The following is a 55,844-nucleotide window of genomic DNA, read 5'->3' as shown; positions in this document are numbered from 1 at the left end:
CGTGAGCGTCAGGCCTCGCAGCCACGGCAGATCCCATTCGGCGCCCGCATTCGCCATCCAGCGCGGCACGCCAACAGGCCGATTGCCCACCGTAGCGGCGCTGTTGGTTTTGGTGAGCGTCGCGTCGAGCCACGTCACGCCGCCCAGCAATCGCACGCCTTTCACAGGTTCGCCCGCGAACGTGAATTCCAGCCCTTGATTGCGCTGCTCGCTATCGACCGAGTAGATCGTGCCGTAAAGCTGGCCGCTCGGTTTGGTGATGCGGAAGGCGGCGAGGGTGGCCATCATGCTGCGATAGTCGAGTTTCACGCCTACCTCTTCCTGTTTCGCCTTGTATGGCGCGAACACCTGGCCCGCGTTGGACGCGGTGGTTGGCGCAATATCGCCGCGGCTCAGGCCCTCGACGTAATTCGCGTATAGCGAAACATGCTCGATCGGCTTGAACACGACGCCCACGAGCGGCGTGACTGCGCCCTTGTCATAGGACGAGGATTTCACGCCCGTGCTGGTATTGAAATTGTCCGACTGGATCTGTTGCTGGCGCACACCGACCGTGAGTTGCACGCGATCGTTCAGTACGCTCAGTGTGTCGGCGAGCGCTACGCCATAGAGTTGCGACGAAGATACCTTGGCCACGCGCGATGGCGCGGCGATGTATTGCTGTGGGCTGGCCACCGGCGCGTAGATATTCGAGAGTATCGCCGTGCCCGAATTGCTGCCATTGGCGATACGGTCGCCGTAGAAACCGGCCATAAGCGTGAGCGCATGCGAAACCGGGCCGGTGTCGAAGTGCGCACGCGCGCCGGTATCGGCGCTCCAGCGATTCACCTGGAACTTCCAGTTTTGCGGCGTGGAGCGCGTGTCGCCAGCGGCGTTGAGGATGGTCGGTGTCTGATCGGAGAGGCGCGAGACATCGGTTTTCGCCGTGCCGGCATCGGCGAAAACGGTAATGTGCTGGCTCGCATCGTATTCCGAATGCAGCAACACCGCTTGATCAAGGGACTTCCACCAGCCCCATGACTGCGTGACGTTTCGCGCGCCGTCAGGCGCCTGCGGCACGGCGATGCCGGAGGCGAGCAGGAAGGGGCGCGTCGGTGCGTCGATCCATTGGTATTGCTCGATGAAATCGAGCGTCGCGCGCAGCCTTCCGCCCTGATAGTCGAGCGACAAGGCGCCGACATCCGAGCGCGAGCGCTGGTTGTCCAGCGGCGTTTCCCCTTGCCGATGCAGACCGTTAAAGCGGATGCCGAATTGCCGCTCATTGCCGAAGCGGCGGCTCAAATCCACATGACCGCCGATCTGCGCATCGGAGGTGTAATCGACGCCCACACGCGTGAGATCCTGCGCAAGCGGCCGCTTGGGCACGATGTTGACGACGCCGCCCACCCCGCTATTGGGCGACATGCCGTAGAGCAGCGCGGCCGGTCCTTTGATGACTTCGACGCGTTCAACGTACTCGGGAAAGACGTGATAGTTCGGCACGACGCCATACACGCCGTCGAAGGCGAATTCGCTCACATTGCCTTCATTGATGGGGAAGCCGCGGATATAAAACGAGTCGGTCACGCCGCCGGTCTGGCCGGTGAAGCGAATGGAGGGATCTTTGTTCAGCACGTCGGCGAGCGTCGCGGCCTGCTGGTCCTGAATGCGCTTCGACGTATAGCTCGTCACGCTGAAAGGCGTATCCATCACGTTCTGGTTGCCCAGAAGGCCAATCCTGCCGCCTTGCGCGACCTGTCCGCCCGCGTACGGGGCAGGGAGTTCATCCGGTGCGGCCTGCGCCTTGACGACAACGGCGGGTAAGGTCTGCTGCGTTTCTTTGGGCGATGAATCCGCGTCGGCTGTGCCCGATGTCTCGGCGTGCGCCGCGCCGGCCAGTGCGCAATGCAACAGGCCGGCCAGCGCCATGCGGGTTGCCAGCGTACGCCGTCTGGTCGTGAGGCAACGCGAAACCACCTCGCCCAAACGGTGATCGACATGATGGTTCGGACTTCTGATCATTATCTGCATTCCTGTTTCTGATTCTTGTTTTGGCACGAGCCGGCGCGGTGCCAACGTGCGTGTCGGCTTAGGAACTCTTGCGCAGGCGGACGTTTGGAAAGGTCTGGCGAATAGCGGAATCGAGAATTATTATCATTTGTAAGATTGTGTCAAGGAATCTGAGAACGATTCGCAATCAGGTTGACAAAAACATGTAAATGAGAATAGTTTCTATTCTGCTTTGTGGATGCGATATGCATCGACCCTCTCCCTTGCCCGTGCTGCCGGGCGTCGCCGTGCAGCGCGCGTATCGTCTTGAAAGAGTGGCTGAATGACGACTTTCGAACTCACTGATCAGAGTGAGGTGGGTGCGCTTTACGATGCGCACCATCACTGGCTGCAGGCGTGGTTGCGCCGCCGCCTCGGCAATGCCGCAGATGCGGCGGATCTCGCCCATGACGCCTTCCTGCGCCTGATCGTCAGGCCGGTGCCGGCCATGCGCGGCCAGCCCGGCGAGGCGCGTGCGTATCTGCGCACCATGGCGCAGGGCATGTGTGTCGACCTGTGGCGTCGGCGGCAGGTCGAGCAGGCGTGGCTCGATACGCTGGCGGCGCTTCCCGAGCCTTATGAGCCGTCGCCCGAGCATCGCGCCATCGTCATCGAAACGCTGATGGAGATTGGCGCGGCGCTCAGCCGCCTGGCCGACAAGGTGCGCAGCGCGTTCATGCTGGCGCAGATTCACGGTCTATCGACGCGCGAGATTGCGCAGGAGCTGGGCGTCTCGGATCGCATGGTGCAGAAGTACCTTGCGCAGGCCATGCTGCACCTGGCCCTGATCGAAGCGGGCCTCTCGCGCTGATACCTTTGCCCCGATGACGTCCGCGAACACCCCCGACAACGCCGCCAAGGCCGACTTCGAGAGCCTCGAACAGGCCGCTAACTGGTACGCCGCGCTGCACGCCGAAGGCGATAGCGCCGAGCGTCGCGCCGCCTGGCGGGAATGGCTGGCTGCACGCCCGGAGCATCGGCTTGCATGGGCGCATATCGAAGGCATCAGCCAGCGCTTCGCGCCGTTGCGCGCGCGTGAAGACGGCGAGCGCGATGCGGCTGTCGCGGCGCTGCGCGTCTCGGCGAAGCAGGCGGGCAGCCGTCGCCGCGTGCTCGCGGGACTCGCCGCGCTGGGGGCCAGCGGTCTTGCGACATGGTTTGGCTACCGGCTCACGCCGCTCGCGGATCTGGTGGTGGCGTGGCGCGCGGACTATGCCACGGGCGTTGGCGAACAACGCGCCATCGAACTGACGGACGGCACGCAGGTCTGGCTCAACACGGCCAGTGCGTTCGATGTCGAGTACGACGACAAGCGTCGGCTCTTGACCTTGAAACAGGGCGAAATTCTCGTCGACACCGGCAAGGACGCACGCGGCAGGCCGTTCTACGTCGATACGCAGAACGGACGACTGCAGGCGCTCGGCACACGTTTCGCAGTGCGCCAGATGCCGTCGTTCACCGCCTTGTCGGTCTTCGAGGGCGCGGTGCAGATCCGCACTCGCACGGGACTATTGGCGCGCGTGGAGGCGGGGCAGCAGCGCACCTTCAGCGCCGACGCCATATCCGCCGCGGCGATCGCGGATCGCGCGCGCGAAGCCTGGTCGCGTGGGGTCATTCTCGCCGACGACATCACGCTCGCTGAACTGATCGAAGAGTTGGGACGTTATGAGCACGGCCATCTCGGCGTCGATCCGGGCGTGGCTGATTTGCGCGTCGTCGGGCGCTATCCGATCGGCAATCCGGATCAGGTGCTGACGATGCTCGCGCGCGATTTGCCGATTGCTGTCCACAAGCCTTTGCCGTGGTGGACGACCATCGGGCCGCGCTGAAGCTCGACGAAGATCTTTTTAAATTTTTTCCCCAACCGGTTCGCATTTTCGTTCCTCGTTCGATTAACAGGTGAAAGAGGACTCATCGAAGCTGCCAGGGCGCGTCACTGAAATGCGCCAGCGATGAGCCTCGCGAGACCACCGTTATTCCGAGGACCTACGCCGTATGCATCGCCAGCAGCCCCGCCATCGCCGCCCGATGGTCGATTCACGATTCCCCGACGCCCACAACACCTACGCTCGTTCGAGCGTACGCCGACCGCTTCTCAACGCCATGAGCATCGCGCTGATGAGCGCCGCGCTTGCCGGGGCGGGCGCCGTATCGTCGGCCCAGGCGCAAGGCACGGCGCGCACTGCGTCCGATAGCCGTCAATACAACGTGCGCGGCGGGCCGCTTTCCGGCGCGCTCAACGAACTGGCCGATCAGGCCGACGTGCTCATCAGCGTGCCCGCCGAGCTGACGGCGGGAAAAACCGGCAATGGCGTCGTGGGAGCGTATTCCGTCGATGCAGCGTTTCGCAGACTGCTCGCGGGCACAGGACTGGAAGCCGTCAGGCAGCCCGACGGCAGCTTTTCGCTGCGTGCCAGGCCGTCTGCGGATGCCGCCGGCGAAGCGATGCTGCCTGCGGTCAGCGTGGTCGCGGCGCGCGGCAGCGACGCGGTGACCGCGCCGTATGCGGGCGGTCAGGTCGCGCGCGGCGCGAGCGCCGGTCTGCTTGGCGAGCGTGACTACATGGACACGCCGTTCAGCATCGCAAGCTATACCTCGAAGCTGATCCGCGACGAGCAATCGACCAGCATCGCCGAGTTGCTGACGACCACCGATCCCTCGGTGCGCGCCGCGATCGACAGCAGCAACCGCTACGACGCGCTCACGATTCGCGGGCTGCGCGTGGAAAACGATGAAATGTCGCTCAACGGTTTGTATGGGCTGGTGCCGGATTATCGCGTTGGTCCTGATCCCATCGAGCGCGTGGAGATCCTCAAAGGGCCGGGCGCGCTGCTCAACGGCATGCTGCCGCAGGGCAGTATTGGCGGCAGCGTCAACGTCTTGACCAAGCGCGCCGACGATGCGCCGCTCACGCGCCTGACGGGCGAATACATATCGAATTCCGTGTTTGGCGCGCACGCCGATATTGGCCGCCGCTTCGGACCGGACAATGCGTTCGGGATCCGCCTGAACGCGGCGCATCGCGAAGGCGATACGGAAATCGACGAACAGTCGCGACGCGGCAATGCGGTCTCGCTTGGGCTCGACTATCGCGGCACGCGGCTGCGCGCCTCGGGCGATGTGATCTATCAGGACGACTACATGCGTGCGGCCGCGCGCGGCTACACCCCGCTCGCAGGCTTCGCGATGCCGGGCGCGCCCGATCCGACCATTAACCTCGCGCAGACGTTTTCGTATTCGAACTCGCATAGCCTCACGGCCATGGGGCGCGTGGAATACGATCTGACCTCGAACGTGACGCTGTTTGGCGCGATCGGCGCAAACCAGTTTGGCTACGACAAGCTCGAAGACCCGGGCGCGACGATCCTCGATGCGCAAGGCGATGCGCGCTCGACCTCGCGTTATCAGCAGGGCACATCGCATGCGGTTTCTGCCGAAGCCGGCATTCGCGCGCGTCTGCACACCGGCCCGATCGACCATCAACTGGTGCTGAGCGGCAGTTCCTTGCAGCAGACAACGTGGCTCGGCCAGACGACGTATGGCAGCTACCTCACCAACATTTATGCGCCGGTGCGTCTAGCGGGGCTGGGCGAACCGGTTTCCTCGTCGCCGGAGGCCAAGGACAGTTCGCAGACGCTGCGCAGCGTGGCGATTGCGGATACGCTCTCCGCGCTCGACGGTGTCGTGCAGTTGACGCTTGGCGTGCGCCAGCAATGGGTGGACAGCAGCAATTACGCCGCAAGCGGCGCGACCTCGTACCATTACGACCAGACAGCGGCGACGCCGTCTTTCGCGCTGGTCGTGCGGCCGCTGGATCAGCTCTCGTTCTACGCGAACTATATCGAGGCGCTCACACCTGGATCGTCGCCGCCCGCCGATGCATCGAATCCGGATGCGGTATTTGCGCCGTACAAGTCAAAGCAGATCGAAGCGGGAACCAAGCTCGATCTCGGCAACTTCGGCGCGACGCTGAGCGTTTTCCAGATCAAGGTGCCAAGCGGTATCGTCGATCCGGTTACGAAGGTCTACAGCCTCGACGGCGAGCAGCGCAATCGCGGCATCGAGCTTTCGGGTTTCGGCAAGGTGGGGCGCGACGTGCGCGTGGTGGGCGGTATGACGTGGCTCGATGCGAAACTTCAGCATACGCAGGGCGGCGTGTACGACGGCAATCACGCGCTGGGCGCGCCTTCGTTCCAGGCCAATCTTGGCGCGGAATGGGATACGCCGTTCCTGCCGGGTTTTACGCTGACCGGACGCGTGATTTATACGGGTGAGGCCTACGTTAGCCAGGATAATCTTCAGCACGTACCGAGCTGGACGCGCGTCGATCTTGGCGGGCGTTACACCACACATATTGCGAACCACGATGTCACGCTGCGCGCCAACGTGACGAATCTCTTCAACCGTTATTACTGGCAGGCTAATCCCACGGGGTATGTGTTTGCAGGGATGCCGCGTACGTTCTGGCTTTCGGCGTCTGCCGATTTTTAAGGCGAGGGATGTATGAGTATCGCGGTGGCACGCGGAGGGGGCGTGCCGTTGCGATACCGTGAGACCACTTTCTTCAGGCGTCGTGAATAGCCTTTATAAAAGCCCTACGCGCTATTGCGCGGCAATTGCGCGCTGGACGTGCGGATCGAAATGAGTTCGATACCAACTTGCCAGTTCCTGGATTGAAGTTCCACCTGGTGGCTCCTTCCCCGCTCCGATGAGTTCCGCGCACGCGGCAGATACCGCAAGAAGCATTCGTGCAGACTCTGGAACATAGGGATTGTCGGCGCCCATTTTGTGCCGCTCGCGAATTATTGTGTAGCGGGCGTTTTCGGGCAATGTCCAGGCACTCACCAGAAAATCCTGAACGCTTACCTGTCGGCCGTTGACTTCTACGGTCCGCCCCCGGTCTGCCTCAGAATACCCGATACGTTCTAGCCCCTCGCAGCTGTCGATAACTGCGTTTAACACGTCGCGTACCAACTTCCAATCGGTTTCCATATTTTCTCGTTTTAAAGGCGCGATAGATGCTGAAGCTGCCTGTGTATTTTGCGTAGTTCTCTAGAAGATGTCGACGGATAAATTGGCATCGTTGGATAATCAGATATTGCGGGTAGTACGAACCATGCGTGTTGCATCGGGCGCGCACGGCTTCCTGGCATAAGTTGCCGCTCCACAAAGAGCCATGTAGAGCGCATAAGAAAACGTTTGCTTCACTCTATCGGCACGTCTTGCTAGAGGAACTCCGTAAAGAGAACTATGATCGAAAAGCTGTTCCCGGAGTCGATGGCGGTAACTGTGGGAGAGGTGATTAAATTGATCTTTTTCCCGGGTAGTGATGCTCCTAAACGGGTGCGCTTAGCAATCGCGATCTATTGGGTTGCAATTCTGGTTGTCGTCATTCGCGTCGGTTTTCAAATTGGCGTTCCACCTCTCAATACTTTTCCAGAAGTAGAGGCGGCGCTCACGGTGTTTGCGCTACTTGGCGCAGGACTATTCTCCTTCGCATACACCGTCATGCAGCTTTCGGCGCGGAAAGCCTGGGCGAGAAATCTCCTGCTTGTTTCGACAACGTTGCTCGTCGTAACGAACCTCTATCAATTGTTCGAGAACGGCTTATCCGCTGGGCACGGCAGTCTCGCGGGTCTGACAAGCATCGCCGTCGGCACTGTTGCTGGCTTGTTTCTGCTGACGTCCAGGAACTGGTTCAAATCAAAAATGGCCTAACTGACGTACGGCGATTGCCGAGTGAAGCGGGAGGAGACTTGATGCGTTTTTCCCGTTTAAAGGTAACTGTAAAGCATGCTGATTGACCGATTGAGGTGGTACGCCTTCGCAACGTCCCGCATGCTGCGCAGACATTGGCAGGCTCTGGCGTTGTCTATGCTGCTCCTTCTTCCGGCAATGCCGGTATTGGCGCAGACGCGCATGCTGGGCGCGCCGATACTCGAAGTGCTTTCGCGATCTCATGGTGTCGAATGGCGATACGCCTGGGTGCATCTTCTCGAAGCCGTCGGCGTGCTTTGGGTCTGGGCGCAGCGCACCGCGATCACAGGCGGCCCGTTTGCCGCCTTCCTCAAATCCTTGCCTGTCTCCGGGCATCGACATCGCGCGGTTGACGCGATCGTCGTGCTCGTCGCAAGTACGCCGTTGCTGCTGCCGGTGGTCGCAGCGGCTTCCGCGCTAGCCTTTCTCCCGCATAAGGCGGTCAACTACCTCTTCGTGCTCGATCTATGCCTGATTACGCTCGGGTGGCAATTGTCTGTACTGTCGAGCGGCGCGATCAACGCCATTGCGCTGCTCGTCGCCAACGTCTTCCTCGTCGGCGGTCTGGAGGCGGATGGTGTGCCTGGCATCGGGGCTTTAGGGATAGGGCTGGTCCTCGCCGCATTCGCCCTCGTGCATACCGCACCAGTTCCGGCGGCGCGATCCACGCTATCGGGCGAATTCACGCAACGGGGATTGCGGTCGATCCGCGTGTGCCTTCGACGTGCTCTTTCGCCAAGGACCAGATTGCAGGCCGGCATCGTACGCGCACAGATGGCAGCCACAGCAGGGCGATGCCTGATGATGGGTTCGGTCGTGACCGGCACATGGTTTCTGCTGGGGATCTGGGGGTTCGACGCACGCGCCATTCCCTTGACGCTGATTGCGCAGGCTGCCATTGCCTTGATCGCAGCGACGCTTTATCGCGATCTCCATGCGGCTCACTTTCGTGCATCGCACTTCATGCAAACGCTGCCGATTGCGGCAATCGCGAATGCGCGGGCCGACGTCCTGACCGTAGCGGCACTGGCATTGCCGTTCATGTTCATCGTGCCGCTCGTACTGGTGGCTCATCACGCGATGTCGCTGGAATCGGCTGCCGCCCTGGTAGGCTCGTGCGGGCCATTGCTTGCCGTGCTCTATGCGCCGCAACGCTATGCGCCCGGACAATCGCCGTTGCTCGGTACAATAGCGGCGGCGGTCTGGGTCACGGTGGCCTGGCAATGCTTTGTTTAATCGACTGACCCATGCTCCGATTCGAAAACCTCGGCAAACGCTTCGATAACCACGTCGTATTCGAAGGACTTCATTTCGCGTGCGGCGCAGGCTGCGTAGCGCTGTGCGATGAGAACGGCAGTGGTAAATCCACGCTGCTAGGCATTCTCGCGGGCGCGCTCGATGCGAGCAAAGGCGAAGTCTGGCTCGACGGCCATTCGCTGCGCAGCGCGCCGCTCAAGGCAAAGGCCGCGCTGGCGTACGTGCCCGACGATTGCATGGCCTATCCATTCCAGACCGGCAGGGCGCTTCTCGAACTCGTAGCGTCCGCCAAAGGTATGACGGTCGACGCCCGCACGCTCGATATCGCCGAACGGTTTGGACTTGCACCGCATATGGAGAAGCAATTCGAGCAGATGTCGCTCGGTACGCGCAAGAAATTCTTCCTCGCGGCGACCACCATCGGCCAGCCTGCCGTCATCATCGCCGATGAACCGGCCAATGGTCTCGACGCTCCCGCGCGTGCGGTTCTGGTCGATCTGTTCAAGACGCTGGCCGCGAACAGCGCGGTCTTTTTCTCAAGTCACGATCTTGCGCTGGTACGCGCGTGCGAGGCCAGGACCGTCAGTTTTGCCGATCTCGCGTCGAATACTGCGTAAAGGCTTTCCTGACTGGTTGGTGCGTCAGGGCCCCTTACTGGAGGTGCTGTATGGAGAACGTCCTCGCCAGCCGTCTGACGCTCACTGCGCTAGCGCTCCTGCTGAGTGGGTGCGTAGTTGGCGGCGTGCCGCAATACGGTGCGCAAAACGGGGCACATCTGAGTCCAACGGAATGCCGCGATCTGGCGGCGCTCAAAAGCCAGGCGCCGCCGACCATGGCGGAGCATCAGAGCGAGCTTGCCGCGCTCAGGAAAGCGGGCTACAACCCTTCGCCCTGGAACGACGACCCGTACTACCCGGATGACCTGCAAGCCGCGCAGCGCCTGGTCGATTACTGGTTTGCAACGGAGTGCCAGGCATTGCTGAACGGGGGCTAGGCAGTCGCTATGCCATCGCCCCCGGCTCGCGTCCTTACATCGGCGGCGCAACGCCGTCCTTCTCCACCACGATCAGATGCCCGTCGTAAGCGCCATCCCTGGCGGGCGTAGCGACCACGAAGACCTTCTTGCCTGCCGTTAGCTCAGCGCGCGTGGCCGGAATGAGTGTCACGACGGGCGCATTGGGCGGCACGTTGATCGTGTTGCTGCCGCCCTTGTACGAGAGCTTGAGATCGCGGCCGCTGGTGCCTTGCACGACCGTATCGACGTTGGCATTCGTCATCGTGCTGTTCGCACCGAGATCCCACGCGTAATGGCCTTCACCCGTGCCGCGGGCGGCTTCCGGGAAGACCAGGACTTCCTTCGCCTGCAACTTGCCGTCGGGGCCCGGCGCCGCTGCCGCACCAACGTACGAACCGGGTTTGATATCGGCGAGCTGGATGTTTTTGACCGCGTTCACGCCGGCTTTGTCGTCGACGTCGATGGTGACGGTTTCGCCGCTGCGGCGGTGGACTTTCAGGGTGTTGCCGGAGAGCGAGACGATCTCGCCGCGAATCCGCTCGGGTTTGCCCGCGGAAGACTGCGCGAATGCGGCACTGGCGAACGTCAAGGCCGCAGTGAAGGAAAGGGCGGAAACGGCGAGTTTGAGTCGGGTGGACATGAGTGCTCCGTTGGGTGAGTGGCAGTTAAGGATTCGTCGCCAGTGCGATTGCAATTCGCGATCAACAATCAAGGTCTGTGGCTCACGAGCCGCCAAACCAGTTGTATCCCTGGTTCTCCCAATAACCGCCGGGGAACGTGTTGGTTACCGAAATGGCGACGATGTGTTTCGGATTCTTGTATCCGAGCTTGGTGGGAATGCGCAGCTTCATCGGGAAGCCGTATTTCGCGGGCAGGATGCCGCCGTCATAGGTGAGCGTGAGTTGCGTCTGCGGATGGAGCGCGGTGGGCATGTCGATGCTCGTCCAGTAGTTGTCCGCGCAATGCAGGGCCACATACTTTGCCGTGGTATCCGCGCCGGCCAGCGAAAGGAAGTCGGCGAATCGCACGCCGCCCCACTTGCCGATCGCACTCCAGCCTTCGATGCAGATATGCCGTGTGACCTGACTCTCCTGACGCAGCCGATGCAGTTCTTCGAGCGTCCAGATGCGTTTGCCTTTCACCAGGCCGCTGAGTTCGAGCCGGTAGTTCTGCGCGTCGACTTCCGGCACCTGATCGATGTCGTAATACGCGTTGAAGGGGAAGGGCCGCGTGATCATCGAATCCGGATACGTCGGCGCGAGCTTGCGCGGATCGAATAGCAGCGCCTGAGCGTCGTCGTTGAACGACGACATGCGGCGCAGCAGCGTATTGACCGATTTATCGTTCGTGAGGTCGCAACCCGAAAGCAGCATCAGGCCGCCCAGCGTGAGAATGCGCTTGCCGAGCAAACGGCGCTGCGGCGACTGGAGTTCCTTGCGCGCGTCCTTGATGATGGATTGCGCGTCGAGATTCAAGGCTGGATCGGGTTTGCGGTGATGTTTCGGACTATTCATGATTATTGGCCTCGGATCATGGTGAGCAGGGAGCGAGGAACGAGCGCGACCATCACGACGTGCACCGCAAAAAAGCCCACCACCACGCTCATGGCGACGAAGTGAACGACGCGGGCATTGTCGAAACCGCCCATCAGTGCACAGAGCAGGGGGAACTGCACCGGCTTCCAGATCGCCAGACCGGAGAGCACCAGCAGCGCGATATCGGCGATGACGACGAGATACGCAAACTTCTGCACCGCGTTGTAATGGCTGAAGTCGGCGTGAGCGAGCCTGCCGCGCAGCGCCGCAACCAGATCCGTAACGATGGCGCGGACGCTGATGGGAAAGAGCTTCGTGCGCAGCCGCCCCGTCGCGACGCCCAGTGCCAGGTAAGCGAGAAAGTTGGCAACCAGCACCCACATCACCGCGAAGTGCCAGAGCAGTGCACCGCCCAGCCAGCCACCCAGCGTGACGGACGCCGGAATGGTGAGAGACTTGAAGACCGGCGATGCGTCGTACACCTGCCAGCCGCTCAGGCACATGGCAATCACGGCCGCGGCGTTGACCCAGTGAAAAATGCGGACCCAGGCGGGATGTATCGTGGTGCGTTTCAAGGCGGTTTCCTTCGTAGCGGCAGTCATTGCGGCAACGGCTGGCAAGCCGGGCGGCTCGCTGGCCAATGATTCACGCCTGGACTGGATGCTCTGGCCGGCGTTGACGTGGAGAGAAGGATCGCAGTGACGGGGCCGTATCGGTATCGGTCAAATGACCGACCCGGCGAGGCTCGCTGCGCTATAGTCGCGGGCTATGTGACGATCGCGATGTATCGGTGGATCAGTGAACGAAAACGCATCAGGTGAACGCGCGGAGGTTCGCGCATACGACGCCATCCGGGCGCTCGCCTTCGTTGGCGACCTCAGCATGGGGCAGCCAACCGACCATTCGCTGCGCACGGCCTGGCTGGCCGGCCAGCTCGCTCGCGCCACCGGCGAGGGCGATGTGCTCGCCGCAACGTCGGCGCAGGCGGCCTTGTTGAGGTGGTCGGGCTGCACTGCCAACGCGGGGGGATTCGCCGACATGCTCGGCGACGACGTGGCCGGTCGAGAGGCGATGCTGGCGCAGCGTCAGGACTGGGCGAAGACGGTCGATCCGAACGGCGTCAAAGGCGCGATGCGTCCGCTCGCGCAGATCCACTGCGAGGTCTCGGGAGAAGTCGCGCGCATCCTGCAACTGACCGCTGATACCGAAGCGGCCTTGCGCCATATCTTCGAAGCGTGGGACGGCACCGGCATGCCCGACGGCCTCGCCGGTGCGGCGGTGCCGCGTGCGGTGTACGTGGTCACGCTGGCGGGTGACCTGGAGATTTTCAGCCGCGTTTATGGCCTGCCACGTGCGCTTGGCCTGATCGCTGCCCAGGCCGGTACGCGTTATCCGGCGGAACTGGCGACGCTCGTACCCGCCCAGGCGGCGCACTGGCTGGAGGCGCTGGCAACGCGAGAGCCCGCCGCACTCGACGAATCGATCCAGACGCCGCAGATGCAGGAGACCACGTCGACAGAACTGATCGGCGATGTGATCGATCTGAAGCTGCCGTGGATGACCGGCTATTCCCGCGCGGTTGCGCGTGCCGCGGCGGCGTGCGGCGCGCGGCTCGGTGTCGACGAAGCGTGCGAAGCGCGTCTTTATGCGGCAGCGCTGGTTCACGGTATCGGCCGCGCCGCTGTGCCGAACGGTGTCTGGAATTCGCCGGGGCGGCTGTCCGCCGCCGAATGGGAGCAGGTGCGGCTCGTTCCCTACTGGACCGCGCGCGCCGGCAAGCAAACCGGCTCGCTGGCCCAGGCCGCGGAACTGGCCTCTTATGCGTACGAACGCCTTGATGGTTCCGGCTATTTTCGCGGTGTGGGCGGCCCGGCCTTGTCGCTCGAAGCGCGTGTGCTGAGCGCCGCGGTGGCGTTCGTCGCGCTGGGCGAGAAGCGGCCGTGGCGCGATGCGCTGCCAGCCGCCGAAGTCGCCGCACTTTTGCGCACGGAGGTGAGCGAAGGTCGCTTCGACGGCTCGGTCGTGGACGCGTTGATCGACGCGCGCGATACACCTTTACGCGGCGCGCGCATCAAGGCCAGGCAGCAGGCGATCCGGCTTTCCGCGCGCGAAATCGACGTGCTGCGTTCGATCAGCCGGGGCGCGAGCAACAAGGAAGCGGCGCGCGAACTCGAACTGAGCCCGAGCACCGTGCGCACCCATGTGGAAAGCGTATTCCGCAAGCTCGAATGCTCGACGCGCGCGGCCGCGACCTTGAAGGCCTCGGCGTTGGGGCTGCTGTAGGGGCAGCGTCTGGATGCGCGTCTGGACGAGCGTATGGGTTAGCGTTTGCCGCGGCCGCCCGCGGACCTGGCCGCCGGCTTGCGTGAACCTGCGGCAGGCTTGCTGGCGGGTTTGCTGCGGGGCTTCTGCGTGCTGAAAGGGTTGGTGCTGGTCAACTGGATGCCAGACGGATTTACGCTTTTTTCCGGCGCAGCGGTGCGCTGCGGCTGCGCTGCAGGCTTGCGTTTGCTTTCGCCGCCCTGCGGGCGCGGTTTCTGGCCAGACGCCTGTTTCACGGCGGGCCCAGCTTGCGGCACTTTGGGCTTCTTGGGCTTTTTGGGTTTCTTGATCAGTTCGCCCGCCGCGCTGGTTTGCGGCACGCGATGTTCCGCTTCGAAACCCGGCTCTTCTTCGCGGGGCAGCGTTTTCTGGATCAGCGCTTCGATTGCGGCCAGCAGCGGCGCTTCGTCGGCGCATACGAGGGACACGGCGACGCCGCTGGCGCCTGCGCGGCCGGTACGGCCAATCCGGTGCACATAGTCTTGCGCGACGATCGGCAGATCGACATTGATCACCAGCGGCAGGTCGTCGATATCGAGGCCGCGCGCGGCCACGTCGGTGGCGACCAGCATATTCACTTCGCCCGTCTTGAAGCGCTCCAGCGCGCGCAGCCGCGCCGGTTGCGGTTTGTCGCCATGAATGGTGTCGACCGAATAGCCCGCGTCATCCAGCATGGCTGCCAGATAATCCACGCCGGTGCGGGTTTTGACGAACACCAGCGCGTGCTCCCAGTTGTTCTCGGCCACGAGGTGCATGAAGAGATCGGGCTTGTTCTTCTTGTCCACCGTCACCACCCACTGCTTGATCTTGCTGGCCGTGGTGTTGGGCGGGCTGACACTGATATTGACCGGGCTGCGCAGAATGCCCGCTGCCATGGTGCGGATATCGTCAGTGAACGTGGCGGAGAACAGCAGGGTCTGGCGCTGCGTGGGCAAGGCCGCGAAGACGGCGTTGAGTTCGCGCGAGAAGCCTAGGTCCAGCATGCGGTCGGCTTCATCCAGCACCAGCGTTTGTACCTGATCGAATTGCACGGCGTTCTGGCGGTTGAGGTCCAGCAGACGGCCTGGCGTGGCCACGAGCACGTCCACGCCTTTGCGCAGTTTCATCATCTGCGGGTTGATGCTCACACCGCCGTACGCGGCCAGAAACCGCAAATCGAGGCCTTTGCCGTATTCGACGAAGCTTTGCAGAACCTGCTCGGCCAGCTCGCGCGTGGGCACCAGCACCAGCACGCGCGCGCGGTTGCTGGATACAGCCGGGCCGTGTTGCACCAGCCGCTGAAGCAGCGGCAGCGCAAAACCCGCCGTTTTACCGGTGCCGGTCTGCGCCGCAGCCATCACGTCCTTGCTGCTGAGCACAGCCGGGATCGCCTTGGCCTGCACCGGCGTAGGTGTCTGGTAATTGAGATCCTGCAAATTACGCAGCAAGGGTTCGATCAGGCCAAGTGAGGCAAAAGACATGGGGCGGTTTCCGGACTAAAACCACAATTCTAGCGGTTACCGCCTCAGCGAGGGACGATCTACGCGGGGCAGGAAAATGATGCAACGTGGCCGTCTACCTCACTTCGGTTCTGTTGCTGTCATTCGCCGGCGCAACTATCGTCAATCTCTAGTTGGGAAACGGTACGTAGTGAACCTTGCTTTGCCACTTGCCGTTGACGAGTTTTTCGTCGGTGATTTTCATCTTGCCGTTGTCACTATTCAGCGCATCTTCGATATGACGTTCTACAGGAACCGGAACGTCGTGGTCGATCCGATACGCCGTGTTCTCGTGGTAACAGCAGCCGCTTTTTCCCGACGTGCGGATAAGCTGATGACGTGTATCGACGTCGAAAAAGCCGAGCGTTTCGGCAATCAGGCCACTCATGGCATCGTTGTATTCAAAGCGGCCTTCCTCAGGCGAAAACAGAAAAATCGCATAGCTTGGACCGCCGTAGCTGCCTTCATTGCCCGTCTGAATGCCGAAATCTTCGTTGCCGTCGAAATTGAAATCGCCGACGTTGATGACGCCCTGGTAGTCGTACATTCTGGCCGAGTTCACGAGCGGGCCGCGTGCGCCCTTGGGAAGGGTCAGGTATACGTTTGTCAGATTGATGGTCTGTTGCAGCCTGGCATTGCCTTTTCCATAGATGAGCAGTTGGGCAGGGCCTTCACAGGTCGAATCGCTCTCGTCGTCGGGCGCTTCGCATGCTTCCAGAAGTCGAAGCACAAAGTCGTGTTGTTTCGCAATTTTCGTCAGGCGATAGGTGGGTCCCTCGACCGGGGTGCCAGGAGCGGGGAAAGTGGGTATCGCTTTCAATTCGCCAATACGCTCGCGGTAGGCGTTCCTGAGCGCCTCAGTATCGATTTTCCCTTGGTAAGCGCGATATTTCAGCCACTCGCGCTGCGCATTTTTCAGCTGATCGGCATCGTCGCCTTGACGCGTCGATGCAGTGCGATAAGCGTTCGCCAGTTCGCTATCGAGTGCGGAGAGTTGCGGGTCGTCACAGATTGCGTGCTCAATCTTGCTGTGCGCGGCGGCGCAATCGAAGCTTGCCGGGAATGCCAGGGTAGGGACAAACGCGATCAACGACAGCGCCAAAGCGGCGCGCGCCACGCGAGTACGTAATGCAATCACCATTTACCTGTTCCGGTGTCTGAGAAAAGTCGGCAGATTATGCCCGTGTGTCCGCAAACATGGACTCGGATGAACCCGGAATCGGTGTTCGATCTGACCTCGCTAGAGTCAGAAGAGCGCATATGCAAAACAGATGACGGTCGGCTCGACGGCGCGAATCGTTGGCGCACATTCCGCTCGCGGCTATTAACTAAACATCACCTGAACGCCACTTCTAAATAATTAATGCGTCTCGCATAAAACACCCGGATTTTTCCGATTCGCCCATTAAAAGCAGGTCATTTATACGTAATTACGTATTTCCAGAAACTGAAGATTCGGGTTCAGCCTTGCTATTGCGTGCGAGCAATTCTATGTATACTCGACGCCAATCCTAAGAGGAAAGGGACGCACCGGGGAAGCTGTCAAACGCGTCCTGCCCAAAGCCTCGACACACGCAGTTCACATGAGTTGAACGAAAATGACCGGCTACTACGATCCCTCGCTTGTCGTGCTCTCCTGCCTGCTGGCGATATTCGCGTCGTTTACGGCATTGGATATATCCGATCGCCTCGACGTCATTGGCAAGCGTCCCCTTCTGCCGTGGATTGCATTTGGCGGCTGCATCATGGGGCTTGGCATCTGGTCGATGCATTTCATCGCCATGCTCGCATTTCATTTGCCGATCGCAGTCGGCTACAACATTCCCGTGACGCTGCTGTCGTTGCTGATTGCAATCGTTGCGTCCGCTATCGGTTTTCTGCCGTTGTGCCGTTATGAATTGCGCTGGTCACAACTGGCGGGCGCGGCGGTGGCGATGGGGCTGGGCGTGGCCGGCATGCATTATCTCGGCATGTGGGCGATGGATATCTGTCCCGCCATTCACTATCAGACGTGGTTAGTGGTCCTGTCCGTCATCATCGCGATTATCGCTAGTGGCGCGGCCTTGTTGCTGGCGTTCGATCTGCGCCGCCGTAGCGCCATGCGCCGCACGCGCCAGATCAGCTCGGCAGTGGTGATGGGCGTGGCGGTGTGTGGGATGCATTACTGCGGCATGGCGGCCGCGCATTTCGAGGCAGGCAGCTATTCGGTTTCCGATCTGCGCAATATGCCGGTGCCCTGGCTGGCCGGTATCGTGGTGACCTTCAGCCTGCTGATTTTTGGCGCGTCGATCGCGATTGCGATGTTCGACGCGCGCTCAAGCGCAAAAGCGCGTGCGATAGCCGATGCCATTCTCGACGAACATATGAGCCGCCGCGGCGCGACTCGCTGATCTTTCTCTGGAACGTTGATTGCAGGGCGGCGCGAGGCCGCCCTGTTGCGTTTACTGGCGCATCAGCGCCATCATCGCGCCGAAGCCGACAAACACACCGCCGGTCACGCGATTGAACACCTTGGCCACGCGCTGGCTTTTCAGCGTTGCGCCGATGCGCGTACCAAAGCTCGCGTAGACCAGATACCAGCTCACTTCACAGACCGCGAAAGTCGCGACCAGCACGCCGAATTGCGGCAGCGTCGGGCGGCTCGCGTCGATGAACTGCGGCAGCAGCGCGGCGGCGAACAGGATCGCCTTCGGGTTGCTGCTCGCCACCAGGAAACCGTTACGGAACAGCGTGCCGGCTGACCGCGCCGGCCGGGCCGCGAGCGATTCGGCCCCGGCATCGGCGCGTTCGTTCGACTCGACGGGCGCGCTCCACGCCTTGATGCCCAGATACACCAGATAGCCCGCGCCGATAAAGCGCAGCACGTTGAACATGGTCGGCCATGCCTGCAGAAACACGCCGAGACCGGCGGCGGAAACGGCCAGCATCAGCACGAGCGCGGACAGGCAGCCGCCCATGGTCGCGCTGGTGCGGCGCAGGCCATACTGCGCGCCGTGCGACATGATGAGCAGCATATTGGGACCGGGGATGGCACAGACGACGAAGACGGTGGCGAGGAACAGCCACCAGGTATGGAGGTTCATTGCAACGGCCTGGCAGGGATCGAAAAAAGGAACCCGGATTATGCCAGTGCGTGCCCCGGCGGGCAGGCGCGGATTGAGGCGGCGGGCGGCCGAGGCGTAGCGGAAAAGAAAAAAGCCCGCTTGGAGGCGGGCTTGAACCACGTCTAAGGAGACATGGAGGAGACGAGTTCAGTATAGGTAAGTCCTTGATGCATCGCAATAAACATCCGAAGATTGAATCGTTAACCATTGTCATATTTGGCGATTTATGATTGCTCTGCCTGTCGCGCGCGTCGACAATGCATCAACGCCAGCGCCTCGCTTCTGTCAGATAGCGAAGCGGGCGGTGGGAGAAGGGTGCAGCGGCAACGGAATCGATCGAAGGCGGCATCTTGCGGCACCTCGACAGGCAAAAATGCAGGGATGTGCAGGATCGGCAGGGCTTGATGGGTGTGGGCTTCGGGCGCGATGCGCCCGAAGCGTCAACTGGCATGAACCGGAGGGGTCAAATGGGTATTCTGGATAAGGTAGGCGAAATCGCCGGCGCAGTGGCTGCCGTCGAAGCGACGGAGAAGGTTGATCCGGACGCCGGTTTTCTGACCAAGGCCGCCGCAGCGGTGGCCGGTTTCGAGGGCGCCGGGGCGCTCGAAAATATGGTCGAAAAGAAAGAAGACGAGAAGCAGGCAGACGACGGCACGCAGCAAGCCGACGCCGGCGATGCTTCGGCGGATCCGCAAGCCTGAGGGCGGCTCGGAACCAGCAGAAGGAATACGCGTAGAGATACGTAGCATCACGTAGCACAACGCGAAGCAACAAGCACGGGGTTCCCGGGCGCGCCGTTTGAGGGAGCGACGCGAGCCGGATGAGAGTGGCAGGACTTCATGAGCCGCGGTTTTCGAACCGCGGCTTTTTTTCGTCCCTCGAATGCGCGTGATCGCGTGGTCATTGCTTCACGAAAACGAAGTCGCATTGCCGCGTGGTCGTGCGCGAACCGGTGCCCGAGGCCGCGTCGAAATGGGCGCTCACGTTGTATTCGTAAGGCGTGAGCGGATCCATATGACCGACCGTGTAGCCCGGCGCGCTCGTCAGCCCCTGGCCGATCAGCGTGGATCCGCCGTCTGGCTCGATCTTGCCGTCCAGCGTGAACCAGCCGCCGCGGCCTTTGTTGCCGCGCTCGCCGTGCAGCACGCCGTCCACCACCGTCGCCGGGAAGTGGAATGTGTAGCTGTAGGCACCGTCCGGACCTGTCTGGCAGGTGAGCGTCACGCTCCACGTACCGTCGAATTTTCCGGTGGCCCGCGCGTCTTGCATGCCGGGCGCGGTGGCCGCGAAAGCCACCGCGAGCACTGCCGCGCGGGCGCAACGCCGAACGTGGATTGCTGGCATCGTTGGGTCCTTTGCAAGTCGCGTGCAACTCAACTCGAATTCACGCTGGACCCATTCTGGACGCAAGGTCCATACCCGCGTGTACGACGGCCCTCAGTTTGCCCGGTTCGCCTAATCCGCTCAGTTCGCTTGTTTGCCGATGGCGTCGAGCTGCGCGAGCACGTCCTCGCTCAATTCGAGCGTTTCGGCCTGCATGTTTTCGCGCAGATGCGCCAGCGACGACGTGCCCGGAATCAGCAGAATATTGGGCGCGCGATGCAGCAGCCAGGCGAGCGCAACCGTCATCGGCGTGGCGTCCAGCGACTGCGCAATGTCCGAGAGCGCCGACGACTGAATCGGCGTAAAGCCTCCCAACGGGAAGAACGGCACGTAGGCGATGCCTTGCGCGGCGAGGGCGTCGATCAGTGCATCGTCGGCGCGATTCACGAGGTTGTAGTGGTTCTGCACGCAGACGATCGGCGCGAAGCGACCCGCGTCGGCGATCTGCTTTGCCGTCGCGTTCGACATGCCGATATGGCGCACGAGGCCGCGCTGGCGCAGCGTCGCGAGCGCCTCCATCTGGCGCTCGATCGGGCCTTCGGACGGCTGATGGATGTCGCCCATGATGCGCAGGTTCACGATATCGAGCGCATCGAGGCCGAGATTGCGCAGGTTGTCGTGCACGGCGCGCTCGATGTCCGCGGGTTCGAGTGCGGGCAGCCACGCGCCTTTGTCGTCGCGTACCGCGCCCACCTTGGTGACGAGCGTCAGATCGGCGGGATAGGGGTGCAGCGCCTCGCGGATGATCTGGTTGGTCACGTGCGGGCCGTAGAAGTCGCTCGTGTCGATGTGGTTCACGCCCAGCGCCAGCGCTTCGCGCAGCACTGCGACGGCTTGCGCGCGGTCCTTCGGCGGCCCGAACACGCCCGGACCGGCCAGTTGCATGGCGCCGTAGCCCATGCGGTTGACGCTGCGGCCGGCCAGCGTGAAGGTGCGTGCGGGGGATTGCGTCGATTGCGGCATTGCGTTCTCCTCGAAAAGGGATGGCGCCAGTATGGGCGCTCTCGCGTTGTTAGATAATCCCAATCGATCTGCACGGGTTGTGCAAAATTTTGCACAATGGAGGCAGCGCTACTTGCCCATCATCGACTGCCATGAACCCCGAAATTGCTCCGGAAACGCGCGCCCAGCCGAACCTCGCCTTCGAGATGAACGACCTCGCCGCATTTGCCGCCGTCGCGCGTGCGGGGGGCTTTCGCGATGCGGCGCGTGCGGGCGGCGTGTCGGCTTCCAGTCTGAGCACGGCCGTGCGCCGGTTGGAGACCAAACTGGGCCTGCGTCTGCTCAACCGCACCACGCGCAGCGTCGCGCCCACCGAAGCGGGGCAACGGCTGCTCGAAACCATCACGCCGCTATTCGCCGAGATGAAAGCGGCGCTCGACGTGCTCAACGGCTATCGCGATCGTCCCGCCGGGGTGCTGCGCCTGAACGTGCCCGCCAATGTCGCACGCAACGTGTTGCCGCCAATTCTCGCGCCGTTCGCGCAGGCGTACCCGGAAATTCGCGTGGAAGTGATGGTGGAGGATGGTTTCGTCGACGTCCTGCAAGCCGGCTGCGACGCCGGCATCCGCTACGACGAGCGGCTCGATCAGGACATGATCGCGCTGCCGATCGGGCCGCGCACGCAGCGCTTCGCCACGGCGGCGTCGCCTGCCTACCTCGCCGCGCGCGGCGTGCCGGCGCATCCACGCGATCTGCTGGGCCATGCGTGTTTGCGCATTCGCTTTTCAGGCGGTGCAATGGCGATCTGGGAATACCACCGCAACGGCGAAACGCTGCGCGTCGATCCGCCCGGGCAACTGGTGGTGAAGCCCGCGGCGTCGCTCGATCTGGCGATGGAAATGGCCTTGCGTGGCGCGGGTGTCGTCGCGTTGTTCGAGGACATGCTGGCGCCGCATTTCAAAAGCGGCGCGCTCGTGCCACTGCTCACCGAATGGTGGCCCGAGTTTTCCGGGCCGTTTCTCTACTATCCGGGACGGCGGCATGTGCCCGCGCCGCTCAGGGCCTTCATCGATTTTCTGAAATCGAAGGATGGTTCGTCATCCTCTTGATTGGCCAGGCGAGCGGCGCGCGCCAGGTCTGCGCGAGGAGCACGCCCGCGAGCGCTGTGACGCCTCCCAGCAGGTGATAGGCGTGCAGTTGCTCGCCAAACACGCTGACGGCCAGCGTCGCCGTGAAGACGGGCAGCAGGTTCATGAACATGCTGCAGCGGTTCGGCCCGAGGTGTTTGACGCCCTGCATCCAGAAGAACGGCAGCACGACCGAAGCCAGCGACCCCGCATAGGCGATCAGGGGCAGGCTCGCGCGGTTGGGCAGCGCTTCGGCCAGCGGCAAACGCGAGAGCGGCAAGAGCATGAAAAGCAGGGCGGCGATGGCCTGGAAATACGTCGATTGCCACGACGGCAAGCCCACGTGCCAGCGCCGCAGCAGCACGCCATAGAGCGCGTAGGCGAGCGCCGCGACCAGCATCAGCAGATCACCGGTATGGACGCCGCCCGCGAGCAGAGCGGCAGGATGGCCCGCTGTGATGAGCCACGCCAGCCCCGCGAATGAGAGCACGCCGCCGCCGACCATGCCGGCCGTGGGCGGCTCGCCGAGCAGCGCGACGCACAGCAGCATCGTGAGCAGCGGCACGAGCGCGGTCATGATCGACATATTGGTCGCCGTGGTGGTCTTCGCCGCTGCGTACGAGAGGCACTGGAACAGCGCCATGGCGAGCAGGCCGAGGAACGCCAGCTTCGGCAGTTGCGGCAGGATCGCGGCGCGATTGCGCCACGCCGCGGCGGGCACGAACAGGCTCATCAGCGCGACGGCTAGCACGAGACGCCAGAAGGTGATGGCGTACGGATCGATGGTGTGCGCGGAGAGCCGCGACACCATCACGTTGCCGGACCACAACAGGATGGCGACCAGCGGAAAAAGCGCGTGGCGCGGGGAGGGAGCGGCGGACATCGCATCGGTTCTCACGAGAGCTGAAGGAGCCTCGATCATGCAGGCCTGACGTCATGCCAGTCGCACGCTAGAATGGCTAAAGCTATCGCAAAACTGCCACTGCCACTAACACTGCGGCAGCGCAAACAATGATCGCCCTACCTGCCGCCGATATCCACGTTCCCTTCGAAGACACGCCGATGCCGGTCGCGGCGCTGGCTGCCGATTATCCGCACGGCGCGTTTATCGCCACGCATCGGCACCGGCGCGCGCAGTTGCTCTATGCGATCGAAGGCGTGATGCTGATCGAGGCCCAGGCGGGCCGCTGGGTCGTGCCGCCTACGCGGGCGGTGTGGCTCGACGCGGGGCTGGAGCATACGGTGCGGATGAGCGGCAACGTGCGCATGCGGACGGTGTTTATCGAGCCGGGCGCGGCCGAAGGTTTGCCACAGGGCAGTTGCGTGGTGGATGTGCCGCCGCTGTTGCGCGAGCTGATCCTCGCGGCGGTGGACGTGCCGCTGGACTATGCGCCGGGCAGTCGTCATGACTGGCTGATGCGTCTGTTGCTGGCCGAGCTGGCGGTGATTCCGCGCCTGCCGCTCTATCTGCCGTGGCCGGCGGATGCGCGCCTGCGGCGGCTGTGCGATGCGATCGTGGCCGCGCCGGAGGCGGCGCATGAGGTCGCGCACTGGGCAGCAGAGCTAGGCATGGCCGAGCGCACGCTGCACCGCGCGTTCCAGCGCGAAACCGGCATGACGCTCGGGCGCTGGCGGCAGCACGCGCGGCTTTTTCTGGCGCTGGAGCGCCTCGCGCACGGGGAAAAGATCGTGAATGTGGCGCTCGATCACGGCTATGCAAGCCAGAGCGCGTTTGCCGCCATGTTCCGGCGGCATTTTGGCGTCGCGCCCTCGGCGTTTTATCGCTGAAGGCGCGTGAATCAGGAACGACGCCGCAGTCAGGCTGCCTTGGCCTTGTTCCAGCCGAATTCGACGAACACGCGGCACAGTTCGACCATGCCTTTGGCGTCTTCGTCGTCGAAGCGCGCGAGGTGCGGGCTGTCCACATCCCATACGCCGATCAGCGAGCCGTCAGCGGCGACCAGCGGCACGACGATTTCCGATTGCGACGCCGAATCGCAGGCGATATGGCCCGCGAAAGCATGCACGTCGGGCACGACCTGAGTTTCGCGCGTCTTCGCGGCCGTGCCGCACACGCCCTTGCCGAGCGGAATGCGCACGCAGGCCGGCTTGCCCTGGAACGGGCCGACTACGAGTTCGGTGCCGTCGAAGAAGTAGAAGCCGGCCCAGTTGAGTCCTTCCAGCGAGTTGAACACGAGCGACGAGAAGTTGGCCGCGTTCGCGATCGCATCGGTTTCGCCTTCGATCAGCGAGCGCGCCTGGGCGGCGAGCGTCTCGTAGAGGGCGGATTTGTCTGCGGGCAGGGCGTCGGAAAGCGAAAACATGGCGAAATACCTGAAAAAACCGGGTTGAGCGGCGGCGTTCGGGCCGCTGCGAAGTGCAAGGGCGCAAGTTTAGGCCACTTTGCGGGTTTTTGCCGAGGGGCAGGGTTGCCGAGGCCGGATCCGCTTTCGTTAGCGCCCAACCAGCAGGCGGCCGCCGATAGCCATCAAGAGCGCGCCGGCCACGCGGTCGAGCACCGCCTTGCGCCGCACGAGCACGCCGCGCACGACGGGGTGCGACGCAAGCAGGGCCATTGCGCAGTACCACGCGCACGAAATGGCGATTGCGAGCGCAACGACCGTGGCGTCGAACCACATCGGCGCATGCGCGGGCACCATCAGCGCGAAGATGCTGCCGTAGAACGCGATGGCTTTCGGGTTGGTCATGCTGACCACATAACCCTTTTTAGCGGCACGCCAACCGGAGTCCGTTGGGATGGCGGCAACGGGCAGTGCGTTACGCGCGTTAGCCATCATCTTTATGCCGAGCCAGATCAGATAAAGCGCGCCCGCAACGCGCAGGGCGGTAGCGATCCACGCGGCCTGCGCGACTATCAGACTTAGCCCGGCGATGGCGGCCAATGCCCAGGTGCCTGACGCCGCCGCGAGCCCAAGCCCGGTCATTACACCCGCGCGGCGCGACGTTACTGCGGTGGAAGTCACGATCACGAAATTCGGCCCAGGACTCGCGACACTTAAAAACAGCACACCGGATAGCGCTACCAGCATATTCATATCGTTCAAAACAGCCTCCACTTAAACCCGATAACCCGATTATTCACGCATACGTTTGCGTTGCAATTTGCATCACGCGCAGCGGCTATGCGTTTCAAAACGCCATGATACTGCGTTGCCGCAGAGCATTCTCGCACAGTAAATATTGCTGATCACGCCTGCTTTTCAGGGCCCCATTCCACGCTCAGCGAATGGGCGCGCGGCTCTCATCATGCGCGCAGCATTTTGCCGTGAAAAATCATTCTCACGCAGTACCAGGTGAATTGGCGAAATGCACGTAAAAATCACGTCTTATCGACGTAATGAGCGAGCAATATTTGCCTAGAATTTCAAAAAACGCGGCGAAATCAGGGGTGGCATAAAAATTCGTATTTACGCCGCAGGGTAACTGCCTGGTTAAAACGTGCGCCTTTTCCTTCAGGAAAAAATTGCACACGCCGTAAACATGAATAGATGCGTCAGAAATCGTTGTGAATACGAAATGACGCATTGCAAACCGGACGAGATCGGCGGACTCACCGCGACAAGAGACGGGAAGTTTGAATACATGACGCGTCACTAAAAGACGCCGATGCCTGAGAGAGGGCCGATGCAATGAAACTGAAACTCCTGACGAGCGTACTCACGATCGCGCTGATTAGCGGCCCCATCACGGGCGCCGCCGACGCCGCGACCTATTCGAACGGCACCGCCACGGCGACGTTCCTCGTTTCCCTGACCCTGCAGGCGAACTGCACGATTACCGCCAACCCGCTCGCCTTCGGCACCAACGGCGTGCTGACGACGGCGCTGAACCAGCAGACCACGGTGGCTGTCGATTGCACCAACACGACGCCGTACAACGTCGGTCTCGATGGCGGCACGGTGAGCGGATCGACGGTGACCAACCGCCTGATGGCCGGCACGGCCAGCGGCAATACCACGACGACGGTGGCTTTCCAGCTCTACCAGGATTCGGGCCGCACGACGGTCTGGGGCAATACGCAGGGCACCAACACGGTGGGCGGAACGGGCTCGGGCAGTGCGCAATCGATCAACGTCTACGGCCAGATTCCCGTGCAGACAACGCCGCGTCCGGATACCTATCAAACGACCGTCACCGCGACGGTCTACTTCTAGACGAGGGGCACACCATGCGCGTGCTCCATCGCCTACTGAATCTTGCGCTCACCGGCGCAGCCATGGCCGCGTGTCTGGGTGGCGCGCAGGCCGCCACGCTGCAGATTTCGCCCGTCATGGTCGATCTGCCCGCCGACGCCAACGCGACCGGCCTCACGCTGCGCAATTCCGGCAGCAAGCCGATTTACGGCCAGGTGCGTGTCTATCGCTGGAGCCAGTCGGGCGGCGAGGACGCGCTCACGCCCACCCAGGAAATGGTCGCCAGCCCGCCGCTGATCGAGATCGGCGCGGGCGCCGAACAACTCGTGCGCCTCGTGCGCACTGCGCCGGCTGCGAGCAATGTCGAGCAGAGCTATCGCATCCTGATCGACGAATTGCCCGAACCCGACGCCGCGCCCTCCAATGGCGTGGCGATCCGCCTGCGCTATTCGGTGCCGGTGTTCATCGATCCGGGCAGCGGCTCCACGGGGCAGCCCAATCTGGCGTGGCATCTGCGTCACGCCGATGCGGGCTGGACGCTCGAAGTCGCGAATACGGGCGGACGCCGCGCGCAGATCGCGGGTGTCGAGATCGTCGATGGTGCGGGCCACGCGTTCCCCATCAACCGTGGTCTGCTCGGTTACGCGCTGGCCGGTTCGATCCGTCAGTTCCAGCTTGCGCTGCCGCAGTCCGCCGATCTCAACGGCACGCTCAAGATTCGCGCTGCCGTCAATGCGCAGCAGACCGAAGCGGCCGTGCTGAGCCACTAGGCGTTTCCGTTTCGCCCGGTTTCCGCTTGCCTGCCCGCGCTCCGGCGCCGGGCGGGGAGGCGAGGCCGTGTGTGCGCTCGAATGCCTTGCTGCCCGTTCCATCATGTTGTCAGTACCGCATGCTGCACTCGATGCGGTATTCATCGGCCAGACCGGTTCGAAAAGGATTGCGAATCAATTGACGCGGCGCCTCAAGCGAGGGAAAACACATGAACTGAAGGCGATTTCGCTCGCTGCCGCGCTCTTATGCGCCGCGCAAACGTGCGTGCATGCGCAGGAACCCACCGTGCCGGCTGCTGGGTCGGCTGCGGTGTCGCCCGCTGTGTTGCCTGACACCGTGCTCAACCCGCCTGCCGAACCCAATGCTTCGCTGGCCGGTCGTCCTCGTGCGGGCGCGCTGCCGCCGCAAAGTGATCTGTACCTCGAAGTCACGCTCAATGGTGACCGCACGGCGCTGATCGCGCATTTCCGCCAACGTGACGGACGCCTGTATGCCGAGGCCGCCGATCTCGACACCATCGGCTTACGCATACCGGATACGCCAATCGGCACGCAAAAGAAGTCGGCCAACACCGAAATCGCACTCGACAGCCTGCCAGGCCTGCGTTACCACTACGACGAAACGACCCAGTCGATCGCGCTCGAAGCGCCTGACGCGCTGCGCAAAGCCTATGTGTTCGATACGCGCGCGCTCGAAAAAGCCCCACAGGCCAGTGCTTCGCGCGGCTTCGTCTTCAACTACGACGCCTATGTGGAAGACGCGGGCAGCACGCAGTCCGCGCTCTGGTCCGAAGAGCGCTACTTCGATCCGCATGGCGTGTTCAGCAACACGGGCACCGCGTATCTCTATAGCTCGATGCATCGCTATGTGCGTTTCGATACTTCGTGGCAGACCTCGAACGCGACCACGCTCACGACCGCCCAGGTTGGTGACACGATTTCATCGTCGCTCGACTGGAGCCGCTCGCTGCGCATCGGCGGCTTTCAGTGGCGCAGCAATTTTGCGCTGCGCCCCGATCTCGTCACCTTTCCGGTGCCTTCGCTTTCGGGCTCCGCCGTGGTGCCGTCGTCGGTCGATCTCTACGTGAACAACGTGAGGCAGTTTTCCGGCTCGGTGCCAGGCGGCCCGTTCGTCATCAGCAACGTGCCGGGCATCACGGGGGCGGGCGAGGCGACCGTCATCACGCGCGATCCGCTCGGCCGCGCCGTGGCGACCACGGTGCCGCTCTATATCGATACGCGTTTGCTCGCTGCCGGTCTGTCGAGCTATTCCGTCGAGGCGGGTTTTCTGCGTCGCGATTATGGCGTCGAGTCGTTTGACTACGATTCAAAACCGGTTGCGAGCGCATCGATGCGGCACGGCATCAGCGATCGACTGACCGTCGAGGCGCACGCCGAAGTCACCGGCGGCCTGTACGACGCAGGTGCGGGCGCACTGTTGCGCATCGGCCAGCTAGGCGTAATCAATGGCTCGCTCGCGGGTTCGACAGGGCATCTCACCGGCGCGCAGGTGGGGCTGGGCTACCAGCTCATCACGCAGGCGTTTTCCGTCGAATTGAGCACGCTGCGCGCCACGCGCCATTACGGCGATCTGGCCGCACGCGACGGCACGCCCGTGCCGCTCGCTACCGACCGCGCGACGCTCAGCGTGCCTTTGCCAGGAAGCCAGACGATTGCGCTCAGCTACATTGGTTATCGATACCCCGATGTAGTGGCGTCGCATATTGGTTCGGTATCCTATGCGGTAAATCTGCGGAATCTGGTTTCGCTGAGCGTGTCTGCGTTTCGCGATTTCTCGTCGCGCAGTTCGTCGGGCGTATTCCTGAGCGCGAGCATGGGGCTGGGCGACAAGACCTCGATCAATGCCAGCGCCGGACGCCAGAACGGCGAGGGCACCTGGAACGTCAATGCGTCGCGCGCGCCGGACTACGACGGCGGCTGGGGCTGGACCGTGCAGGACGGCGGCAACAACGCGTCGCATTATCAGCAGGGTCAGTTGCAGTATCTCGGCCGCTACGGGCAGGTCACCGCGCTCGGGCAAGCGCTCGATGGGCGCATGGCGGGTTCGCTCGATGTCACGGGCGCGCTGGTTGTGATGGATGGCGCGGCGCTGCCCGCGCGCCGCATCGACGATGGTTTCGCACTGGTGTCCACCGACGGCCTCGCGGGCGTGCCCGTACTGCATGAAAACCGCGTGATCGGCACCACGGATTCGCACGGCCACCTGCTTGTGCCCGACCTCAACGCCTATCAGAACAACCTCATCAGCGTGGACAGTATGGGCCTGCCCGCCGAGGCGCATATGGCCACCACGCGCGCGAACGTCGTGCCGCAGTCGCAGTCGGGCGTGCTGGCGAGCTTCAGGGTCACGCAGTATCGCGCGGCGTCGGTGATCCTGCGCGGCCCGGACGGCGCATATCTGCCCGCCGGCGCGCGCGTGCATCACGAAGAAAGCGGCACGGACACGATCGTCGGCTACGACGGCCTGACCTTTATCGAAAACCTGCAAACCGACAACCATCTGAGCGTGACGGCGAGCGGCAAAAACATCATTCATTGCGCAGCCAGCTTCCGCTACGTGCGCCCGACCGACGGCTCACTGCCGACTTACGGCCCGCTCATCTGCCAGCCCGTTTCCGGAGACACCCCATGACCCGCTCCCGACATCGCCTCGCGATGCTGTTCGCCAGCGTGCTGCTGTGCGCGCTGGCCGCACTTATGCCAGGCCGTGCGCACGCGCAAACCTGTACCGCTATCGTTTCGAACATCAGCTTCGGCACCATCAGCCCGATCAACCGCGCGGCCGTCAACGGCTCGGGCACGATCAACGTGACCTGCAACTGGACAGTGGTGTCGCTTGCGCCAACCGCGCTCGTATGCCTGAATCTCACCGCCGCGCAGCCGCGCGTACTGACGCAATCGGGCGGCACCGCGACGCTGCAATACGACCTCTACAGCGATCAGGCGCATTCGATTTCATGGGGCTCCTCGGCGGCCGCGACCACGCCGATATCGGTCACCCTCCAGCAGCCTTTATTGGGAACGAGCGCAACGGTATCGATACCGTACTACGGGCAGATCGCTGCGAACCAGGCCACCGTGCCGACCGCGAATAACGCCGATACCACCTATTCGCACGCCTTCAGTGGCGGCGAGACATCGCTGATGTACGGTTATTACCTGCTCGGCATTCTGGGGCCGCCGGGCTGTTCGTCGCTCACCGCGAGCGGCGGATCGCTGCCGTTCACCGCGACCGCTAACGTCACCAATAACTGCAACATCAGCGCGAGCAACATCGTGTTTCCTGCTGCAGGCGTGCTGAGCAGCGCGTTGTCGGCCACCGGCACGATCACGGCGCAATGCACGAATGGCGACGCGTTCAAGATCAGCCTGAACGGCGGCGCGAGCAATCAGGTCAACGCGCGCACGATGGTGTTGTCAGGCGGCAACGCCACGGTCGGCTATCAGATTTATTCGGATGCCCAGCACACGACGCTTTGGGGCGATGGCACCAGCGGTACGAGCGCAGTCTTTGGAACCGGTTCCGGCAATACGGCTTCATTCACGATGTATGGTGTGGTGCCCGCGCAGAACACGCCACAGCCGGGCAATTACACGGATAGCGTTACCGCAACCATCAGTTTTTGAATCGCACGCTCGCCACCGCGTCGCTGCCCGTTTTTTCAACGCACCCCATATCTTCCGACTTATTGGGTTATACCCTAATGCTATTTCCCGCCCGTAAGGACTCTGGTATAACTGCGCTCCCAAGCTGAGTACGTTTTAGCACGGTAAAAAATTACGGTCCCCGATACTATTAACCAAACGGTTAATTGAGGGTGTCGCAAGCGGTGATGAGGAGTGCCATGGCGCGCGTGGTAGTGGTGGGCAGCATCAATATGGACATGGTCGTGGCGACCGATACGTTTCCCCGTCTGGGCGAAACGCTGTTCGGCTCGCGGTTTTCGACCTTTCCGGGCGGCAAGGGCGCGAACCAGGCGGTCGCCGCCGCGCGCCTGGGCGCTCAGGTCACGATGATCGGTTGCGTAGGCGCTGATGCATTCGGCGAGCAGATGAAACAGACGCTCGCTCGCGAAGGCATCGATGTGAGCCACATCCGCACGGGCCAGGAATCGACTGGCGTAGCGTCGATCACGCTCTCGGGCGCCGATAACGCCATCATCGTCGTGCCCGGCGCGAACAACGAACTCTCGCCCGCCGATATCGATCGAGCCAGCGCAGCCTTCGCGCAGGCCGATGTGATCCTCGCGCAACTCGAAACGCCGTTGGACACCGTGCTGCACGCAGCCCGCCGCGCACGCGAACACGGCAAGCCTTTCTTCCTCAATCCCGCACCGGCTGTTGCGCTGAGCGACGAACTCGTTTCGCTCACCACGCTTCTGACGCCGAACGAACACGAACTCGCCACCGCGTTGCAGACGCCCGCGGGCTGGTGGGCCGAAGTGCTCTCGCGCATGCCTGGCCGTATCGCCATGACGCATGGCAAAGAAGGCGCGTATTTCACCCACGCCGACGGCACGCTCGTGCACCAACCGGGTTTCGTGGTGGAAGCCGTGGACACCACGGGCGCGGGCGACACCTTCAACGGCGCGATGGCGGCGTTCTGGCATCTGGGCATCGGTGAAGCGGTGCGGCGCGCGAATGCGGCCGGCGCGCTTTCCGTGACGCGTGCGGGTGCACAGGGCGGCATGCCCACGCTCGCCGAACTGGAGCAGTTCCTGAGCCAGCAGTCGTAACCCGTTTCAAGCACAGCAACACCAGGCAATAAGCAGGCAATAAGCGCAATGAAAAAACAAGGACACCTGAATCGCGACATCGCGCGCGTGCTGGCCGGCATGGGCCATACCGACAGCCTCGTAATCGCCGATTGCGGTCTGCCCATTCCGGCCGGCGTCGAATGCATCGACGTTTCGCTCACGCTGGGCGTGCCGGGGTTCTTCGACGTGCTCGACAGCATCCTCGCCGACTTCAAGGCCGAGCGCGCCGTGTTCGCGAGCGAAGCGCAGACGCACAACGAGGCCGTAGTCGCAAAGAGCCGCGAAATGGCCGCCGCTGAAATCGCCATCGAGGAAGTGCCGCACGAAGAATTCAAGCGCCGCTGCCGCGAAGCGAAAGTGGTGATCCGCACCGGCGAATGCAGTCCCTATGCGAATGTGATCCTGCATTCGGGCGTGATCTTCTAAGAGGTCCAAGATGCAAGTGATGATGCAGGGCATCGGCAAGGCGTTCGGGCCGGTGCGTGTGCTCGAAGGCGTCGATTTTCATATCGAAGCGGGCGAGATCCACGCGCTGATGGGCGAGAACGGCGCCGGCAAATCGACGCTGATGAAGATTCTCAGCGGCGTGTATCAGGCCGACGCGGGCCAGATTCTGATCGACGGCCGCGCGACGACGATCCGCAATACCGTCGAAGCCGAGCGCGCGGGCATTGCCATCATCCACCAGGAACTCAACCTCATCCCGCAACTGACGGTGATGGAGAACCTGTTCCTCGGGCGCGAGCCGCATCGCTTCGGCATGGTCGATACCGCGACCATGCGCCGTGAAGCGCGCAAATGGCTCGACAAGGTTGGCGCGCAGCGCATCGATCCGCAAACCGAGGCTGGCCATCTTTCGATCGGCCAGCAGCAACTGGTGGAAATCGCCAAGGCGCTCTCGCTCAACGCACAGGTGCTCGTGATGGACGAGCCGACGGCGGCGCTCACCAATCGCGAGATCGACACGCTGTTCGAGATCATGCAGTCGCTCAAGGCGAGCGGCGTGGCCATTGTCTATGTCTCGCATCGCATGGAAGAAATCTTCCGCATCTGCGACAAGATCAGCGTGCTGCGCGACGGCCACTTCGTGGGCGAGCGCGCGATTCCCGATACGAACTTCGACGAAATCGTCCGGCTGATGGTCGGGCGCGAACTGGGCGAGCGCTTTCCGAAGCGCAGCCATACGCCTGGCGACGTCCGCATGCGCGTGAACGGTCTCGCCGACGACGGTCATGTCGAAGGGATTAGCTTCGATGTGCGCGCGGGCGAGGTGCTGGGCATTGCCGGTCTGATGGGCGCGGGGCGCAGCGAGATCCTGCGCACGCTGTTCGGCGTGAACCGCAAGACGGCAGGCACGGTGACGCTCGACGGCCAGCCGCTTGAGGTGCGCGATGCGTGCAGCGCGATCGAAGCGGGCATCGCGTTCGTCACGGAAGACCGCAAGCGTCAGGGTCTGGTGCTCGGCATGTCGGTGCGCGAAAACGCGACGCTCGTGCATCTGGACAGCTACGCGAAGCTGGGCTTCGTCAACGAGAAAGCCGAACGCAGCGCCGTCGACGGCCTCATCAAGCAGTTGCGCGTGCGTACGCGCGACGCGGAACTCGATGTGAAGTCGCTCTCGGGCGGCAACCAGCAGAAGGTCGTGTTCGCCAAGTGGCTCGCGAAGCCGCCCAAGGTGCTGCTGCTCGACGAACCCACGCGCGGCGTGGACGTGGGCGGCAAGGCCGAGATCTACACGATCATCAACCAGCTCGCGGAGCAGGGCGTGGCTATTGTGATGGTTTCCTCCGAACTGCCCGAAGTGCTGGCGATGAGCGACCGCATTCTGGTGATGCATCAGGGCCGTCAGGCGGGCCTCTTCGAGGCCGCTACGGCCACTCAGGAACAGATCATGACTGCCGCAGCCGGCGGTCACGCAGCGCCAGCGACGGCTGAAACGGCAGCGGCCTGAATTTTCCAGGCCGCGCCACGACACATCACGCCACGCGCTCACACCTCATTCCAGACAACCAGGCGAGACATTCCATGTCGCAACTCACCATGACCCCCAGCAGCCGGGCGACGCTGCAAAAGCTCGGACCTTTCATCGCACTGCTGATCATTGCGGTGGCGCTGTCGATCGTGAGCCCCAACTTCCTCACGCTCGACAACCTGCTCAACGTGATGCGCCAGGCGTCGATCAACGCGCTGATTGCCTTCGGCATGACGCTCGTGATCCTGCTGGGCGGCATCGATCTGTCGGCGGGTTCGGTGCTGGCGCTGTCTTCCGTCATCATCGCGACGCTGCTCAGTTCCGGCACGAACGCGCTGGTCGCAACCGTGGCGGGTCTTGCCGCGGGTGGTCTGATGGGCCTCGCCAACGGCATCGTCATCAGCAAGGGTAAGGTCGCACCGTTTATCGCCACGCTCGGCTCGATGACCGTGCTGCGCGGTCTCGCACTGGTCGTCTCGAACGGCAGCCCGATCAGCAGCTTCAACAGCGACTTTTTCTCGCTGCTTGGCGGCGGCTATGTCGCGCGCCTCGTGCCAATTCCCGTCGTGCTGATGCTGGTGATGTTTGGCGTGTTCTGGGTGCTGCTGCGCAAGACCGTGTTTGGTCGCCATATCTACGCAACCGGCGGCAACGCCGAATCGGCCAAGCTCTCGGGCGTGAAGGTCGATCGCATTCAACTGTGGGTTTATACGATTTCGGGCGTGATGTCGGCGCTCGCGGGCGTGGTGCTGACCTCGCGTCTGAACTCGGCGCAGCCGACTGCGGGCACGGGCTACGAGCTTGACGCGATCGCCGCCGTGGTGCTGGGCGGCACGAGCCTCACGGGCGGCCGTGGCTGGATCTTCGGTACGCTGGTGGGCGCACTGTTGATCGGCGTGCTCAATAACGGCTTGAATCTGCTGGACGTGTCGTCGTTCTATCAGCAGGTCATCAAGGGCGGCGTGATTCTGCTCGCTGTGCTGATCGACCGTGGCAACAAGAAGTCGTCGTAAGCCTTAAAGGTATTTCCCGCATCGCGTGCCGTGTTCGCGCGATGCCTCGATGCAGATCTGGTAGTAATCCTGAGTATTTTCGATTCACACTCCACACACTAAAACGAGGAGGAAGACTATGCACAAGCCGTTCCAGCCGTCGCTTTCGAAGCTTTTCTCGGCGCTCGTCGCCGGTTCGCTCGTTCTGGGCCTTGCGGCCTGTTCGAAGGAAGGTCCGGGCAGCAGTTCGTCGGATGCAGCCAGCGGCGCATCGGCAGCCGCGCCGGCATCGGGCGCACTGACCGTCGGCCTGTCGATCTCGACGCTCAACAACCCGTTCTTCGTCTCGCTCAAGAAGGGCGCGGAAGACGAAGCGCAGAAGGACGGCGTCACGCTCATCACCGTCGATGCGCAGAACGACCCGGCGAAGCAGCAAGCCAGCGTCGAAGACCTGATCGAAAAGAAGGTCAACGTCATCCTGATCAACCCGACCGATTCGTCGGCGGTGGCCAACGTGGTCAAGGAAGCGACCAGCAAGGGCATCAAGGTGATCTCGCTCGACCGCAGCGTGAACGGTGCGGAAGTCAGCTCGCATATCGCGTCCGACAACAAGGCAGGCGGCAAGATGGCAGCCGACTTCCTGGCCGACAAGCTGGGCGGCAAGGGCAATATCGTCGAACTGCAGGGTATTCCGGGTTCTTCGGCGGCTAACGAACGCGGCGCAGGCTTCGACGACGAAATCGCCGCCAAGGGCGGCGTGAAGATCGCCACGAAGCAGCCGGCCGACTTCGACCGCGCCAAGGGTCTTTCGGTGATGGAAAACATCATCCAGAGCAACAAGGACATCCAGGGCGTGTTCGCGCAGAACGACGAAATGGCGCTGGGCGCAGTCAAGGCGCTCCAGGCAGCGGGCCTGAAGAACGTGGCCGTGGTGGGCTTCGACGCCACCGACGACGCGATCGCCGCCGTCAAGGCCGGCCAGATGGCCGCGACCGTGCAGCAGCAGCCGGAGCTGATCGGCCAGTATGGCGTGCAGACTGCGAAGAAGCTTGCCGATGGTCAGACGGTCGACAAGTTCATCCCCGTGCCGTTGAATCTGTTCAAGCAGCAGTAATTCCCGCACGTGTTGCTGCACTGAGTTGCTGCACTGAGTCTCTGCATTAAATTGCATCGATGAATCTGGCACGCTCCGTTTGTTTTACGGAGCGTGCCATTCTGTTGTACGCTTTCACGCAGCTAGCCCCCGTCACGTTGCGCTGGCCGCATTCTCCAGTCTTTCCCAGCAGTCCCCAATTCACTCCCCAGACAGCAGGAAGCCCGCGTGTCCCAGTTCGAGCGTTTGACCATCGACGACATTGCCCGCCTCGCAGAGGTCTCGCGCACCACGGCCAGCATGGTGCTCAACGGCAATGCCGAGCGCTACCGCATTTCGGCGGCGACGGTCGAACGCGTGCTACAGGTGGCGCGGGACAATCACTTCACGCCTTCGCAGTCGGCGCGATCGCTGCGCTCGCGGCGCAGCAACACCATTGGCCTCGTCATCCCTGATCTCACCAACTCGGCGCACGCGGCGCTCGCGCAGGCGATGGAATCGCAATGTCGCGAGCAGTACCGCTACCAGTTGGTGATCGTGACGAGCGACGAAGACCCGGTGCGCGAAACCGAAGGCATCGCGCATCTGGTCTCGCATCAGGTGGACGGTCTGGTGGTGGTGCCGTGCACGGCCGACGCGCCGCGCTACGAAAAATGGGTCAAGCGTCTGCCGCTCGTTTTCGCCGATCGCCGCGTGGAAACGAGCGCGATTCCCTACGTCATTACCGACGCCACCGAAACCGTCGCCACGCTGGTCGGCGAGGCCTTCGCCCAGGGCGCGCGCGAAGTGGTGTACTTCGGCGGCCAGCCCGAGCTTTCCGCAAGCCGCGACCGTCTGGCCGGTTATCGGCAGGCTTTGCAGGCGCACGGTATCGAGGAGCAGGCCGCCTGGGTATTCCAGCGCGACTTCCAGCGCGAATCCGGCTATGCGCTGATGAAGGCCTGGTTCGAGGCGCATGGGCGCTATCCCGAGGCGCTGTTCGCCGGCTCGATTACCTTGCTCGAAGGCGTGCTGGAATACGCCAACGAAGCGAATGCGCTTGCGCAATCGCCCAGCCGTCTGATGACCTTCGACGATCATCAATTGCTCGACTGCCTGCCGCTGCGCATCGACGCCATCGTGCAGGACAGCGCCCAACTCGCCGCACATAGCCTGCGTTGCGTATTCTCGCTGCTCGAAGGCGATGCGCCGCCCGAGTCGCTGCAAGTGCCGGCGCAAATTCACTACCGGCGCAAGCGCTGAGTCTATTGCGCGAAATGTGCTTCGAGCGTGGCCGTCAGATGCTGCGCGAAAGCGCGCACGCGCGTGCTCATATCGCGGCGCGATGGATAGACGATAAAGAGGCCGATTTCTTCGGCATCACTGTTTTCGGCATCGATTTCGATTAATTGGCCTGAGGCTAGCGCGTCGGTGCAAAGATGCGCCGGTAACACCGCTACGCCCGCACCGCGTATTGCCAGCTGTTTGAGCAGCGCGAAGCTGTTTGTTTGCACGTGCGCGGCGCTACCCTTCGCACGAGGCAAATGGGCCGCGAATGCAAGGGTATTCGTGCCGTGATGTGAAGGACTCGCGTAGCGCCCAAACCTGAAACCCGCAATGCGCCGCGCGACCGCTTCGTTGCCGCCTGGTGCACCGCCGCGAATCGCCAGATCGACATTCCCGCTAACAAAATCCACGACGTCATTGCTCATCTGCACGTCGATCCGCACGTGCGGATGCGCTGCAATAAACGTGGCGATCGCTTCGGCCAGCAAGGCCTCCGAAAAGTCGATGGGTGTCGACAGGCGGATCGTGCCGCTCAGTACGCCTGCGCCCGCAATGCCACGTCGTTCGGCTTCGCGCAGCGTGGCGATGGCGCCGCCTACGCTTGCGTACCAGGCTTCGCCATCGTCGGTGAGCGCGATATGGCGTGTCGAGCGCCGCAGCAGACGCACGCCCAAACGCGTTTCTAGCGCGGCCACGCGCGCGCTCACGGTCGAGCGGGGCAGACCTAGTTCGCGCGCCGCGGCGGCGAACGAGCCGCTTTCCACCACGGCAGTGAAGGCCAGACAGCCGTTGATATCCATTGTCCATCTCGTTGGCGAGAGTCGCCATTCTAGCGGGCTTATCGCACGCGTCGCGCACGGGCAGACTGAAGCCTCTCGACACTAACGGGACACTTCATATGCAGACGGGAATCATCGACGCGCAGGACGTGCTGCGCTTCGCGGGAATGGAATCGCGGGTCATTGCGGGGCTCGACGGCGCTGCGCCGTACACGATTATGGATATGTGCATCGCGCCCGGAGGTGGCGCGCCCGCGCATCGCTCGATCGGCGAGGACAAGACTTTCGTGATACTGGAAGGCGCACTTGAGTTCCGCTTCGGGGCGTGCGTACGAACCGTCGTGGCAGGCGACGCGCTGGCAGTCGCACGCGGCGATCTGCACGGCTTCGTTAATCGGCTCGCAACGCCTGCACGCATGCTGCTGGTGGCGTCGCCGGCGCGTCACGATGGTTTCTTCCGCGCGATGGCCGCGCTGCCGGTGCCGCACGATATCGATGCGGTCAGGCGCATCAGCTCCGAATTCGCTCAGCAGATCGAAGGGCTGTGAATGGTTGCGCGCGGATCGCAGTCTAAAGGTTGTCCAGACCGCCGACCTTATCGGCGTTTTCGAGCGCTTTGCGCTCACGGCGTTCTTCGTTGCCGCGCCGCGCGCGTTTGCGCTGGCGCGAGAGCACGCTGATGACTTCGCCGGTGCTGGCGTGGGCAGGAATCTCGTTGCGGATCACGTTGGCCACCATCGGCAGGCCCTGACGCTGTCGCCGCAGCGCACGCGCAATCGCGTTGCGGCAGGCCTGACCGTGGCAATCCCACTCGTCGCGCATTTTTCCGCAGTATTGGCATGTTTCCATCGGTTCAGTTTAACCGCAATCGTATGGCGATTTCGGGGCGCGATCAGGCGGCCATGGCCTTCGCTGTGCGGCATCCGGCGATATGGCCTGGCGCGCGGCCGCTATGATAGGGCGCGCACTTCGGAGGCCCGCACGATGAATCACCGCAGAACCTTCTGCATGGCGATACTGGCGGCAGCGGCATGCCCGGCGTTTGCCCAGACGGCGAACGGCAACGCCAACACCGTTTACGTCAGCGATTTCGAGCTGGACGACGCCAGCGTCACGGCTGATCAAAACCCGGTTGACAATGCGCGACGTCTGGCAGGCGGATTGCTGCCCAGGCCACTGCTGCGCCGCGATAACCCGCAAACACGTGCAAGCGACATCGTCGAGCAGTTAGCGCAAACGCTGGTAAGCGATCTGCACCGCGCGGGTTTCGATGCGCGCCGCTTGCCTGCGGGCGTCACGCCGCCCGCGCAAGGCTGGCTGGTGCGCGGCGTGTTTCTCGATGTCGATGAGGGCAATCGCCTGCGGCGCGCGATGGTGGGCTTCGGCGCGGGAGCGAATGAAGTCGATCTGGCCGTGGCCATCGACGATCTTTCGAAGCAGACGCCCGCGCCGCTGTATCAGGTCATCGAGAGCCATTCGAGCACATCGAAGCCGGGAGCGGGCGCGGCCATCGCGCTCAATCCCTACGTGGCCGCCGCGAAGTTCGTGATGGCGCGCGGCGACCAGCGCAAGACCGTCGAGCACGCGGCCAGTGAAGTGTCCGACGCGGTGGTCGCGCGCGTGAAGGCGGCGCCTTGAGCGCGCGATATCGGCAGCTTAATTGCGCGCCGGAATTTCCAGCCCGCGCTTCACCGCCGGACGCGCGACGAACGCATCCAGTACGCGCTGCACGTTCGGGAAATCCTTGAAGCCAACCAGATCGCCCGCTTCATAGAAGCCGACGAGGTTGCGCACCCACGGGAAGGTCGCGATATCGGCAATGGTGTAATGATCGCCCATCAGCCATGCGCGGCCTTCCAGACGCTTCTCCAGCACGCCCAGCAGACGACGCGATTCGCCAACGTAACGGTCGCGCGGACGCTTGTCCTCGTATTCCTTGCCCGCGAATTTGTGGAAGAAGCCGAGTTGGCCGAACATCGGCCCGATACCGCCCATCTGGAACATCAGCCACTGGATCGTCTCGTAGCGCTCGCGGCCTTCGCGCGCGAGGAACTGGCCGGTCTTGTCGCCGAGCCAGATCAGGATCGCGCCCGATTCGAACAGCGCGAGCGGCTGACCGTCCGGGCCTTGCGGATCGATGATGGCGGGAATCTTGTTGTTGGGGTTCAGCGAAACGAATTCAGGCGAGAGCTGATCGTTGGTGTCGAAGCGCACCAGATGCGGCTCATAGGCGAGGCCCGTTTCTTCGAGCATGATCGACACCTTCACGCCATTGGGCGTGGGCAGCGAATAGAGCTGGATGCGCTCGGGATGCAGCGCTGGCCACTTGGCGGAGATGGGGAAGGCGTTGAGATCGCTCATGGACTGTCCTGTAACGAGGCGGGATGAGGGCGGGCGGCCCGCGTCACGCGGCGATGCGCGCAGCGCGGGAAGCGCTCAGGCGGGACAGTGTAGAGGAAATGGCGCAAGCGCGCAGACCATGCAAAAGGCGCACGTAGCCTTGTTATGCCCCGTGCGCCGCGGTCCCGCCGAGTCTTTACTGCTTGATCAAGCCTTCCGCGACCAGCGCCGCATGCACGGCCGGACGCGCACCCACGCGCTTCTGGTGCGCGAGCACGGCCGGGAATGCCGACAGATCGAAGCCGACGTGCGAAGCCCAGTTGGTCGCCGTGAAGAAATAGGCGTCCGCTGCCGTGAACTGATCGCCGACGAGCCATTCATGTTCGGCCAGACGCTTGTCGAGCAGACCATATTGACGCTGCAGCGCGGCGACGGAATCGGCGCGCACGCTTTCCGGCGAAGCCGGATTGAACAGCGGCGAATAGCGCTTGTGGATTTCCGTGCTGATGAAGCCGAGCATTTCCTGCAGACGATAGCGCGCGAGCGTATCGTAGGCGGGCGCGAGGCCGCTGGCTGGGTTGCGGTCGGCGAGGTATTGCATGATCGCCGGGCCTTCGGTCAGTACGTCGCCATTGTCGAGCTGCAGCGCAGGCACGCAGCCCTTCGGGTTGATCGTGCGGAAGTCCTTGCCGCTAGCCGTTTGCTTGTCGCCGAGGCCGACCTTGTCGAGTTCGAGGTCAAGGCCCGCTTCGCGCGCGACGATATGCGAAGCGAGTGAGCAGGCGCCCGGGGAGAAATAGAGTTTCATCGTGAGTCCTGGTTGAACATACACACGTAACACCGCGTGCGTCGCATGCGACGCGCGGGGGCACTATGTTAGCGCGTGTGTGTGCCGTTATTGCTTCTCGATGAGCGTTTCAACATCAACCGGGGGGCTGGAACGACTGCTGCAGGCTCAGCAGATTGAGCGGCGCGACGCGAATCAGCCCGGCGCGCGGGCTGTCGATATCGGCGATCAAGGTCAGGGAAAGTGACACCGTCACGGGCAGCACGAACATCAGCACGCGTCGGCCGCCCTGGCCGCGTGCGCCATAGCCCTGCATGATGTTGCTGAAGAACGCGATGATGAGCATCAACACCCACGCCGCCACCGGAATGCGATTGAGCCACGCGGCCTGCGTGTAGCCCTGGGTGTTGAGCACATCGTTCATGCCCGCCACCACCAACGCCGTGACGGGATTCGGCTGTGCCGCCGCGGCCTGGCGCACGCTGTCCCAGAGTTGCGCCTGTAAGGCGGCGGTGGTGCGGTTATTGGCGTCGAGCGTCGCATCATCGCGAGTCTGGTAGTACTCGATGCGCGCTTCCAGATAGCGCGCGAGCAGCGCCTTGATTCTGGCGGCGTCCGCGCCCACCAGATCCGCACGCAGATACTCGGTGCCGATTGCGTTGGCTTCCTCTTCCTCATAGTTCTTGCGCTGGTCGTAGCGGCTCACCGACATCGACAGCGTGAAGCCAATCAGCAGCGCCAGCAGCGTAAGCGTCGCGCCCTGCACGACGTTGTAGTTCTCGCGCGCCTCTTCAGAGAGCGGCGCGCGACGGTGCAGCACCACCGCGCCAAGCGCAGCCGCGAGCGGCAGGCAGACGATCAGCGAGAAGAACAGGAAGGCGGGATGCTGGATCAGTTGCGTCACGATGGCTCCGGTGGGCGAAGGCGCATGGATGGCAAAACGGATAGCGGGGAGTGCGAACTATTCAGGTGGGGCGAGGGCGATTCTACGGCAAAGGATTTTCGCGTGATCCGGCCGTGCCAACCATGCTAGACGGCGGCTTCCGGCGCCATCTCGTTCAGATGCACCGCACGCAGATCGTCGATAAACGCGCGCTGGATATCGCCTGCATGCGGCGCGCGGCGCGTGACCATATGGAAGGTGACGTCGTAGCGCAGCGCGGCTGGATTCACGGCGCGCAACAATCCCCCATCGACATACGGTTTGGCGAAATGAACCGGCAGATAGCCCAGGTGATGGCCCGAGAGAATCAGCAGGGCCACGGCTTCCATATTGTCGGCGATGGCGGTGACGTTGCGCTCGTGGGTCGAGTGCTGCGCCTCGGGCAGCGGGTAGCTGCGCCACGCCCATTCGCAGGCGGCGGCTTCGTCCGCGCCGATGGAGTCGGGTTCGGCCGCACGCTCGAACAGCGGATGACGCGCGCCGCAATACGCGTACTGGCGTTCGATAAAGAGCGCGGTGTAATCGAGGCTTGGCACGCGATGCCAGAAATAGCCGATGGCGATATCCACCTTGCCATTGAGCACCTGCTCCTCCAGTTCGCCCGGCGAGCGGATCTGGATATTGAAGCGCACCGCCTGATCGCGCTGGCGAAAGCGGGCAATCGCATCGCTGATACGCGCGTTCTGACTGAACGGGGTATGGCCGATCAGGCCCAGGTTCAGCTCGCCCACAAGCTGGCGGTCCATGTTCGCGGCTTCGGCGCAGAAGCTGTTGGCGGCCACCAGCAGGCGCCGCGCCGACATCGCAAAGCGCTCGCCCTTGGCCGTGAGCCTGAAGCCGCCGCGCCCGCGCTCGCAAAGCCGGAAGCCCAGCCGCGTTTCGAGCGAGGAAAGCTGCGTGCTGATGGTCGATTGCCCCACATTGAGCGCGGCCTGGGCGGCGGTGAGCCCGCGCGCGTCGACCACGGCGAGGAAAACGCGGATCAGCCGCAGGTCGAAATCAGTCAGGTTGGCGAGCACAGGATACCTCTTACATTGATACGAATCGATGTAAACATCATCAGGCCATCATTTTATCCAAAATTATTTCCCCCTAGCATTGCCAGTATTGGGTTTGAAGCCACTGCTCCGATCGATGTTTACAGGGTTTTTACGGATATGAACGACTCCCACAACACCACGCTGAATCAGCCCCTTTCGGGTAACGCCATGCCGCGCTTTGGCGGAATTGCCTCGATGATGCGTCTGCCGATCGCCGAAACCAGCGCGGGGCTGGACGCCTGTTTCGTCGGCGTGCCGTTCGATCTGGGGACGTCGAACCGCAATGGCGCGCGGCTGGGCCCGCGCCAGATCCGTGCCGAATCCGTGTTGCTGCGGCCCTATAACATGGCCACGCGCGCCGCGCCGTTCGACTCGCTGCAGGTGGCCGATATCGGCGATGTGGCGATCAACCCGTTCGACATCCACAAGGCGATCGCCGATATCGAAGCGGCCTACGACGGCATCATCGCCGGCGGCTGCAAGCCGGTCACGCTGGGCGGCGATCACACCATCGCGCTGCCGATCCTGCGCGCGATGCACAAGAAGTACGGCAAGGTGGGCGTGGTCCACGTGGACGCGCACGCCGACGTCAACGACACCATGTACGGCGAGAAAATCGCTCACGGCACGCCGTTCCGCCGCGCGGTGGAAGAGGGCCTGCTCGACTGCGATCGCGTGATCCAGATCGGCCTGCGCGGCACCGGCTATCACGCCGACGATTTCGACTGGTGCCGCGATCAGGGCTTCCGCGTGGTGCAGGCCGAAGCCTGCTGGAACCGCTCGCTTGAAACGCTCATGAAGGAAGTGCGCGAGCAGATGGGCGACGGCCCGGTGTATCTGAGCTTCGATATCGACGGACTGGACCCCGCCTACGCGCCGGGTACGGGCACGCCGGAAATCGGCGGCCTGACCGTGCCGCAAGGGCTGGAAATCATTCGCGGGCTGCGTGGGCTGAATCTGGTTGGCGCGGATCTGGTGGAAGTGTCGCCGCCGTATGACCCGCAAGGCACCACGGCGCTGCTGGCGGCGAATCTCGCCTTCGAGATGCTGTGTGTGCTGCCGGGTGTCGCGTATCGCGAAAACTCGCGCGCGTGAAACGCGCATGAACCCAGGGGCGAATCCTGATGATTCGCCATCCGAACTAAAAAGACATAACCAGACGATATTCCCGGAGAGTGTTCATGAGCGAGACCGAACGCGACACAGAAACCCAGGTGCTGGCCGCCGCCGACGCCCTGATCGACGCCTTCGCGCGTCACGAACGCGACGCCTATTTCGCCGCCTTCGCTCCCGATGCAAGCTTCGTTTTCCACCACGTGAGCGAGCCGCTGCCCACGCGCGCGGCCTACGAGGCGCTGTGGCGCCAATGGGAGCGCGAAGACGGTTTTCGCGTGCTGGGCTGCGAATCGCGTGCGCGCAGCGTGCAATGTATCGGCGATGTGGCGTTGTTCGTGCATAACGTGCGCACCCGCGTATCGACGCATGCGGGCAGCGAAACGCTCGATGAGCGCGAGACGATTGCGTTTGCGAAGCGCGGCGGACAGTGGCTGGCCGTGCACGAGCATTTGTCGCCGCACGCCTGCGTGACGGTGCATGATGCAGTGAACGAAGGCGAGGTGTGCGCATGAAACGCGAAGCGATCTCAGCCGTCACGCTGGCGGACGAGCCGGGCGTGTTGATTGACGGCGAATGGCGGCAAGGCGCGGGCGCAACGCTCGAACTCGTCGATCCGTGCAGCGCGCAGCCCTATGCGCGAGTGTCCGGCGCATCGGCGGACGATGTCGACGAAGCCGTTGCCGCTGCCGCACGCGCCTTGCGCGGCTGGCGCACGACGCCCGTCGCACAACGTGGCGAACGGCTCGAACGCATTGCGCAAGGCATCGAATCGCATACGCGCGAACTGGTGGAACTGCAGATGCGCTGCAACGGCAAGCCGCGTTTCGAAGCCGAACTCGACGTGAGCGACGCTGCCGCCACCTTCCGCTATTACGCACAGTTGTGCCGTGAAGGCGGCGTGGCCGAAAGCACGCCGGTAGCCTTGCCCGACGACGCCTTCGAAGCCGATGTGCGCCACGAAGCCGTGGGCGTCTGCGCGCTGATCGTGCCGTGGAATTTCCCGCTTGTGACGGCATCGTGGAAACTTGCGCCGGCGCTGGCGGCGGGTTGCACGGTGGTCATCAAGCCTTCGGAACTGACGCCGCTGGCCGAACGCGCGCTCGTGGATATCGTCACGGCGGCTCAAGTGCCCGCAGGCGTGGTGAATCTGGTCGCGGGCGGCCGCGAAGTAGGCGCGCAACTGGCCTCGCATCGCGGGGTGGCGAAAGTCTCCTTCACGGGCAGCACGGCGGCAGGCCGGGCGGTGATGCGCGCCGCCGCGGAGCGCATGCAGCGCGTCTCGCTCGAACTGGGCGGCAAATCGGCACTGATCGTTTTCGACGATGCGAATCTCGACGAAGCCGTCGAACTCGCGTTCAATGGCGCGTTTTTCAACGCAGGGCAGATGTGTTCCGCGACTTCGCGCGTGCTGGTGGCGCGTTCGCTGCACGATGCGTTCGTGGAAAAGCTGGTGGCGATGGCGCGCAGCGCCGTGGTGGGCGCACCGCATGAAGCCGATGTGCGCGTTGGGCCGCTCATCAGCGCGGCGCAGCGCGAGCGCGTGCTGGGCATGCTTGCGCGCGGCAAGGAGCAGGGCGCACGCGTGCTGTGTGGCGGCGCAGCCTCCGCGCAACAGGGTGAGGGATTCTTCGTTGCGCCGACGGTGTGCGCGAACGTCGCGCCCGACAACGTGCTCTGGTGCGAGGAAATCTTCGGCCCGGTCGCGCTGGTTCGCGCTTTCGATACGGAATACGAAGCGATTGCGCTGGCAAACGATAGCGATTACGGCCTGGTCGCCACCGTCGTGACCGCCGACGCTGCACGCGCCGCGCGAGTCAGCGACGCCTGCGAAGCGGGCGTGGTCTGGGTGAATGCACCGCAGGTGATCTTCCCGCAGACGGGTTGGGGCGGACGCAAGCTCAGCGGCCTTGGCCGCGAACTCGGTCCCTGGGGCGTGCGCGCCTACCAGGAAATCAAACACGTTGTCCGGGCGCGCGCAGGCGCCGCTCATCCGCCGCAGTCGTCAGCGCCTTGACTCTCGACGCTAACGCACTGAGCCCCACATAGAATCACACAGGAAGAGACAGATGAGCACCGATAACGTCAATGGCTGGGCGCCCCCTGCGGCGAACAGTACGCCAAACAGCGCGGCCGACAGCGCCGATGCAGCCAACGCCCGGCCCGGCAAATGGCGCAAGATCGAGGTGCGCTCGATCGATTATGTGCCCGCGCACGAACGCCACGGCAGCGTGGCGGGCCAGGGACCGTTCTGGTTCCTCGGCAATTTCCAGTTCTTTACGATCGCCATTGGCTTCGTGGGGCCGAGCATGGGGCTCTCGCTGGGCTACACGATTCTTTCGGGGGTGCTCGGCATTCTGTTCGGCACGTTGTTCATGGCCTTCCACGCCTCGCAGGGCGCACATCTGGGCCTGCCGCAGATGATCCAGTCGCGGGCGCAGTTTGGTTATCGCGGCGTCGTGCTGATCCTGATCGCAACGCTCTTCACGTTCATCGGCTTCAATGTGGTCGATACCGTGCTGATGGCGAGCGGCGTAAAGGGCATCTTCGGCTGGTCGCCGACGCTCGTGACGATCGTGACGGCGCTGATCGCACTGGCGCTGGCGATTTACGGGCACGACTGGCTGCATCGCGTGTTCAAGTGGCTGCTGGTGGCAAGCCTGCCGCTCTACGTGCTGTTGACCTTGTGGATCATGTTCGGCGCGGTGGGCGTGAAGGCCGGTGTGGCGCACGCGGGCGGCTTCTCGCTGGTGGCGTTTGCTGCGCAATTCGCCGCGAGCGCGAGCTACAACATTACCTACGCGCCCTACGTGTCGGATTACTCGCGCTATTTGCCGCGTGACACGAAGCCGCGCGCCATTATCGCGGCAGTGTTCGTCGGCGCATCGGCATCGGCGATCTGGCTGATTGCGCTGGGTGCGTGGCTCGCAACGCGTCTGGGCGCCTCGGACGGCCTCGTTGCGCTCTACGATGCGGGCAATGCGATGTTCCGCGGCTTTGGCGTGCTGATTTCGCTGGCCTCGGTGGGCGCGATGGTCGCGACGATGGGCCTGAACGCCTATAGCGCGATGCTCACGGTCGTCACGGCAGTGGATTCGTTCAAGCCCGTGCGGCCGACTTCGGCGGTGCGCGTGGTCACGGTGCTCGTGCTTGGCCTCGTGTGGGTGGTGATTTCGCTGTCGCTTTCGGGCAATGCCATCGACATCCTGTTCGCGGCGCTCACGATCATGCTGTATCTGCTGGTGCCCTGGACCTCGGTGAACCTGGTCGACTTCTTCTTCGTGCGACGCGGCCACTATGCGATCACGCAACTCTTCACGCCCAACGGTCTCTACGGCGCATGGGGTGCGCGCGGGCTGATCGCCTACGCGGTGGGCTTCGCTTCGACGGTGCCGTTCTTCGTGCTGCCGGGCATCTATACGGGGCCGCTGGCCGCGCGCATCGGTGGCGTGGACGTGGCATGGGCGGTGGGCCTGCTGGTGTCGGCGATTGCGTATCTGGTGCTGGCGCGTTCGATCGATGCGGAAGGCGAGCGCAAGGCGGTATTGCAAAGCGAGCGTGAAATCGCACTGCTGGATGGCGCCGCGGGGCGCTCGCACTAAGGCGTTGAACTCGCACACGCTTTGGTGAGCTGCTTTGGTGAGCAGTAACGTTCAAGGCCCGGGTTTTCCCCGGGCCTTGTCGTTTTCAGGCGTCCTGGTACGGTACCGATAAGGGCGGGCAGAACTTTCAAAAATAAATCAGGAGGCCAGAATTTCGAGATGAAAAATCGGCGATAGACTCGCGGGCACTTTGGCAGGACTGCCGTGCCGACTACTCTATTCGTTGATTGATGATGTCTGGATTCTTACGAACCGCCGAACGGCGCTTGCAATGGCGAAAGCAGATTCTCGCGCAATGCGGCTTTGCTGCGCTGGTGCTGTTGCTACGCTTGTTTGCTGTGTTGCCTTATGGCGTTGTGGCGAGAATCGGCAGTGCTGTCGGCGCGTGTTTATATCGATTGCCGGGTTCGCGCAAGCGCATCGTGCATGTCAACCTGCGTCTGTGTTTTCCAGGGCTAAGCGCACAGGAATACGACGATCTTGCGCGCGAGCACTTCAGGCATATTATCCGCAGCTACCTCGAACGCGGCATCCAGTGGTTCGGCAGCGCAGAGGCGATACGCAAGCGGGTGCAACTCGATTGCCGCATTGATCTCGACGATCCGAACGCGCCGCCCACGATATTCCTTGGCTTTCACTTCGTGAGTATCGAGGTGGGTTGCATGCGTTACTCGATCGATCGTCCGTCGGCCTCGCTTTTCACGCGTATGTCCAGCCAACGGATGTGCGATCTGGCCAGGCGTCAACGCAGCCGCTTCGGCGCCCGGATGATCGAGCGCTCGACTAGCGCGAGAAAAATTGTCGGCCTGCTTCGCTCAGGCGTTCCCGTCATGCTCGCCGCCGATATGGATCACGGGGTGCGCGATTCGGTATTTGTGCCGTTCTTTGGCAATCAGGCGTGCACGCTCACGTCGGTTTCGCGGCTCGCGCGACTGGCCGGAGCCAGGGTGGTGCCGTTCGTCACCGAAGTGCTGCCGCACTACCAGGGCTACAAACTTACCGTGTTCGAACCGCTAGCGGATTTTCCCTGCGGCGACGATGCGTTGGACGCGCGGCGTATGAACGAATTTCTGGAAACACAGATACGGCTGCATCCCGAGCAATACTACTGGGTACACCGGCGTTTCAAACATCGCCCGCCGGGCGAGCCGGGTGTGTATTGACGACCAGGCGCAGCGCGCCCGTACAGGTTTATACGGGCGCGCCGTCCTGGCTCGCGGCCAGATTTAGCCTTGTTTCCAGAGCGTGCGGCCCCAGAAGGTCAGCGTGCGGTCCCATGCGAGTTGCGACCATACCGGGTCGAACTGCGTGTGCGCGATACGGCCCGGGCCAACAGCCGTTTCGTTCGCGAACGCGTGGTAAGCGAGGTAGCGATGGAACTCGACATTCACGCCGCCATCCTTGAGCTTCTTTTCGAGTTCGTCGACGGTTTCGCTCTTGAAGAAGCCATCCTGCGTGCCCCAATGGCCGAGCACCGGCACGGTGATCTTGCTTGCGTCGAGGTATTCGAGCGGCGGGAAGCCGTACCAGACGACCGCGCCCGCGAGGCCCGGAATCTGGTTGGCGGCCAGCAGCGTGAGCGCGCCGCCCATGCAGTAGCCCGTCACGCCGATGCGGTCGGTGAGCGTTTTGAGGTGATCGACTGCGCCGCGGATGTCCTGCGAGGCGGCGTCGCCGAAATCGAGGCCCGTCATCAGGTGATGCGCTTCCTCTTCTTCGACGGTGCTCTTGCCGCGATAGAGGTCGGGGACGAGTGCGTAGTAGCCGGCCTGCGCGAGGCGGTCGGCGACGCCGCGAATCTGGTCATTCAAGCCCCACCATTCCTGGATGACGACGATGGCGGGCGCGCCTTCGGTCTTTTCAGGCGTGGCGAGATAGCCCTCGAGCGATTTGCCGTCGGGGCGGTTGAAGCTGATCATGGAGCCGCTGAAGTGTTTCATGATGGATTCGGTCGATCGGTTGAAGGGAAACAGGCAGAACGGGTAAAGCGGAGAAAATCGCCAAAGCGCAAGCATAGCGCCTGTGCGGCGGCTTTGCTCGCAGCGGTGGGGCGACGAGCGGCTTCGTCTACTCGCCGATCAGGTGCAGCACGACTTCGCGGGCGCTCGCATGCCGCCGATGCTCGAACAGATAGACGCCTTGCCAGGTGCCCAGCAGCGGCGCGCCGTGCTCGACGGGAATCGACAACTGGCTCTGCGTAAGCGCGGTACGCAGATGAGCGGGCATATCGTCGGGGCCTTCAGTGTCGTGTTCGTAGCGCTGCGGGTCTTCGGGCGCAAGCTCGTCGAAATAGCGTTCGAGATCGCGGCGCACCGAGGGATCGGCGTTCTCCTGAATCAATAGTGAAGCCGAGGTGTGACGGCAGAACACTGTCAGAAGCCCCATGCCGATACCGCTTTCGCGCACGAATGCGCGCACTTCCTCGGTGAATTCGGTCAGCCCGCGCGAGCGCGCGCGGACGTGCAGATGATGAATGGCCTGGCGCATGGTGGGGTTCTCCGGTGTCGATGTGGCGTGTATTGCGGTCGCGTTGCCGTCAATTTTGCCGACGTATTGCAGTTAGCCGCCCCGCGCGGGAAACGGCCCGTGCTGGTAGGATACCGGCCTTGCTTTGAAACCGCTTACAAGGACTATGTCGTTGAATCTCACGCACTTCGCCAAGGCTCGCCACGCCACCAAGGCTTTCGATTCCGCTCGCAAGATCCCCGCTGCCGTCATCGATGAACTCAAGGAACTGATCCGCTTCAGCCCGTCGTCGGTGAACTCGCAGCCGTGGCATTTCGTCGTTGCCGAAAGCGACGCCGCGCGCGCCCGCGTGGCGAAGTCGATGCAGCCGGGCTATGCCTACAACGAAGCAAAGGTCACGCGCGCCTCGCACGTCATGGTGCTGTGCGTGCGCAAAGACATGGATGAAGCGCATCTGAACGCCGTGCTGTCGCAGGAAGAGGCCGACGGCCGCTTCGCCAACTCCGAAGCAAAAACGGGCCAGCAGAACACGCGCGGCTTTTACGTCAATCTGCATCGCGAGCGCGACGATCTGTCCGCGTGGATGGAGAAGCAGGCCTACCTCGCCTTGGGCACGCTGCTGATCGGCGCATCGACGCTCGAAATCGACGCCTGCCCGATGGAAGGTTTCGACGCGAAGGTGCTGGACGAGGAACTGGGTCTTGCCGAACGTGGCCTGACGGCCATCGTCGTGGTGGGTCTGGGTTATCGCAGCGGCGACGATTTCAACGCGAAGCTGCCGAAGTCGCGTCTGGCCGCGCAAGCGGTCTTCACCGACCTCGCCTGAGCCGTCGTATTCGCCAATAGCCGCAGCCGCGCTTCGGTTATTGGCGCTCGTGTAGTATCGGCGTTGCAGTGACGCGCTACAAACGGATAACGGAGCGTTAAAGCCATGCAAGGCATCAAGCGCCGGATCGTCTATCTCACGCTGTTCGAGGGTTTCGGCATTCTGATCACCGGCACGAGCTTCGCCACGCTCGCCGACAGCGGCGCGGACCGCGCGGGCGCGGCAGCGATCCTTACGTCGCTCGTGGCGGTGGGGTGGAACGCGGTCTACAACTGGCTGTTCGAACGCTGGGAAATGCGCCAGACCAAACGTGGGCGCAGCCCGTTGCGGCGCGTGATGCATGCGGTGGGTTTCGAGGGCGGCCTCGTGATCTTTCTGGTTCCGATGATCGCGCTTACGCTGCGCGTTTCACTGGGCGAGGCCTTCTTGATGGACATCGGCCTCACGGTGTTCTTTCTCGTCTACGCCTACGTCTTCAATCTGATCTTCGATTCAATTTTTGGTCTGCCGGCGTCCGCATTGCCCTTGCCGCATGAGTCGCGCAACTCGCAGGCCGAGCCGTGTAATTAATCGCATGAAGATGCGTTGCGACCGGTCGTGAAATGCTTGCCGCCCGAGTGAACGGGCGGCGTGTTGCCGATCGCGGACTGCGCGCTTCAATGCGCGCTTTACTGCGCAGCTTGAGCCTTGTCAGCCTTGTGCGCGTGCTTCTTCTTCGATTGCGATGCGCCGTGCTTGTGATGGCTCTTTGCCTTTTGCGGCGATGCCTTTGCGACGTCGGAACCTTCATCGAACTGCGCCGTTGCCGGTTGCGCTTGCACGTTGCGCGCGTGTTCCTCGATCTGCGCGGCGCGTGCGGGGTCGTTGCTCATCTGGATGCCGTTGTCTGCATTTTGCGCCGAGGCGATGCTGGCGAATGCGGAAAGGGAAACCAGAATGGCGATGGCTGACTTCTTCATTTTCTTCCTCTTGATCGTGATTGCTTGCCTGGCTGGACGCCGTTTGGGACGTCTGCACGGCTAACGGGCAGTGATTCACCGTCGTTGACGGCGTCTCGCTGAGTTGACTGTTCTTTACAACTTCATGTACCGCACGCGACTTTGCTCAATCGCCATGCGTATTTTGAGCAGGAAGAACGCGGAATTGTCGCACTGGCTTTGCGTAAAAACAGTCAAGAATCGTCAAGGTGAGGGCACGGTTTGATGTCGAGTCCTGATTGCCTCGGGCGAAAAAAAGCCCCTGCGAGAGGGGCTGGATCGGCAAGGCCGCGAGTCGGCCGATGAAGTCTGCCTATTGGGATTGGGCCGGCGTAGCGGCGTTTGCATTTGCGCTGGTGTTCGCGCTGGCGTTGGCACTCGCCGCGGGATCGACGCTCACTCGTTGCGAATGACTGGCGTCGTGGAGCACGCCCGTCCATCCGCCACCCAGATCGCCGATCAGTGCCGCTGCATCCAGCAAGCGCGACTGCTGAACCGTGAGCGCAGTTTGTTGCGTGCTCAACTGAGTCGCCTGCGCAGTGGCCACCGTCGTGTAATCGACCGTGCCCGCCTGGTATTCGTTCTGCGCGATCTGCGCGCCGCGAATCGAGTCGCGTACCGCGGCGTCCAGCGCCTCGCTTTGCTGTGCCAGAATCCGCAGGCCCGAAAGATCGTTCTCCACGCTCTGGAACGCACTCAGCACCGTGCCGCGATAATTCGCCACTGCGGCGTTATAGCTCGCGCGCGCCACGGCGACTTCGCCGCTGCGCTCGCCGCCGTCGAAGATCGTTTCCGTTGCGCTCGCGCCCAGCGACCACACGTAGTTGCCCACGTGCAGCAGGCCCGCGAGCGGTGCTTGCGTGAAGCCGTCAAGCGCCGAAAGCGAAATCGTCGGGTAGTACGCGGCAATGGCGACGCCGATTGCGGCATTGGCCGAAGCCATCTGCCGTTCCGCCGTGGCGACATCCGGACGCCGTTGCAGGATGGTCGACGGCACGCCCGCTGGAATGACCGGCAGCGTGGGCAGTTTTGCGCTATGCGGGATCGTCATGTCTTCGGGATTGCGGCCCACCAGCACAGCAATCGCGTGTTCATACTGCGCGCGCGACACGCCCAAGGCGATCAGGCTGGCCTGCGCGTTTTCCAGTTGCGTCCGTGCGGTGATGAGGTCGGACGGCGCGACGGTGCCTGCCGTGTCCTGGTTGGACACTACGCGCAGCGAATCCTTGTACGCCTCGACGGTTTGCGTCAGCAGGTCGATATCGGCGTCGGTGACGCGCAGGTCGATCACCGCATTGGCAAGCGCAATCTGTTCGGATAGCTGGGCGTTGGCGAGGGTTGCTTCGCTCGCCTGCGCCGTGGCCGACTGTTCCTCGATCTGCCGGCGCACCTGCCCCCAGAAGTCGATTGTCCAGCTCACGTTTGCTTCCAGCGAGCCCGAGTTGACGATGCGCGCGCCACCGCTGCTAAAGCTGCTGGTCGTGCTGGTGGAGGCACGTTCGCGCGTGGCCGATCCGGTCACGCCGATGGTCGGAAAGAGGCTCGCGCGCGCCACGCGCACTTCGGCGAGCGCTTCCTGATAATTCGCGTAGCTCTGCGCCACCGTCTGGTTCGACACCGCCACCAACGGCTCAAGTTCGTCGAGCAAGGGGTCCTGGAAAGCGGTCCACCATTCGCCCTTCGGGCCTTCGGCAGCGGACGGATCGGCCTGGGTCCAGCCGGGCAGTTCTTTCCATTGCGCGGGCACATTGACCTGCGGGCGATGATAGTCGGGGCCGACCATGCAGCCGCTCATCAGCAACGCAAGGCTCAAGGGCAGCGTCAGGGGCAGAAATCGTAATGGGCGCAAGCCGGCGCGGTCTTTCATGGACGAAACGGGATCGGAAATGGAATCAGAAACAGGAACCGGAACAGAAACGGAATCGGTTGGACGGATCTTCATGATGCGCTCTCATCGGCCTGGCGGTTCCAGGGCAGGCGTGCGGTCCAGCGGGCGAGGCGGGCGCGCAGGCGGTCGAGGAACAGATAAATCACGGGCGTGGTGTACAGCGTGAAAACCTGGCTCAGAATCAGGCCGCCCATCACCGTCACGCCAAGCGGCTGGCGCAGCGACGCGCCCTGGCCAATGCCGATCGCCAGCGGCACCGCGCCCAGCACCGCCGCGAAGGTCGTCATCATGATCGGGCGCAGACGCACCACGGCGGCTTCGTGAATCGCGTCGCGCGCGTTGCGGCCTTCCTTGCGCTGCAACTGGATCGCCACGTCCACCATCATGATGCCGTTCTTCTTGACGATACCAATCAGCAGGATGATGCCGATCATCGCGATCACCGAGAACGGCGTCCCAAAAATCAGCATCGCCAGCGTTGCGCCGATGCCCGCCGACGGCAGCGTCGAAAGAATCGTCAGCGGGTGAATCGTGTTCTCGTAGAGTACGCCCAGCACGATATAGACGACAGCCAGCGCCGCAAGAATCAGCAGCGGCACCGTGCCCATCGACTGCGCGTAGGCCTGCGCCGCGCCCGCGAAAGCGCCGTGGATCGAGGCCGGCATGCCTATGTTGCGCTGCGCTTCCTCAATGATCTTGCCGGCTTCCGAAAGCGAGCCGCCCTGCGGCAGGTTGAACGAGATCGTGCCGGCTACTTCGCCGCTCTGGTGATTGACCTGGGTGGCGGTGTGGCCGGTGGTCCAGGTCATCAGTGCATCCACGGGCACCATGGTTTCGGCGGCGGTACTGTCCGCGCTGCCGCTCGAACTGCCCCCCTTGCTATTGGCGATCGAATTGTTCTGCTGATTGGCCACCGCATTGGCGTTGCGCGAGTTGGTGTTGCTCGTGCTGCTGCTGGTGCTGCTTTGCGCGGTATAAGCGGTGACGCCCGAAACCGTGCTGCCCGACATCTGCGTGGAAGCCGAACCGCTCGCATTACCCGCCGCCGTGCTCAGCCAGATGCGGCTGAACGACTGCGGATACTGCCAGTATTCCGGCGCCACTTCCATCACCACGAAATACTGGTTGATGGGGTTGTAGATGGTCGATACCGTGCGCTGGCCGAAGGCGTCGTACAGCACGCTATCCACCTGGTTGGGATCGAAGCCGTAGCGCTTGGCGGTTGCACGGTTCACCGTCACATAGGCTTGCAGGCCGTTCTGCTGGAGGTCGGAATTGACGTCGGTGAGCGTACCGTGATACTTGTTCAGCTCGTCGACAAGCTTAGGTGTCCATTCGAATAGCGCGTCGGCGTCGTCGCTGGTGAGCGTGTATTGATATTCGGCCGCCGACTGCCGCCCGCCGATCTGCAAGTCCTGTTGCGCCTGCAGGAACAGCCGCGCACCCGAAACCGCATTGAGTTTGGGCCGTAACCGGTTGACGATTTCAGTGGCGGAAAGCTTGCGCTGCGCGAGCGGCTTGAGTTCGATAAAGACCGTTGCCGAATTCAGCGCGCGGCCGCCGGTGAAGCCCGCGACCGAGGCCACGGCAGGATCTTTCTGCACGATATCCTGCAATTGCGCGAGCTTCTTTTCCATCGCCGTGAAGGAGATGCTCTGGTCGGCGACAATCTGGCCGATCAGAATGCCGGTGTCCTGCTCCGGAAAGAAGGTGCCCGACAGCAGCCGCGCCAGAAACACATTGCCGATCAGCAGGACGAATAACAGCACGATCACCAGCACCGCATGATCGAGCACGGCGTCCAGCGTGCGCGAATAGAACTGCTTGAAGCGCTCGAACTGCGCGTCGATCCACACCGCGGCGCGCGAAGGTTCGCGTCTTTCGCGTTCGCGCTTGAGGACGTAGGCGCACATCGTGGGCGTGACCGTGAGCGAGACGATCAGCGAAATGATGATCGCGATCGATAGCGTCATCGCGAACTCGTGGAACAGCAGGCCGACGATGCCCGGCATCAGCAGGATCGGCAGGAACACCGCGATCAGGGAAAGACTCATCGACAGCACCGTGAAGCCCACTTCGCCCGCGCCGCGCAGCGCCGCTTCCTTGGGAT

At 62.9% G+C, this 55,844-nt stretch carries 55 protein-coding genes (2 of these 55 only partly in view); 31 read left to right on the top strand and 24 right to left on the bottom strand.

The genetic code is table 11. The annotated features are described in order from the left end of the window. Positions 1 to 2,001 carry the 5' portion of a TonB-dependent siderophore receptor gene (locus tag F3J17_RS16040; protein ID WP_240161001.1) on the bottom strand. The gene continues 243 nt to the left of window position 1, outside the view, so the window shows 2,001 of its 2,244 coding nt (coding positions 1-2,001); it begins with the start codon at positions 1,999 to 2,001; its stop codon lies beyond the left edge, outside the window. Positions 2,002 to 2,311: 310 nt separating this feature from the next. Here F3J17_RS16040 and F3J17_RS16035 point away from each other — a divergent pair, with 310 nt between their 5' ends. The 3 genes from F3J17_RS16035 (at position 2,312) to F3J17_RS16025 (ending at position 6,519) form a co-directional block, all read left to right on the top strand. Beyond that, entirely contained in the window at positions 2,312 to 2,839 is a 528-nt protein-coding gene (locus F3J17_RS16035; protein WP_167060282.1) for a sigma-70 family RNA polymerase sigma factor, read from the top strand. 13 nt (positions 2,840 to 2,852) lie between these two features. Next, entirely contained in the window at positions 2,853 to 3,857 is a 1,005-nt protein-coding gene (locus F3J17_RS16030; RefSeq protein WP_167060279.1) for a FecR domain-containing protein, read from the top strand. A 274-nt stretch (positions 3,858 to 4,131) separates the two neighbouring features. Continuing rightward, on the top strand, positions 4,132 to 6,519 hold the full coding sequence (locus F3J17_RS16025; protein WP_240161000.1) for a TonB-dependent receptor: 2,388 nt from the start codon (positions 4,132 to 4,134) through the stop codon (positions 6,517 to 6,519). Between the two features lie 111 nt (positions 6,520 to 6,630). Here the strand turns inward: F3J17_RS16025 and F3J17_RS16020 are convergent, their stop codons facing one another. Continuing rightward, positions 6,631 to 7,020 carry a hypothetical protein gene (locus F3J17_RS16020; protein ID WP_167060276.1) on the bottom strand — a complete coding sequence of 130 codons (390 nt, stop codon included), beginning with the start codon at positions 7,018 to 7,020 and terminating at the stop codon, positions 6,631 to 6,633. Between the two features lie 258 nt (positions 7,021 to 7,278). On the opposite strand from F3J17_RS16020, the gene F3J17_RS16015 reads away from it, so the two are divergent. From F3J17_RS16015 to F3J17_RS16000, 4 genes are all read left to right on the top strand, one after another. Next, positions 7,279 to 7,746, top strand: a complete 468-nt coding sequence (locus F3J17_RS16015) for a hypothetical protein (RefSeq protein ID WP_167060273.1) — start codon at positions 7,279 to 7,281, stop codon at positions 7,744 to 7,746. 75 nt (positions 7,747 to 7,821) lie between these two features. Beyond that, on the top strand, positions 7,822 to 9,021 hold the full coding sequence (locus F3J17_RS16010; protein ID WP_167060270.1) for a hypothetical protein: 1,200 nt from the start codon (positions 7,822 to 7,824) through the stop codon (positions 9,019 to 9,021). Between the two features lie 11 nt (positions 9,022 to 9,032). Continuing rightward, positions 9,033 to 9,659, top strand: a complete 627-nt coding sequence (locus F3J17_RS16005; protein ID WP_167060267.1) for an ABC transporter ATP-binding protein — start codon at positions 9,033 to 9,035, stop codon at positions 9,657 to 9,659. Positions 9,660 to 9,709: 50 nt separating this feature from the next. After that, positions 9,710 to 10,036 (top strand): DUF4148 domain-containing protein, encoded by a 327-nt coding sequence (locus F3J17_RS16000; RefSeq protein WP_167060265.1) that lies wholly within the window; start codon positions 9,710 to 9,712, stop codon positions 10,034 to 10,036. Between the two features lie 34 nt (positions 10,037 to 10,070). Here the strand turns inward: F3J17_RS16000 and F3J17_RS15995 are convergent, their stop codons facing one another. From F3J17_RS15995 to F3J17_RS15985, 3 genes are all read right to left on the bottom strand, one after another. Then, positions 10,071 to 10,697 carry a hypothetical protein gene (locus F3J17_RS15995; RefSeq protein WP_167060262.1) on the bottom strand — a complete coding sequence of 209 codons (627 nt, stop codon included), beginning with the start codon at positions 10,695 to 10,697 and terminating at the stop codon, positions 10,071 to 10,073. An 82-nt stretch (positions 10,698 to 10,779) separates the two neighbouring features. Continuing rightward, the gene (locus F3J17_RS15990) at positions 10,780 to 11,571 is read right to left on the bottom strand and encodes a molybdopterin-dependent oxidoreductase (RefSeq protein WP_167060259.1); all 792 of its coding nucleotides are present in this window, start codon (positions 11,569 to 11,571) and stop codon (positions 10,780 to 10,782) included. Between the two features lie 2 nt (positions 11,572 to 11,573). After that, on the bottom strand, positions 11,574 to 12,167 hold the full coding sequence (locus F3J17_RS15985; RefSeq protein WP_240161012.1) for a cytochrome b/b6 domain-containing protein: 594 nt from the start codon (positions 12,165 to 12,167) through the stop codon (positions 11,574 to 11,576). Between the two features lie 307 nt (positions 12,168 to 12,474). Between F3J17_RS15985 and F3J17_RS15980 the strand changes: the two genes are divergently transcribed. After that, complete coding sequence (locus F3J17_RS15980) at positions 12,475 to 13,875, top strand: HD domain-containing phosphohydrolase (protein WP_167060256.1); 1,401 nt, start codon at positions 12,475 to 12,477, stop codon at positions 13,873 to 13,875. Between the two features lie 38 nt (positions 13,876 to 13,913). Here the strand turns inward: F3J17_RS15980 and F3J17_RS15975 are convergent, their stop codons facing one another. Together F3J17_RS15975 and F3J17_RS15970 are read right to left on the bottom strand one after the other, a co-directional pair. Beyond that, positions 13,914 to 15,374: a DEAD/DEAH box helicase gene (locus F3J17_RS15975; protein ID WP_167060253.1), complete on the bottom strand. Its 1,461-nt coding sequence runs from the start codon at positions 15,372 to 15,374 to the stop codon at positions 13,914 to 13,916. A 148-nt stretch (positions 15,375 to 15,522) separates the two neighbouring features. Continuing rightward, on the bottom strand, positions 15,523 to 16,533 hold the full coding sequence (locus tag F3J17_RS15970; RefSeq protein ID WP_167060250.1) for a lysozyme inhibitor LprI family protein: 1,011 nt from the start codon (positions 16,531 to 16,533) through the stop codon (positions 15,523 to 15,525). Between the two features lie 457 nt (positions 16,534 to 16,990). On the opposite strand from F3J17_RS15970, the gene F3J17_RS15965 reads away from it, so the two are divergent. Continuing rightward, complete coding sequence (locus F3J17_RS15965) at positions 16,991 to 17,782, top strand: MHYT domain-containing protein (RefSeq protein WP_167060247.1); 792 nt, start codon at positions 16,991 to 16,993, stop codon at positions 17,780 to 17,782. 51 nt (positions 17,783 to 17,833) lie between these two features. On the opposite strand, the gene F3J17_RS15960 is transcribed toward F3J17_RS15965, so the two are convergent. Next, the gene (locus tag F3J17_RS15960) at positions 17,834 to 18,475 is read right to left on the bottom strand and encodes a LysE family translocator (protein ID WP_167060244.1); all 642 of its coding nucleotides are present in this window, start codon (positions 18,473 to 18,475) and stop codon (positions 17,834 to 17,836) included. 488 nt (positions 18,476 to 18,963) lie between these two features. Here F3J17_RS15960 and F3J17_RS15955 point away from each other — a divergent pair, with 488 nt between their 5' ends. Then, positions 18,964 to 19,197, top strand: a complete 234-nt coding sequence (locus tag F3J17_RS15955) for a hypothetical protein (protein ID WP_167060509.1) — start codon at positions 18,964 to 18,966, stop codon at positions 19,195 to 19,197. A gap of 199 nt (positions 19,198 to 19,396) precedes the next feature. Here the strand turns inward: F3J17_RS15955 and F3J17_RS15950 are convergent, their stop codons facing one another. Next, positions 19,397 to 19,840 (bottom strand): hypothetical protein, encoded by a 444-nt coding sequence (locus F3J17_RS15950; protein WP_167060242.1) that lies wholly within the window; start codon positions 19,838 to 19,840, stop codon positions 19,397 to 19,399. Between the two features lie 120 nt (positions 19,841 to 19,960). Further along, complete coding sequence (locus F3J17_RS15945; protein WP_167060239.1) at positions 19,961 to 20,842, bottom strand: aldo/keto reductase family oxidoreductase; 882 nt, start codon at positions 20,840 to 20,842, stop codon at positions 19,961 to 19,963. A gap of 131 nt (positions 20,843 to 20,973) precedes the next feature. Here F3J17_RS15945 and F3J17_RS15940 point away from each other — a divergent pair, with 131 nt between their 5' ends. After that, on the top strand, positions 20,974 to 21,930 hold the full coding sequence (locus F3J17_RS15940; RefSeq protein ID WP_167060236.1) for a LysR family transcriptional regulator: 957 nt from the start codon (positions 20,974 to 20,976) through the stop codon (positions 21,928 to 21,930). Here F3J17_RS15940 and F3J17_RS15935 read toward each other — a convergent pair. After that, positions 21,887 to 22,831 carry a DMT family transporter gene (locus F3J17_RS15935; protein WP_167060233.1) on the bottom strand — a complete coding sequence of 315 codons (945 nt, stop codon included), beginning with the start codon at positions 22,829 to 22,831 and terminating at the stop codon, positions 21,887 to 21,889. The genes F3J17_RS15940 and F3J17_RS15935 overlap by 44 nt on opposite strands. Before the next feature lie 128 nt (positions 22,832 to 22,959). Between F3J17_RS15935 and F3J17_RS15930 the strand changes: the two genes are divergently transcribed. After that, a complete protein-coding gene (locus F3J17_RS15930; protein WP_240160999.1) occupies positions 22,960 to 23,736 on the top strand; it encodes a helix-turn-helix transcriptional regulator in 777 nt (258 codons plus the stop codon). A gap of 29 nt (positions 23,737 to 23,765) precedes the next feature. Here F3J17_RS15930 and F3J17_RS15925 read toward each other — a convergent pair whose 3' ends face one another. Both F3J17_RS15925 and F3J17_RS15920 read right to left on the bottom strand, forming a co-directional pair. Next, positions 23,766 to 24,272, bottom strand: a complete 507-nt coding sequence (locus F3J17_RS15925; protein WP_167060230.1) for a GAF domain-containing protein — start codon at positions 24,270 to 24,272, stop codon at positions 23,766 to 23,768. A 129-nt stretch (positions 24,273 to 24,401) separates the two neighbouring features. Further along, on the bottom strand, positions 24,402 to 25,004 hold the full coding sequence (locus tag F3J17_RS15920) for a LysE family transporter (protein ID WP_167060503.1): 603 nt from the start codon (positions 25,002 to 25,004) through the stop codon (positions 24,402 to 24,404). Between the two features lie 594 nt (positions 25,005 to 25,598). On the opposite strand from F3J17_RS15920, the gene F3J17_RS15915 reads away from it, so the two are divergent. From F3J17_RS15915 to F3J17_RS15870, 10 genes are all read left to right on the top strand, one after another. After that, complete coding sequence (locus F3J17_RS15915) at positions 25,599 to 26,123, top strand: spore coat U domain-containing protein (RefSeq protein WP_167060227.1); 525 nt, start codon at positions 25,599 to 25,601, stop codon at positions 26,121 to 26,123. Between the two features lie 14 nt (positions 26,124 to 26,137). Beyond that, complete coding sequence (locus tag F3J17_RS15910; RefSeq protein WP_240160998.1) at positions 26,138 to 26,872, top strand: molecular chaperone; 735 nt, start codon at positions 26,138 to 26,140, stop codon at positions 26,870 to 26,872. Between the two features lie 286 nt (positions 26,873 to 27,158). Next, positions 27,159 to 29,525, top strand: a complete 2,367-nt coding sequence (locus tag F3J17_RS15905) for a fimbria/pilus outer membrane usher protein (protein WP_345891207.1) — start codon at positions 27,159 to 27,161, stop codon at positions 29,523 to 29,525. Further along, positions 29,522 to 30,520, top strand: a complete 999-nt coding sequence (locus tag F3J17_RS15900; RefSeq protein ID WP_240160997.1) for a spore coat U domain-containing protein — start codon at positions 29,522 to 29,524, stop codon at positions 30,518 to 30,520. Before F3J17_RS15905 ends, F3J17_RS15900 begins: the two co-directional genes overlap by 4 nt. Positions 30,521 to 30,738: 218 nt before the next feature. After that, positions 30,739 to 31,629: a ribokinase gene (gene rbsK, locus F3J17_RS15895; protein ID WP_167060221.1), complete on the top strand. Its 891-nt coding sequence runs from the start codon at positions 30,739 to 30,741 to the stop codon at positions 31,627 to 31,629. Positions 31,630 to 31,677: 48 nt separating this feature from the next. Next, entirely contained in the window at positions 31,678 to 32,076 is a 399-nt protein-coding gene (gene rbsD, locus F3J17_RS15890; protein WP_167060218.1) for a D-ribose pyranase, read from the top strand. 10 nt (positions 32,077 to 32,086) lie between these two features. Beyond that, positions 32,087 to 33,601: a sugar ABC transporter ATP-binding protein gene (locus tag F3J17_RS15885; RefSeq protein WP_167060215.1), complete on the top strand. Its 1,515-nt coding sequence runs from the start codon at positions 32,087 to 32,089 to the stop codon at positions 33,599 to 33,601. A 74-nt stretch (positions 33,602 to 33,675) separates the two neighbouring features. After that, entirely contained in the window at positions 33,676 to 34,635 is a 960-nt protein-coding gene (rbsC, locus tag F3J17_RS15880; RefSeq protein ID WP_167060211.1) for a ribose ABC transporter permease, read from the top strand. A 118-nt stretch (positions 34,636 to 34,753) separates the two neighbouring features. After that, positions 34,754 to 35,728: a ribose ABC transporter substrate-binding protein RbsB gene (gene rbsB / locus F3J17_RS15875; protein WP_167060208.1), complete on the top strand. Its 975-nt coding sequence runs from the start codon at positions 34,754 to 34,756 to the stop codon at positions 35,726 to 35,728. Positions 35,729 to 35,935: 207 nt separating this feature from the next. Further along, entirely contained in the window at positions 35,936 to 36,949 is a 1,014-nt protein-coding gene (locus tag F3J17_RS15870) for a substrate-binding domain-containing protein (RefSeq protein ID WP_167060205.1), read from the top strand. Between the two features lie 2 nt (positions 36,950 to 36,951). Here F3J17_RS15870 and F3J17_RS15865 read toward each other — a convergent pair whose 3' ends face one another. Beyond that, the gene (locus F3J17_RS15865) at positions 36,952 to 37,773 is read right to left on the bottom strand and encodes a LysR family transcriptional regulator (protein WP_167060202.1); all 822 of its coding nucleotides are present in this window, start codon (positions 37,771 to 37,773) and stop codon (positions 36,952 to 36,954) included. A 98-nt stretch (positions 37,774 to 37,871) separates the two neighbouring features. On the opposite strand from F3J17_RS15865, the gene F3J17_RS15860 reads away from it, so the two are divergent. Beyond that, positions 37,872 to 38,300, top strand: a complete 429-nt coding sequence (locus tag F3J17_RS15860; protein WP_167060199.1) for a cupin domain-containing protein — start codon at positions 37,872 to 37,874, stop codon at positions 38,298 to 38,300. Between the two features lie 22 nt (positions 38,301 to 38,322). Here F3J17_RS15860 and F3J17_RS15855 read toward each other — a convergent pair whose 3' ends face one another. After that, on the bottom strand, positions 38,323 to 38,601 hold the full coding sequence (locus tag F3J17_RS15855; protein WP_167060196.1) for a hypothetical protein: 279 nt from the start codon (positions 38,599 to 38,601) through the stop codon (positions 38,323 to 38,325). A 135-nt stretch (positions 38,602 to 38,736) separates the two neighbouring features. Here F3J17_RS15855 and F3J17_RS15850 point away from each other — a divergent pair, with 135 nt between their 5' ends. Beyond that, positions 38,737 to 39,390, top strand: a complete 654-nt coding sequence (locus tag F3J17_RS15850; protein ID WP_167060193.1) for a DUF4410 domain-containing protein — start codon at positions 38,737 to 38,739, stop codon at positions 39,388 to 39,390. Positions 39,391 to 39,408: 18 nt separating this feature from the next. On the opposite strand, the gene F3J17_RS15845 is transcribed toward F3J17_RS15850, so the two are convergent. From F3J17_RS15845 to F3J17_RS15830, 4 genes are all read right to left on the bottom strand, one after another. Beyond that, complete coding sequence (locus F3J17_RS15845) at positions 39,409 to 40,113, bottom strand: glutathione binding-like protein (RefSeq protein WP_167060190.1); 705 nt, start codon at positions 40,111 to 40,113, stop codon at positions 39,409 to 39,411. A gap of 175 nt (positions 40,114 to 40,288) precedes the next feature. Beyond that, positions 40,289 to 40,900, bottom strand: a complete 612-nt coding sequence (gstA, locus tag F3J17_RS15840; protein ID WP_167060187.1) for a glutathione transferase GstA — start codon at positions 40,898 to 40,900, stop codon at positions 40,289 to 40,291. A 115-nt stretch (positions 40,901 to 41,015) separates the two neighbouring features. Continuing rightward, positions 41,016 to 41,783, bottom strand: a complete 768-nt coding sequence (locus tag F3J17_RS15835) for a hypothetical protein (RefSeq protein WP_167060184.1) — start codon at positions 41,781 to 41,783, stop codon at positions 41,016 to 41,018. 125 nt (positions 41,784 to 41,908) lie between these two features. Beyond that, positions 41,909 to 42,841, bottom strand: coding sequence for a LysR family transcriptional regulator (locus F3J17_RS15830; RefSeq protein ID WP_167060182.1), 933 nt, complete (start codon positions 42,839 to 42,841; stop codon positions 41,909 to 41,911). Positions 42,842 to 42,979: 138 nt separating this feature from the next. Here F3J17_RS15830 and speB point away from each other — a divergent pair, with 138 nt between their 5' ends. The 5 genes from speB (at position 42,980) to F3J17_RS15805 (ending at position 48,740) form a co-directional block, all read left to right on the top strand. Then, positions 42,980 to 43,957, top strand: coding sequence for an agmatinase (speB, locus tag F3J17_RS15825; protein WP_167060179.1), 978 nt, complete (start codon positions 42,980 to 42,982; stop codon positions 43,955 to 43,957). Between the two features lie 86 nt (positions 43,958 to 44,043). Beyond that, positions 44,044 to 44,490 carry a nuclear transport factor 2 family protein gene (locus F3J17_RS15820; RefSeq protein ID WP_167060176.1) on the top strand — a complete coding sequence of 149 codons (447 nt, stop codon included), beginning with the start codon at positions 44,044 to 44,046 and terminating at the stop codon, positions 44,488 to 44,490. Continuing rightward, positions 44,487 to 45,992, top strand: a complete 1,506-nt coding sequence (locus F3J17_RS15815) for an aldehyde dehydrogenase family protein (protein ID WP_167060173.1) — start codon at positions 44,487 to 44,489, stop codon at positions 45,990 to 45,992. Before F3J17_RS15820 ends, F3J17_RS15815 begins: the two co-directional genes overlap by 4 nt. A 52-nt stretch (positions 45,993 to 46,044) precedes the next feature. Beyond that, positions 46,045 to 47,577, top strand: coding sequence for a cytosine permease (locus F3J17_RS15810; RefSeq protein ID WP_167060170.1), 1,533 nt, complete (start codon positions 46,045 to 46,047; stop codon positions 47,575 to 47,577). 266 nt (positions 47,578 to 47,843) lie between these two features. After that, positions 47,844 to 48,740 carry a lipid A biosynthesis lauroyl acyltransferase gene (locus F3J17_RS15805; RefSeq protein ID WP_240160996.1) on the top strand — a complete coding sequence of 299 codons (897 nt, stop codon included), beginning with the start codon at positions 47,844 to 47,846 and terminating at the stop codon, positions 48,738 to 48,740. A 63-nt stretch (positions 48,741 to 48,803) separates the two neighbouring features. On the opposite strand, the gene F3J17_RS15800 is transcribed toward F3J17_RS15805, so the two are convergent. After that, the gene (locus F3J17_RS15800; RefSeq protein ID WP_167060164.1) at positions 48,804 to 49,517 is read right to left on the bottom strand and encodes a dienelactone hydrolase family protein; all 714 of its coding nucleotides are present in this window, start codon (positions 49,515 to 49,517) and stop codon (positions 48,804 to 48,806) included. 127 nt (positions 49,518 to 49,644) lie between these two features. Then, entirely contained in the window at positions 49,645 to 50,064 is a 420-nt protein-coding gene (locus F3J17_RS15795; RefSeq protein ID WP_167060161.1) for a secondary thiamine-phosphate synthase enzyme YjbQ, read from the bottom strand. Positions 50,065 to 50,215: 151 nt separating this feature from the next. Between F3J17_RS15795 and nfsB the strand changes: the two genes are divergently transcribed. Then, positions 50,216 to 50,869, top strand: coding sequence for an oxygen-insensitive NAD(P)H nitroreductase (gene nfsB / locus F3J17_RS15790; protein ID WP_167060158.1), 654 nt, complete (start codon positions 50,216 to 50,218; stop codon positions 50,867 to 50,869). 105 nt (positions 50,870 to 50,974) lie between these two features. Then, positions 50,975 to 51,439 (top strand): PACE efflux transporter, encoded by a 465-nt coding sequence (locus tag F3J17_RS15785; protein ID WP_167060154.1) that lies wholly within the window; start codon positions 50,975 to 50,977, stop codon positions 51,437 to 51,439. Between the two features lie 98 nt (positions 51,440 to 51,537). On the opposite strand, the gene F3J17_RS15780 is transcribed toward F3J17_RS15785, so the two are convergent. The 3 genes from F3J17_RS15780 to F3J17_RS15770 all read right to left on the bottom strand — a co-directional run. Beyond that, on the bottom strand, positions 51,538 to 51,828 hold the full coding sequence (locus tag F3J17_RS15780; RefSeq protein WP_167060151.1) for a hypothetical protein: 291 nt from the start codon (positions 51,826 to 51,828) through the stop codon (positions 51,538 to 51,540). Positions 51,829 to 52,159: 331 nt separating this feature from the next. Then, the gene (locus tag F3J17_RS15775; protein WP_167060148.1) at positions 52,160 to 53,713 is read right to left on the bottom strand and encodes an efflux transporter outer membrane subunit; all 1,554 of its coding nucleotides are present in this window, start codon (positions 53,711 to 53,713) and stop codon (positions 52,160 to 52,162) included. 71 nt (positions 53,714 to 53,784) lie between these two features. Next, a protein-coding gene (locus F3J17_RS15770; protein WP_167060145.1) for an efflux RND transporter permease subunit crosses the window boundary here: on the bottom strand, positions 53,785 to 55,844 show its 3' portion. It continues 1,255 nt past the right edge of the window; 2,060 of the gene's 3,315 nt are visible here — the last part of the coding sequence; its start codon lies beyond the right edge, outside the window — the gene reads right to left on this strand; it ends in the stop codon at positions 53,785 to 53,787.

The organism is Burkholderia sp. Ax-1719 (genome assembly GCF_011753055.1).
Lineage (GTDB): Bacteria > Pseudomonadota > Gammaproteobacteria > Burkholderiales > Burkholderiaceae > Paraburkholderia.
This window is presented reverse-complemented; position numbering and strand designations above follow the sequence as displayed.

What these genes read in the sequence shown, in the direction of transcription:
- F3J17_RS16035 (WP_167060282.1), top strand. Translation starts at nt 2,312, where the DNA reads ATGACGACTTTCGAACTCACTGATCAGAGTGAGGTGGGTGCGCTTTAC.
- F3J17_RS16030 (WP_167060279.1), top strand. Translation starts at nt 2,853, where the DNA reads ATGACGTCCGCGAACACCCCCGACAACGCCGCCAAGGCCGACTTCGAG.
- F3J17_RS16025 (WP_240161000.1), top strand. Translation starts at nt 4,132, where the DNA reads ATGAGCATCGCGCTGATGAGCGCCGCGCTTGCCGGGGCGGGCGCCGTA.
- F3J17_RS16020 (WP_167060276.1), bottom strand. Translation starts at nt 7,020, where the DNA reads ATGGAAACCGATTGGAAGTTGGTACGCGACGTGTTAAACGCAGTTATC.
- F3J17_RS16015 (WP_167060273.1), top strand. Translation starts at nt 7,279, where the DNA reads ATGATCGAAAAGCTGTTCCCGGAGTCGATGGCGGTAACTGTGGGAGAG.
- F3J17_RS16010 (WP_167060270.1), top strand. Translation starts at nt 7,822, where the DNA reads ATGCTGATTGACCGATTGAGGTGGTACGCCTTCGCAACGTCCCGCATG.
- F3J17_RS16005 (WP_167060267.1), top strand. Translation starts at nt 9,033, where the DNA reads ATGCTCCGATTCGAAAACCTCGGCAAACGCTTCGATAACCACGTCGTA.
- F3J17_RS16000 (WP_167060265.1), top strand. Translation starts at nt 9,710, where the DNA reads ATGGAGAACGTCCTCGCCAGCCGTCTGACGCTCACTGCGCTAGCGCTC.
- F3J17_RS15995 (WP_167060262.1), bottom strand. Translation starts at nt 10,697, where the DNA reads ATGTCCACCCGACTCAAACTCGCCGTTTCCGCCCTTTCCTTCACTGCG.
- F3J17_RS15990 (WP_167060259.1), bottom strand. Translation starts at nt 11,571, where the DNA reads ATGAATAGTCCGAAACATCACCGCAAACCCGATCCAGCCTTGAATCTC.
- F3J17_RS15980 (WP_167060256.1), top strand. Translation starts at nt 12,475, where the DNA reads ATGGGGCAGCCAACCGACCATTCGCTGCGCACGGCCTGGCTGGCCGGC.
- F3J17_RS15975 (WP_167060253.1), bottom strand. Translation starts at nt 15,374, where the DNA reads ATGTCTTTTGCCTCACTTGGCCTGATCGAACCCTTGCTGCGTAATTTG.
- F3J17_RS15970 (WP_167060250.1), bottom strand. Translation starts at nt 16,533, where the DNA reads ATGGTGATTGCATTACGTACTCGCGTGGCGCGCGCCGCTTTGGCGCTG.
- F3J17_RS15965 (WP_167060247.1), top strand. Translation starts at nt 16,991, where the DNA reads ATGACCGGCTACTACGATCCCTCGCTTGTCGTGCTCTCCTGCCTGCTG.
- F3J17_RS15960 (WP_167060244.1), bottom strand. Translation starts at nt 18,475, where the DNA reads ATGAACCTCCATACCTGGTGGCTGTTCCTCGCCACCGTCTTCGTCGTC.
- F3J17_RS15955 (WP_167060509.1), top strand. Translation starts at nt 18,964, where the DNA reads ATGGGTATTCTGGATAAGGTAGGCGAAATCGCCGGCGCAGTGGCTGCC.
- F3J17_RS15950 (WP_167060242.1), bottom strand. Translation starts at nt 19,840, where the DNA reads ATGCCAGCAATCCACGTTCGGCGTTGCGCCCGCGCGGCAGTGCTCGCG.
- F3J17_RS15945 (WP_167060239.1), bottom strand. Translation starts at nt 20,842, where the DNA reads ATGCCGCAATCGACGCAATCCCCCGCACGCACCTTCACGCTGGCCGGC.
- F3J17_RS15940 (WP_167060236.1), top strand. Translation starts at nt 20,974, where the DNA reads ATGAACCCCGAAATTGCTCCGGAAACGCGCGCCCAGCCGAACCTCGCC.
- F3J17_RS15935 (WP_167060233.1), bottom strand. Translation starts at nt 22,831, where the DNA reads ATGTCCGCCGCTCCCTCCCCGCGCCACGCGCTTTTTCCGCTGGTCGCC.
- F3J17_RS15930 (WP_240160999.1), top strand. Translation starts at nt 22,960, where the DNA reads ATGATCGCCCTACCTGCCGCCGATATCCACGTTCCCTTCGAAGACACG.
- F3J17_RS15925 (WP_167060230.1), bottom strand. Translation starts at nt 24,272, where the DNA reads ATGTTTTCGCTTTCCGACGCCCTGCCCGCAGACAAATCCGCCCTCTAC.
- F3J17_RS15920 (WP_167060503.1), bottom strand. Translation starts at nt 25,004, where the DNA reads ATGAATATGCTGGTAGCGCTATCCGGTGTGCTGTTTTTAAGTGTCGCG.
- F3J17_RS15915 (WP_167060227.1), top strand. Translation starts at nt 25,599, where the DNA reads ATGAAACTGAAACTCCTGACGAGCGTACTCACGATCGCGCTGATTAGC.
- F3J17_RS15910 (WP_240160998.1), top strand. Translation starts at nt 26,138, where the DNA reads ATGCGCGTGCTCCATCGCCTACTGAATCTTGCGCTCACCGGCGCAGCC.
- F3J17_RS15900 (WP_240160997.1), top strand. Translation starts at nt 29,522, where the DNA reads ATGACCCGCTCCCGACATCGCCTCGCGATGCTGTTCGCCAGCGTGCTG.
- rbsK (WP_167060221.1), top strand. Translation starts at nt 30,739, where the DNA reads ATGGCGCGCGTGGTAGTGGTGGGCAGCATCAATATGGACATGGTCGTG.
- rbsD (WP_167060218.1), top strand. Translation starts at nt 31,678, where the DNA reads ATGAAAAAACAAGGACACCTGAATCGCGACATCGCGCGCGTGCTGGCC.
- F3J17_RS15885 (WP_167060215.1), top strand. Translation starts at nt 32,087, where the DNA reads ATGCAAGTGATGATGCAGGGCATCGGCAAGGCGTTCGGGCCGGTGCGT.
- rbsC (WP_167060211.1), top strand. Translation starts at nt 33,676, where the DNA reads ATGTCGCAACTCACCATGACCCCCAGCAGCCGGGCGACGCTGCAAAAG.
- rbsB (WP_167060208.1), top strand. Translation starts at nt 34,754, where the DNA reads ATGCACAAGCCGTTCCAGCCGTCGCTTTCGAAGCTTTTCTCGGCGCTC.
- F3J17_RS15865 (WP_167060202.1), bottom strand. Translation starts at nt 37,773, where the DNA reads ATGGATATCAACGGCTGTCTGGCCTTCACTGCCGTGGTGGAAAGCGGC.
- F3J17_RS15860 (WP_167060199.1), top strand. Translation starts at nt 37,872, where the DNA reads ATGCAGACGGGAATCATCGACGCGCAGGACGTGCTGCGCTTCGCGGGA.
- F3J17_RS15855 (WP_167060196.1), bottom strand. Translation starts at nt 38,601, where the DNA reads ATGGAAACATGCCAATACTGCGGAAAAATGCGCGACGAGTGGGATTGC.
- F3J17_RS15850 (WP_167060193.1), top strand. Translation starts at nt 38,737, where the DNA reads ATGAATCACCGCAGAACCTTCTGCATGGCGATACTGGCGGCAGCGGCA.
- F3J17_RS15845 (WP_167060190.1), bottom strand. Translation starts at nt 40,113, where the DNA reads ATGAGCGATCTCAACGCCTTCCCCATCTCCGCCAAGTGGCCAGCGCTG.
- gstA (WP_167060187.1), bottom strand. Translation starts at nt 40,900, where the DNA reads ATGAAACTCTATTTCTCCCCGGGCGCCTGCTCACTCGCTTCGCATATC.
- speB (WP_167060179.1), top strand. Translation starts at nt 42,980, where the DNA reads ATGAACGACTCCCACAACACCACGCTGAATCAGCCCCTTTCGGGTAAC.
- F3J17_RS15820 (WP_167060176.1), top strand. Translation starts at nt 44,044, where the DNA reads ATGAGCGAGACCGAACGCGACACAGAAACCCAGGTGCTGGCCGCCGCC.
- F3J17_RS15815 (WP_167060173.1), top strand. Translation starts at nt 44,487, where the DNA reads ATGAAACGCGAAGCGATCTCAGCCGTCACGCTGGCGGACGAGCCGGGC.
- F3J17_RS15810 (WP_167060170.1), top strand. Translation starts at nt 46,045, where the DNA reads ATGAGCACCGATAACGTCAATGGCTGGGCGCCCCCTGCGGCGAACAGT.
- F3J17_RS15800 (WP_167060164.1), bottom strand. Translation starts at nt 49,517, where the DNA reads ATGAAACACTTCAGCGGCTCCATGATCAGCTTCAACCGCCCCGACGGC.
- F3J17_RS15795 (WP_167060161.1), bottom strand. Translation starts at nt 50,064, where the DNA reads ATGCGCCAGGCCATTCATCATCTGCACGTCCGCGCGCGCTCGCGCGGG.
- F3J17_RS15785 (WP_167060154.1), top strand. Translation starts at nt 50,975, where the DNA reads ATGCAAGGCATCAAGCGCCGGATCGTCTATCTCACGCTGTTCGAGGGT.
- F3J17_RS15780 (WP_167060151.1), bottom strand. Translation starts at nt 51,828, where the DNA reads ATGAAGAAGTCAGCCATCGCCATTCTGGTTTCCCTTTCCGCATTCGCC.
- F3J17_RS15775 (WP_167060148.1), bottom strand. Translation starts at nt 53,713, where the DNA reads ATGAAAGACCGCGCCGGCTTGCGCCCATTACGATTTCTGCCCCTGACG.